Genomic DNA, 57,671 nt, shown 5'->3' on the forward strand with positions numbered 1-57,671 from the left:
AGCCCGGCGAGACCGACCGCGAGCAGCCCGCGCAGTCGTACCGGGTCACGTCGACCGAGCAGGGCGGCGAGCGCGTGCCCGGCGACCAGGCTGACCGCGAACAGGTTGGCCAGGCCCAGCCCGGCAACCGCCGCCGCGTAGCCCGCCCAGCGCGGCCACGTCGAACGCTCCACCGCCCGGCACAGCAGCAGGGTGGCCAGCACCGCGAGCAGGGTCGCCAGGGCGTACGGGCGGGCCTCCTGGCCGTACCGGGAGGTGCTCGGCAGTATCGCGAAGAGCAGCCCGGCGAGCAGCCCGGCCCGGCGGCCGAAGAGCCGGGCGCCGAGCACGGTGGTCAGCGCGGCGGCCCCGGCCATGGCGAGCGCGGACGGCAGCCGCAGGGCGACGACGGAGTCTCCGGCCACCGCCAGCCAGCCGTGCATCAGCAGGTAGTACGGGCCGTTGACCGCGTCGATCGTGCCGATCAGCCGGAGCAGGTCGGGCAGCGGCCGGGAGGCGGCGCTCCAGGTCGCCAGCTCGTCGCGCCAGAGCGGGGCGCGGTCGAGCTGGACGGCGGTGACGAGCAGGGTGGCCAGGCCCGGCCAGAGCCAGATCGCCCGGCGGAACCGACCCGGCAGGACGATCCGGCGAACGGGTCGAGCCGAACCGCGATCTATGGCCGATGAGATGCCATCTGTCGCATTAGTTCCAATATTCGAAATCGTAGCGTGAAGCTGACCACAGCGGGTCCGCCAGGCGGGATCAGTGGTCGCGGCGGTGGTCCGGCCGATACGGATGTGGCAGCATGACGGGTATGACCGCCGCCGTGCGCCGCTTCGCGAGGCCGGGATTCACCTCCCGCCGCCACGTGGACTACGGCCGCGTTCGCAGCGCGATCTGTCCGGCCCACTGACGCCGCCCGGACCTGTTCCGTCCCGGGCGTGCAGTGCGCCGGCTTCCCCGACACCGTCGTTTCCGACACCGTCGTCTCCGGTCCGCCCTGGGCCGAGGCCGTCGCCCTGCGCGTCCACCGAGTCACACCGAACAACGGAGGACGCCGCGATGGCGGTCAGCGACACCCCGTCCCGACCCGGCGCCACCAGCGCACCGGCGGGCAGCAGCGCACGCGCGGCCCGACCGGCCCGTCGTCCGCGAGGCGAGGGGCAGTGGGCGCTCGGGCACCGGGAGCCGCTCAACCCCAACGAGCGGACCAAGAAGGACGACAACCCGCTGAACGTACGGGCCCGGATCGAGAACATCTACGCGCACCGGGGCTTCGCCTCGATCGACCCGCAGGACCTGCGCGGGCGGTTCCGCTGGTGGGGGCTCTACACCCAGCGCAAGGCCGGCATCGACGGCGGCCGGACCGCCGTGCTGGAGCCGCACGAGCTGGAAGACGAGTACTTCATGCTCCGGGTCCGGATCGACGGCGGCCAGCTCAACCTGGAGCAGCTCCGGACGATCGCCGAGGTCTCCCAGACGTACGCCCGGGACAGCGCCGACATCACCGACCGGCAGAACATCCAGCTGCACTGGATCCGGGTCGAGGACATGCCGGAGATCTGGCGCCGGCTGGAGGCGGTCGGCCTACAGACCACCGAGGCGTGCGGCGACTGCCCCCGGGTGGTGCTCGGCAGCCCGGTCGCCGGCATCGCCGAGGCGGAGCTGCTCGACCCGACCCCCGCCATCGACGAGATCGTCCGGCGCTACGTCGGCGACCCGCAATACTCCAACCTGCCGCGCAAGTTCAAGTCCTCGATCTCCTGGCTGGCCGACACGCCGTACGAGGTCAACGACATCTCCTTCCTCGGCGTCGAGCACCCCGAGCACGGCCCCGGCTTCGACCTCTGGGTCGGCGGCGGGCTGAGCACCAACCCGATGCTGGCGCAGCGGCTCGGCGTCTGGGTGCCGCTGGACGAGGTGCCGGACGTCTGGGCCGGGGTGGTCGGGATCTTCCGCGACTACGGCTACCGCCGGCTGCGGCACCGCGCCCGGCTCAAGTTCCTGGTCGCCGACTGGGGCGTGGCCAAGTTCCGCGAGGTGCTGGAGAAGGAATACCTGGGCCGCAGCCTGCTCGACGGGCCGGCGCCGGAACTGCCGGCCAAGCCGATCGACCACATCGGAGTGCACCGGCAGCGGGACGGGCGCCACTACGTCGGCGCCGCCCCGGTGGTGGGGCGGATCTCCGGCACCCAGCTCGCCGAGCTGGCCGACGCCGCCGCCGAGCACGGCAGCGGCCGGGTGAGCCTCACCCCGTACCAGAAACTCCTGGTGCTGGACGTGCCGGCCGAGCGGACCGACTCGCTGGTCGCGGCGCTGCGCCGGATCGGCCTGGAGGCGTTCCCGTCGGTCTGGCGGCGCGACACCATGGCCTGCACCGGCCTCGAATACTGCAAGCTCGCCATCGTCGAGACCAAGGCCCGGGGCCAGGAACTGGTGGCCCGGCTGGAGGAGCGGCTCGCCGGCGCCGACCTCGGCGAGGGACTGAGCATCCACCTCAACGGCTGCCCGAACGCCTGCGCCCGGACCCAGACCGCCGACATCGGCCTCAAGGGCCAGCTCGTGGTCGGGCCGGACGGGCGCCAGGTCGAGGGCTTCCAGGTGCACCTCGGCGGCGGCCTGGGCATGGCCCAGGGCCAGTCCGCCGGCTTCGGCCGCAAGCTGCGCGGCCTGAAGACCACCGCGGCGGAGCTTCCCGAGTACGTCGAGCGGCTCACCCGCCGCTACCTGGACGGTCGCACCGAGGGCGAGAGCTTCGCGAACTGGGTCGTGCGAGTCGACGAGGAGGAACTGCGATGAGTGGGGATACCCGAGCCGCACCCCTCTACTGCCCGTACTGCGGCGAGGAGGACCTGCGACCCAACGAGGCGTCGCACGGTGCCTGGGAGTGCCGGGCCTGCGCCCGGGTCTTCACGGTGAAGTTCACCGGCCTGCTCGCCACCGCGCTTTCGACCGAAGGAGAGCACCGATGAGCCCGGTTGCCGCGGCCAACCTCGGATTGGTCAAGCTCGGTCCCGACGTGCCGGCCTCCCCGTCCCGGCGGGACCCGGCGGAGCTGCGGGCGCTGGCCGAGGAGGCGAATCGCGAACTGGACGGCGCACCGGCCCAGGAGATCGTCCGCTGGGCGGTCGGCGAGTTCGGCGACCGGTTCTGCGTCACCAGCTCGATGGCCGACGCCGTGCTGGCGCACGTGGTCTCCCGGGTGGCGCCCGGGGTGGACGTGGTCTTCCTGGACACCGGCCTGCACTTCCCGGAGACCCTTCGGGTACGCGACGCCGTGGCCCGTACCCTGCCGGTCAACGTACGCTCCGTCCGGCCCCGGCAGACCGTCGGCCAGCAGGACGGCGAGTACGGTCCCCGGCTCTTCTCCCGGGCACCCGACGAGTGCTGCGCGCTGCGCAAGGTGGAGCCGCTGGAGCGGGCTCTGGCCGACTACGACGCCTGGGCGGCCGGGCTGCGCCGGGACGAGTCGCCGACCCGGGCCAACACCCCGGTGGTGGGCTTCGACCCGCGACGCGGCAAGGTCAAGGTGAACCCGATCGCCGCCTGGAGCCAGGCCGACGTCGACGCCTACATCTCCCGGTGGAACGTTCCGGTCAACGAGCTGTTCCGGCAGGGCTACACCTCGATCGGCTGCTGGCCCTGCACCCGGCGGACCAAGGCGGGCGAGGATCCCCGGGCCGGCCGCTGGGCCATGTTCGAGAAGACCGAGTGCGGCCTGCACGTGTGACCGCCGAGGCCGCCGGAGCACCGGTGGCCGGGTCCGCCCCGACCGCCGCCGGAGCACCGGTGGCCGGGTCGGCCCCGGCCCCGGTCGTGCTGGTGGCACATGGCAGTGGCGATCCCCGGGCCGCCCGAGCCACCGAGGCGCTGACCCGGGCGGTGGCGGCGGCCCGGCCCGGTCTGCTGGTCCGGGCCAGCTATCTCGACCACGGCCCACCCCGACCCGGTGCGGTACTGGCCGAGCTGGAGGCGGCCGGGCACCGGCAGGCCGTACTGGTGCCGCTGCTGTTGACGGCCGCGTACCACGGCCGGGTCGACATCCCCGGTGCTGTCGAGGCGGCCCGGGAGGCGGGGCTGCGCATGCCGGTGCGTACCGCCGAGGTGCTCGGCCCGACCGCGCGGGGGGTCGACCCACGGCTGCTCGCCGGGCTGCTGCGCCGGCTCACCGAGGCCGTCGACCCGGGATACCCGGACGGCGTCGTCGACGCGTCCGCGCTCCGCGAGGGCGGGGTCGACGGCGTGGTGCTGGCTGCCGCCGGTACCCGGGACGCCGCCGCCCGGGACACCGTCGGAGAGGTGGCCGAGGCGCTCGGTCGCGTGACGGGGCTACCGACCCGGGTCGGCTACGCCTCCGCGGCCCCACCGACGGCCGGTACGGCGGTCTGCGCACTCCGGGAGGCCGGCGCCCGACGGGTGGCGGTGGCCACGTACTTCCTGGCTCCGGGCCGGCTCTGCGAGGCGGCCCTGGCATCGGCTCGGGAGGCCGGTGCGGTGCTCCTGGCCGCCCCGCTGGGCGACGCACCGGAACTCGTCCAGCTCGTGCTCGGGCGGCTGGACGCGGCGCTGGCCGCTGACCCTCGGTAACCGTCGCCGCTGTTGCGCGGCGACCTCGGGCGAGTGACGCAGAGTAGTTGCCCGCCGCAACGTACCGTAGTCGTCGGCGTCCGGCGCTGCCGTCCGGCGCGGCACGGGGTCCCGGCGGCGTTCCGACCGGCCAGCCCCGGCGCCGGTAATCGTCGTCGGAATCGCGGTCGACGGATGGGAATCGTCTTCGGATTCGGCGTCGGCGAATTGATCAGCGGAATGTCGTCGATCCACTATCCATCGTCACGACAACAGCAGAACGCGTTCCAGGAACAACAGAACGTGTTAACGCCGAACAGCAGAACGCCCCGGGGAACGAGCCCCAGGGCGTCCGATGCGTAGTGCGGTCGGTCAGGCAGAGTGAGCGCGCAGGACCCGAAGGCCGCCACGGCGCTTGACGGCGCGCCGCTCCTCTTCGCTCATTCCGCCCCAGACTCCGGCGTCCTGACCGGATTCGAGCGCCCACTGCAGGCACTCGTCGGTCACGGAGCAACGCCGGCAGACGGCCTTGGCCTGCTCGACCTGCAGGACGGCCGGACCGGACGTTCCGATCGGAAAGAACAGCTCCGGGTCTTCGTCGCGGCAGGCAGCATGGTGGCGCCAGTCCATGGCGGCAACACTCCTCAATCTGGGTGGGCGGCAGTGCTTCGTGGATCTTTCCTATATGCGTCCGCGGTGTCGATCGCGACGGTGTGGAACCCATCGGTTCGGCAGCGCGAGAGCAGGCTTTGTGTTGTGGGACCCGCGGGGCGGCGGTCGTTGGTCGAACGCGCCCACGCAATGTCCCGGTAACTCAAGTTCGCTTGTGAATACTTTCACGAACTCCCGCGATGTCAAGGGTAGCGCCCGGAAAAACTCTGGGCAGGTGAGACAGGTCACGGCCCATATGTCCGGATTTCCGCCCTCGCCGGCACCCGGTGCGCCACAGCCGAGAATCAATATAGTACAGTCCGCCCAACATTGCTGGCATTTCCGGCACCGCCCTCGTTGGAGGCTTCAGAGGTTCGCTACCGGTCGCAGTACCCCAGGCTCAGCAGATTACTCGCAGTGCCGCCGGGACGGACGTGAATCGGACTTTGTTTCGCTCGCCGAGGTAGTCGCCGTCTAGCTGGAACGCCTGGGGCTGCTCCGCGACCAGGGTGAACTCCTCCAGGTCGTGCAGCCGCAGGATCTGCCGGCCACGCGGATCCGGCCGCCGGGACAGGCTCTGGGTCACCATCCGGGTGGTGCTCGGTACCCGCAGCCGACGCAGCGCCAACACGTCCAGGCCCAGGTCGAACGAGGCGTCCGGATTCGGGTTGACCTCGCGGTCCCCGACGTACGTCCAGGGTGCGGTGTTCTGGATGACCACGGTGGCCAGCTCACCCTCGGTGATCTCGCCCGGCTGCTCCAGCCGGATCGCCGGGTGCCGCCGCTCCGCCCCGACGAGGTACTGGCTGACGATCGAGCGCAGGTACAGGCTCGGGGTGGAGACCCGGCCCCGCCGGCGGGCCCGCTCCACCCGGTGGATCACCGCCGCGTCCATGCCCAGCCCCGCGCAGAAGGTGAAGTACCGGTCGTCGGCGAGACCGAGACCGATGGTGCGGACCCGCCCCACCCGCAGCGCCTCCAGGATCACGCTGGTCGCCTCCGGCCACTCCCGGGGCAGCCCCAACGCCCGGGCGAAGACGTTGGTCGAGCCGCCCGGTACGGCCGCGAGCGCGGGGAGTTGCCCGGCCGGTGGCCGGTCGTCGGCGGCGTGCGAGGGGCCGGCGGTCATCAGGCCGTTGACCACCTCGTTGACGGTGCCGTCGCCACCGAGCGTCACGACCAGCTCGACGCCCTGCCGGGCGGCCTCCCGGGCCAGCGCGACCGCGTGCCCGCGCCGCCGGGTGTACTCGACGGTGAGGTCCACCTCGCTGCGGAGCGCGCGGACGAGAACGTCCCGGCCCCGGCCCGTCGTGGTGGTGGCCTTGGGATTGACCACCAGGATGGCCCGCATGGGCGGCACTGTACCGCGAGCCGCCGGGGTATCGTGGCGGCCGTGACGAGGGACCCCGAACCGGCACCCGGCCCGCTGCGCTGGGCCGTGTGGCTGCTGCGCGCCGAGGGGGTCGGGCTGGCCCTGTTGACGCTCTTCCTGATCTACGAGCTGTTCACCGCTACCGCGACCGACCTGCTCTCCGCGCTCCTGGTCACTCTCTTCGCGGCGGGCGGCGCGGTGCTGCTCTGGGTGATCGGCACCGCGCTGGATCGGCGCCGACCGGCCGCCCGGGCACCGGCGATCGTGTTGCAGCTCATGTTGCTGCCGGTCGGCTACTTCATGATCCTGGGCGGGCTGGCCTGGCTGGGCGGGCCGCTGATCGCGCTCGGTCTGCTGGTCGTCGGCCTGCTGATCAGCACCGCCACCAACCGGGCGCTCGGCTTCGACACCGAACGGGCCTGACCGGGAGACCCGAACCGACCGGGTTCAGACCTCGGCGGCGCGTCGGGTCAGCAGCGTGATGGTGGCCCGGTCGCCGGTCGCGACCGCCCTGGCGGAGGTGGTCAGGGCGGTCAGCACCTTCCAGGCGAACGACGACTCCGCCGGCAGCCGTGCTCCCCGGGCGGTGGGCACCGAGACCTCGACGGTGAGCGCGTCGTCGGTGACCGAGAAGCGGCAGTCCAACTCGGCGTCCCGGGTGGTGACGGCCAGCAGCATGGCGCACGCCTCGTCGACGGCGATGCGCAGATCCTCGATCTCGTCGAGGGCGAAGTGCAGGCGGGCGGCGAGGCCGGCGGTCGCGGTCCGCAGTACCCCGAGGAAACCACCGTCGGCGGGCACGGTGAGCAGGACGACGTCGTCGCCGGTCGTCGGCGGTGTGCTCAGCGAAGTCACCAGGCCAGTCCCCCCGTCTCGGACTCTACCGGGCCGTCGCGCCGACGTGCCGGCCGGATCCGTGGATCCAGCCGGCACGTCGCCGGCAACGTCCCGCCGGGCCGGTGGCCGGCGGGGTGGTGGTACTCACGCCTGCTTGGTCTCCCAGAAGATCTTCGCGATCTCGTCGATCTTCTGCAGCAGCTCGTCGGCCTTGGACCCGTCGGTCGTGGCCTTGGTGCCCCCGCCGCCACCGGCGAGCTTGGTGGCCTCGTTGAACAGCTGGTGCAACTGCGGGTACTTCTCGAAGTGCGGGGGCTTGAAGTAGTCGGTCCAGAGCACCCACAGGTGGTGCTTGACCAGCTCGGAGCGCTGCTCCTTGATGATCAGCGCCCGGGTGCGGAACTCGGGGTCGGTGTTCGCCGCGTACTTCTCGTCGATCGCCTTGATCGACTCGGCCTCGATCCGGGCCTGCGCCGGGTCGTAGACGCCGCAGGGCAGGTCGCAGTGGGCGTGCACGACAGTTCGTGGTGTAAGGATGCGTGGAAGTCGCATGGGACCCTCCAAGGCACGTCTGTGATGATCCAGGATGACAGTACTCCTGCGATATGTCCCCGAAGGGGTGGAGGTGAAACTCGGTGTCCACCAGCCCCTCCACCGGCCCTTCCGCGGCCGGTGGCCGCTCCGGCGCACCGGTGTTCGCCGTACTCGTGGTCGGGCCGTCGATGGTGCCGACGCTGCGGCACGGCGACGCGCTGCTGGTCCGGCGCGGCGGTCGCGCCGTCCGCGCCGGTGACATGGTGGTCGGAGTCTTCCGCACCCGACCGGACCTGCTGGTGGTCAAACGCGCGGTACGCCCGCTCGACGGTGGCTGGGAGCTGCACGGCGACAACCCGCTGGTGACCGACGACTCCCGGGCGTACGGCGTGGCCGACGTCCTGGGCCGGGTGGTGGCGCGCTACTGGCCGCGCCCGAAGTGGTTCTATTACCGCTCGGTATGACCCTGCGGGGCAACCGTCGTCCCGAACGCCACTATGCTCTGTAGTCCATACCCGGGTGACCCCCGCACCGCTGCCGGCGATCGCCGATCTCGCGTCCAGCCGGCCGCCTCTCGAATGGAATGCATCGTCGCGATCCTTGGAGTCACCATGTCATCCGCCGCCGCCGTGGACCCGTCCGATCCCGCCTTCCAACTGCACCGGGGCGGCAAGCTGGCGGTCGCCCCGACCGTGCCGCTGGCCACGCGGGAGGACCTCTCCCTCGCGTACACCCCGGGGGTGGCCCGGGTCTGCGAGGCGATCGCCGCCGACCCCGCCCTGGCCGACGACTACACCTGGGTCTCCCGCACCGTCGCGGTGGTCACCGACGGCTCGGCCGTGCTGGGGCTGGGCAACATCGGGCCGCGTGCGGCGATGCCGGTGATGGAGGGCAAGGCGGTGCTCTTCAAGCAGTTCGGCGGGGTGGACGCCGTGCCGATCTGTCTGGACACCCAGGACGTCGACGAGATCGTCGCGGTGGTGACGGCGCTGGCTCCGTCGTTCGGCGGCATCAACCTCGAGGACATCAGCGCGCCCCGGTGCTTCGAGATCGAGCGCCGGCTGGACGAGGCGCTGCCGATCCCCGTCTTCCACGACGACCAGCACGGCACCGCCGTCGTGGTGCTCGCCGCGCTGCGTAACGCCACGACGCTGCTCAACCGCAAGCTCGGCGACCTGCGGGTGGTGGTCAGCGGTGCCGGTGCGGCCGGCGTCGCGGTGACCAAGATGCTGGCGGCCGGCGGGGTGAACCCGGCCGAGGTGGTGGTCTGCGACTCCCGGGGCATCCTGCACGGCGGCCGGCCGGACCTGACCCCGTCAAAGGCCGAGCTGGCCGAGCTGACCAACGCCGCCGGCCGGGTCGGCGGGATCACCGAGGCGTTGCGCGACGCCGACGTGCTGATCGGGGTCTCAGGTGGACAGATCCCCGAGGACGCGGTGGCGGGGATGGCGCCGGGCGGTGCCGTCTTCGCGCTGGCCAACCCGACGCCCGAGGTGCACCCCGAGGTGGCCGCCCGGTACGCGGCCGTGGTGGCGACCGGCCGCAGCGACTATCCGAACCAGATCAACAACGTGCTTGCCTTCCCGGGCATCTTCCAGGGCGCGCTGGCGGCTCGGGCGACCCGGATCACCGAGGGCATGAAGGTGGCGGCGGCGGACGCGATCGCCGCCGTCGCGGTCGAAGCGGCGTGGTCGGACGGGACGCACCAGGCCGGCTCCGAGGCCGGACAGCTCCGGGTCGACGCCATCGTGCCCTCGCCGCTCGACCCCCGGGTCGCGCCGGCGGTGGCCGAAGCGGTGGCGGAGGCGGCCCGTCGCGACGGCGTGGCCCGGGCCTGACGGGTCGACGCCGGGGGTCGGTGTCCTGCGCCGGGCCGGTGGTTCGGCGGAGAGCGGCGGTTATCGACCGGGTGTAACGTGTCGATCATGCGTGCCGCCTACGCCTCGACGTTCGATGCCGACGATCCGCTCGCCGCGTTGGTCGTCGGGGATCGGCCCGAGCCGGCCCATCCGGAGCCGGACTGGGTGACCGTGGAGGTGCGGGCCAGCTCGCTCAACCACCACGACGTCTGGTCGCTGCGCGGGGTCGGGCTGGCGGCCGACCGGCTGCCGATGATCCTCGGCTGCGACGCCGCGGGTGTCGACCCTGGCGGCAACGACGTCGTGATCTACCCGGTGATCCCGGATCCGGCCGACCCCCGTGGACTGTCGCTGCTCTCCGAGCGGCATCCCGGCACGCTCGCCGAGCGGGTCGCGGTGCCCCGCGCCAACCTGGTGCCCAAGCCGTCCGGGCTCTCCTTCGCCGAGGCGGCCTGCCTGCCCACGGCCTGGCTGACCGCGTACCGGATGCTCACCACCCGGGGACGGGTGGACGCCGGGGAGTCGGTGCTGGTGCAGGGGGCCGGCGGCGGCGTGGCGACCGCCGCCGTGATGCTCGCGGTGGCGCTCGGCAAGCGGGTGTACGCGACCAGCCGTCACCCGGGCAAGCGGGAGCGGATCGCTGCGCTGGGCGCGACCGCGCTGGAACCGGGGGCCCGGTTGCCGGAGCGGGTGGACGTGGTGATCGAGACGGTCGGCGCCGCGACCTTCGACCACTCGCTGAAGTCGGCCGCCCCGGGCGCCCGGATCGTCGTCTCCGGCGCGACGGCGGGGTACGAGCCGCCGCTGAACCTCCGCCGGGTCTTCGCGATGCAGTTGGAGATCCTCGGCTCGACCATGGGCACTCCGGCGGAGCTGGCCGAACTGCTCGGGCTGCTGGTGCGGCGGGGGATCCGGCCGGTGATCGACGGGACGTACCCGTTCGCCGAGGCCCGTACGGCCTTCGCCCGGCTGCTCTCCGGGGACGTCTTCGGCAAGGTGGTGCTGGAGCACACCGCGTAGCGGGGCGACCGGTGCCCGCCCTGAGCTGCCGTGATCACGACTCGAACACGCGCGGTGACAGGATTTGAAAATCCGGACGTTTTGCCCGGGTCCAAAGCGGACAGCCGGGCAGGATAAGTCCAACGCAATGCACCGGAAAGTCGGGGTAAAGCCTGACTTTAGGAAAAATAAAGGTTGGGTTTTCGCCCTTTCCTTCGCGTCTCCGTCCGCTTGGGGTCGGCGGGTACAGTCGTCCCGTTCCGCCCCTCTGATCGCGGACGAATCTGTACGGCGAAGGAGTCGGATCTTGATGAGTTTCTCTGTGGCGGGTCAGCACAATCGACAAAGACCGCCATCCCGTCGCGTCCCTGGGCGCGGCTGGCGTACCCCGCGATCTCTGGTGGTGGGTTCGGCCACGTTGGGGATCATCCTCGCCGGGATCGGCGTGGCCGTCGCCAGCAGCGGCGACGGGTCGATGACCATTACCCGGGACGGGACCATGCTGGACGGTCGCAAGATCAATGGGTACGTGCACATCAAGGCGGACAACGTCACGATCAGAAATAGCACGATCAAGTACGGCGGAGCGCACGCCGTACGGATTTTCGACGGCTTCACCGGGGCGCTGGTCGAGAACACCAGAATCCAGTGCACCCGGCCCGAGACGAATGGCCTCGTCTTCGGCAACTACACGGCCCGCAAGGTGCGCGTCTCCGGATGCAAGAACGGTTTCATGCACTCGCCGGAAGCGCCCGCGACGATCATAATGTCGACCTGGAACGGGAAGCCAGTCGCCGCCGGCGACCTGCCGTCGGCCACCCGTCCGGAGCCGACCCCCGACCCCACGACCCCGGCGCCCGGGGACTCACCGGACGAGCCGGATCCGGCCGCCGCGGCGACCATGACCAGGGCGCCGGCCAGCCGGGCACCCTCCTCCTTCCCTGGCCCCGACAACACCGGTGTGCCGGCCGGCACCAAGCTCCGGGCCTCGGGTTCGATCAAGGTCACCCAGGACGGTCAGGTGCTCAGCGGGCTGAACATCACCGGCTGCGTGACCGTCACCGCCAAGAACGTCGTAATCCGGAAATCCCGGATCACCTGTGATGGGATCTATTCGATTCGTACGATCGACGCCGTCAACCTGCTGGTGGAGGACGTCGAGATCAATGGCAAGGGAAAGAACTCGGCAGCGGTCTGTTGTGGCGAATACACGCTGCGCCGGGTCGACATCAGCAACGTCATCGACGGGCCCCGGCTCGGCAGTGACGTGGTTGTCGAGGATTCCTGGATCCACCATCTGACCCGCGGGCCCGGATCGCACAACGACACGCTCCAGACCACCGGTGCCTCGAATATCGTGGTCCGGGGCAATACGCTGGAGGCGTACAACCCGGTGACCAGAGATCCGTTCAACGCCTGCCTCATGATCGGATCGACCACCGGGCCGATCGTCTCGAATCTCGTCTTCGAGGGCAATTACTGTAACGGTGGAAACTATTCCATCGGTGTGCGTACCGATCTCAATGCCGCCAACATCCGATTGAGCGGCAATGTCTTCGGGCGAAACTACCGATATGGCGTGATAGCCCGACCCGACCAGCGCGGCATCAGTTGGGATCGGGCGACCAACCTCTACGCGGACAACCGGAGGCCGGTGGTGGGCTAGCCCCATCCCTCGCGGGCGCGGCCGGTCGGGCCAGGACCGGCCGCGCCCGGCCGGCGGTAGCGGGCACTCGGGACGAGTTCAGAGCCGCTCGTCGAGGGTGGCCAGCCCGCCCTGGGCCGCCTGGGTCGGCAGCCGCCGCAGCGCCCGACCGTCGCCGTAGAGGGTCCAGCGGAGGAACTCGATGGTGGTGCCGGCGACCACGTCGAGGGCCTGCTCGTCGCTGCCGAGCAGCGCGCCGACGTGGTCGCCGTCCGGCAGCGTCAGCATCGCCTTGGGCCAGGGGACCCGGTCGTACGCCGCCTTGCCGGCCCGGTACGACACCACGTCGTCGCGCTGCCCGTGCACGAAGAGCTGGGGCGCGGCCGTCCCAGTGAACGCGGTGCCGACGCCGAGAGCGGTGCCGGCGAGCACGATCCCGGCGTCGAGCCGGACGTCCCGCCCCGCCGTGAAGAGCCCGATGGTGGTGACGCCGCCCGCCGAGTGCCCGGCCGCGGCCACCCGGTCGACGGCGAGATGGCCGCGCAGCGGGTCACCGGCCTTGCCATCCAGCGCGAGCACCCGGGTCAGCACGTACGACGCGTCGGCCGGCTGGTTGACCACGTCGAGCACCTGGAGTTCGGACGCGCCCCGGCTGGTGTGCGGATAGGCCGGCGCCACCACCACGAAGCCCGCCGCCGACCAGCGCACCAGCAGCGTCCGGTAGTCCGACGGCCGGCCGGTCAGGCCGTGGCTGAACAGCACCACCGGAAACCGTCCGTCGGCGACCCTGGCACCCCGGTCCGGGGAGCCGCCCGGCGCGCCGTCGGCCGGATACCAGACGGTGACCGGGAGCCTGCGGTCACCGCCCCGGTTGTAGCTCAGCTCCCGTACGCCGACCGCGAATCGACGGTTCGGTGCGGCGCCGACCAGCGGCGGGCTGGCCGGGGCGGTGACGTCCGGAGTCGGGCTTCCCGGCGGAGCGGGCCGTTCGGCGACCGGGCGGCCGGAGCCGGCGGAGCAGCCGGCCAGGGTCGCGGCCAGAGCCGTGCTGACGGTCGCGGTGGCGAGCGCGGCACGGAGGGGATGTCGGGGCATGGCATCGATTCTGCCTCGCCCGCCGACCGGTCGAGCCGTCCTCGGCCGGCGGCGCCAGGGTCGCCGACCGCCCGGTGTACGCGGTGAGCCGCTGCAACCACCCTGCGGACCGCCGTGGCCGCCGGGGCCGCCGGGGAAGCCGGGGCGGGTGTGCCGGGCTGTTCGGGTAGGGAAGGGTTCGCCTCAGTCGAGACGGTCGGCGAAGACGGTGATGCCGGGTGCTGTGGCGCCGGTCGGGAGGTCACGCCGGGCCCGGGCGTCGCCGTAGAGCGTCCAGCGCAGGAACTCCGTCGTCGCGGTCAGGGTCTGGGTGAAGCCGCGCCGGCCCGGGACGAGGTATTCGCCGTGCCCCTGGCCGCGCACCGTGAGGAACGCCTTGGGCCACGGCACCCGGCGGAAGGCGTCCCGACCCCGGGTCACCGGTACGACGCGGTCGGCGTCGCCGTGCACGAAGAGCAGCGGTGCCGGCGGCCCGCCGAAGGTGGCTCCGGGCATCCCGGCGCCGCCGATCACGATGCCGCCGCGCAGCCACTCCGAGTGCCCCGGCGCGAACAGCCCGGCGGTGGTGTAGCCACCGGCGGAGTGTCCCACCGCGCCGATCCGGGTCACCGCCAGATGACCGGAGAACCGGTCGCCGGAGACCTGATCGAGCCGGCTGACGTACTGGATCACCCGCCAGGCGTCACCCGGCTGCCGGCGGATGTCGTTGCGGTCGAACCGGCGCGCCGCGCGTTTGGTGTGCGGATAGGCGGGGGCGGCGACCACGAAGCCGGCCGAGGCCCACCGGGTGGTCAGCGGGGCGTGCAGCTCGGGCAGGCTGTGCAGGCCGTGGCTGAACAGCACGATCGGAAACCGGCCGGCCGCGACCGGGGCGTCCCGGCGGGGCACCGTCGGCTTGGCGGCGGGACTGGCGGGCCGGTCGTCCCGGGCCGGGTACCAGACGGTGACCGGGAGCGGGCGGGCGGTGCCGCGACCGAGATCGAGCGTACGCACGCCGACCGCGTACGTCCGATTCGGGGCTGAACCGGGCATTGCCGCGGGAGCCGGAGCGGCGACCACCCACCCGCTGGCGGTGAGCGCGATCGGCAGTAACAGGGCGAAGAGCCCCGCGACCTTGGGGTTCACGCGCACAGCATCGACGCTAGACGGCGGAACGCCGTACGAGGCCAGCTTTCCGGTCCTCGTACGGCGGCCACCCGGACGGTTTGTCCCGCCGTCCGCCCCCGATCCGGGTTGCCCGGCAACCCGTCCCCCCGCTTCGACGTCTCAGCGCGTCGGCAACCCGACCCCGGTGGGCCCGCCCGGCGGGGCCTCGTCTGGCGAGAGCCGGGGCAGCCAGCCCAGCCACCGGGGCAGGTACCAGTTCCGCTCCCCGAGCAGCACCATCACCGAGGGCAGCAGTACCGCCCGGACGATGGTCGCGTCGATCAGCACCGCGATCGCCAGGCCGAAACCGAGTTCCTTCATCGACACCACCGTCCCGGTGGTGAAGAGGGCGAAGACCGCGACCATCACCACGGCGGCGCTGGTGATCACCCCGGCGGTACCCCGGATGCCCCGGGAGACCGCCAGCTTGCTCGGCCAGCCCCGGTCGTGCCCCTCCCGGATCCGGCTGAGCACGAAGACGTGGTAGTCCATCGACAACCCGAACAGGATCACGAAGAGGAACAGCGGTACCCAGTTGGTGATCGAGCCCACCGACTCGAAGCCGAGCAGCGCCTCGCCCCAGCCGTGCTGGAAGACCAGCACCAGCAGCCCGTACGCGGCGGCCACCGAGAGCAGGTTGAGCACGATCGCGGTCACCGCCACCACCAGGGACCGGAACGACACCAGCATCAGCAGGAACGCCAGCCCCAGCACGAACCCGAAGACCAGCGGCACGCTGCGGCCCAGCGCCGCGTTGAAGTCGACCGAGTCGGCGGCCAGACCGGTCACCAGTACCTCCGCACCGTCCACGCCCTGCACGGTGCGCGGGATGACCTGTTCGCGCAGGGTGCGTACCGCCCGCTCGGAGACGGCGTCGACGCCGGAGCCGGAGAGTCCCACCTTGACCACCGCGACGGTCCGGTCCGGGTTGACCTCGACGGTGACCGGCTCGTGCAGTTGGCCGGTGGCCAGCGCCCGGGTCTTCAGGTTGTCGATCGCGGCGGTCAGGGCCGGGGTGGTCACGTCGTCCGCCCTGATCGCCACCACCGCCGGTTCGGCGCCGCCGGGGAAGGCGGCCTTGACCCGGAGGAAGGCGCTCAGCGCCGGGGCCGGGTTCTTCAGCGCGGTGATGTCCTCCTCGGCGGTCCGCATCCCGAGCAGCGGCACGGCCAGGGTCAGCAGGGTGGCGGCGGCCAGCACGGCGGAGAACCCGGGCCGGCGCAGCACCACGCCCATGGTCGTGCGCCAGAACCGGCCGCTCGACTGCCGGCGGTAGAGCCCGGGTACCCGGCCCAGGTCGATCCGGTCGCCGAGCTTGCTCAGCACCGCCGGCAGTACGGTGAGCGCCCCGACGGCGGCGGTGGCCACCACCAGGATCGTGCCGGTCGCCAGGCTGATGAAGGTGGTGTCCTGAGTCAGGAACATCCCGGACATCGCGATGATCACGGTCAGCGCCGAGATCAGCACCGACCGGCCAGAGGTGGCGGCGGCGATCGCGAGCGCCTGCTCCGGGTCGGCGCCCCGGGCCCGCTCCTCACGCTCCCGACGCAGGTAGAACAGGCAGTAGTCCACCCCGACCGCGAGCCCCATCAGCAGCATCAGGTGCATCGTGGTGTCGACCGCCGGAGCGAACCGGCTGGCCACGGCGAGCAGCCCGAGCGAGCCCAGGAACGCGGTCAGGGCCAGCCCCATCGGCAGTACGGCGGCGAGCAGCGCCCCGAACGCCACGATCAGGATGCCCAGCGTCACCGGGATGGAGAGCATCGACAGCCGGTGCATGTCGGCGTCCAGGGTCTTGCCGATCGCCTCGCCGATGCTGGCCCCGCCGGTCTGCGCCACGTACAGCTCGGGATGGTCGCGTTGCACGGCGGCGACCGCGTCGCGTACCGGTCCGACCCGGTCGGCGGCGTCGTCGGCCGGTCCGGTCAGCGCGAAGGTGACCAGTACGGCGTGCCGGTCGCCGGAGACCGCGTCCGACCGGACGTCCAGCACCTGGCCGGTGCCCTCGACGGCGGCGACCGTGTCGGTGACCGCGGCCCGGAAGGCGGGATCCTCCGCGACCAGGCGGTCGCTTTCGATGAGTACCATCTCGGCGGCCCGGTCGGGGAAGCCGGCGGCGGCGATGATCTCGTCTGCCCGGCGGGAGTCGCCGTGCCCGGACTCGCTGCTCTTCGCCTCGACGGTGCCGATGACGGCGCTGAGCGCGGTCGCCGCAATCACGAACAGCAGCCACCCGAGGACGGCCATGCCCCGGTGCCGGGCGCTCCAGCCGGCGATTCTCGCGGCCAGGTTGCCCTTGCGAGAGGTCGCCGGGCCGGCGTCGGAGCCGGTGGCCGGCGGCGGCAGAATGGTCGACGTGGTCATGCACCGACGCTATGAGCCGCACCGATCCGGTTCGATCCGGCGAGCACCCTGGTCCTAGGTAGGGGCGGCCACGCCGCGAGGGTAGGGCGAGCCTGACCGTGCGCCGGTTCGCTATCGTGCTCGGCATGGCTGATCAGCACCCTGACCCCAGCGGCAACACCGAGGCGTTCCGGGCCTTCGTCCACTCTCCTGAATCGGCGACCGCCGAACCGCCGTCCAGGCTGCCGCTGATCATCGGGATCGCGGTCGCGGTCGTCGTGGGCGCGCTGGTCGGCTGGCTCGCATTCGGCTGAGCTGCCCCTTGGGGCTCGCGGTCATGCGTCCGTGCCGTCGTCGGTGTTCGGCGCCCGCCGCATCAGGCAGATCCGGCTACCATCCGGCACCGGGATGGCGTGCACGGGCCGATATCCGAGGGTCCGGTAGAACTCCCGGTCGTTGCCGCGTCTGAGTACGTCGTGATCCCGGTCCTGTCGAGCCGGGCCAGGTGATGCCGCACCAGCTACCGGCCACGGTCGGCTCCCCGGCACCCGGCCGCCCGGACCGGTTGCCGCTGCTGTGCCCGTCGTGGCTCAGCGACTCGGGCTCGACGCCGGCCAGGTTTGGCCCGTTGTGGGTGCGTGATGCGGCCACGCTCCTGTTGCGGGCTTCGGCACGAATTGCGTCGCTACGTGATGATGGCCGAGCCATCCGATGGAGCGCAGTGTGAGGCCCGATCTGAGGGCTGAGGCAAGCAGACCCCTACTTATTCCAGGTCCTGGATTTCCTTGGGGATGTCCTTGACGGTCTCGGGTGTGATGGATGTCTTGGTCCAGGTGGAGCCATCACTCTGCACGTAGGACGTGCCAATGTCGCTGGAGAGGATCCATAGCTGGTCCTTGGACGACAGCCAGGTCACGCCAACGCCGTGCCGGAGACTGTAGGGCGTGTCGTCGTGGAACACTTCCTTGCCTACGCTGTCGGTGATGACCACGATCCGGGTCTTCACGCCGTTCTGCTGGGGGCCGGCGATCACCGACGCGATGTACTGGCCGGACGGAGATTTGTGAGGTTTGTTCGGCAGGACGAAGCGTTCGTCGTACTCCGCCCGATCGGGTTCGCTCTGGCTGACACCGAACAGGCCACAGCCGGTCGTGGTGGTAAGTACCGTGAGAGCCACGGTGACGGCAAGGATGATCACTCGTCGGCTCACGATGCGGACTATCCCTTCATGTTCAGAACATTGCCGCTCGCGTCGATGATGACGATGGCCTGGGCATGCCACGTGATGTGCATGTCGTACGGGTCAGCCTGATACACCACGCCAAGCTCTCCACAGTCGCCCGGGTCAAATGAACCTTTTTCAGCCTCCCCCTGCGGTCGGACGAACCGCAAGGTCGGACGCGGTGCGGTAAGCGCCGCGCGGTTCAGGTTGAAAAAGGTTCAATCGAGCGGCCCCTCGCCTTGCCCGCCAGCGCGCCGAAACCCGCCCGACGGGCCCCGGCGGCCACCCGGCTCACGCAAGAGCAGACCGGCACCCAGGTACGACGTCGGAAACCATCGAGCGTGACCTGACGATCACCGCCCGCAAGCAATGCGCAGGTTGAAGAACCAGCTTGGTAAGGATCATGGTCGAGCTGGACCCTCACTCCGGAACCAGATACCCGATGACCACTGTGGCCTCAGCCCTGGCAACGGAAGCGGCCGCTCGACGGCCGTCAGAGGTCGTCCTCGTCGTCGAGCCGGGCCAGCCAGGTGGCGAACCGCTCGACCGGCGTCTCGAAGTCGGGGTTCAGGTCGACGAAGTCGCGCAGCCGCGCGCCCAGCCACTCCAGGGTGACCGTCTCGGTACCCCGGCGCTCGACGAGTTCCTCGATGCCTCGGTCGGTGAAGTACACGACGTCCTCTCTCGGCGGTGCTGAAAGGAGGGGACCCCTTCATATCGCTTTCCGTATATGAAGGGGTCCCTTCCTTACCTACTTCAGGGGCGGGGCAGTGCCGCCTCGATCAGCGCGGACTGCTCGACGTCGTGCATCTTCGCCGAGCCGACCGCCGGGGCGGCCGCCGCTGGCCGGGAGATCCGGCGCAGGCGTACGCCCTCCAGGTGCTCCAGCAGGTTGAGCGCGACGAACGACCAGGCGCCCTGGTTGGCCGGCTCCTCCTGGACCCAGGCGAAGTCCTCGGCGTTCGGGTACTGCGCCAGCGTGGCCCGGACCTCCTCGACCGGCAGCGGATAGAGCTGCTCCATCCGGACGATCGCGGTGTCGGTGATGCCCCGCTCGGTTCGGGCCTGGAGCAGGTCGTAGTAGACCTTGCCGGAGCAGAGCAGCACCCGCTTGACCGCCTCCGGCGCCACGCCCGAGCTGTCGGTCAGCACCGGCTGGAAGGTGCCGGTGGTGAAGTCCTGCACACTGGACACGCAGAGCTTGTGCCGGAGCAGGGACTTCGGGGTGAAGACCACCAGCGGCTTGCGCTTCGGCGAGAGCGCCTGCCGGCGCAGCAGGTGGAAGTAGTTCGCCGGGGTGCTCGGGATGGCGATCCGCATGTTGTCCTCGGCGCAGAGCTGGAGGAACCGCTCCGGCCGGCCGGAGGTGTGGTCCGGACCCTGGCCCTCGTGCCCGTGCGGCAGCAGCAGGGTCACCGCCGACTGCTGGGCCCACTTCACCTCGCCGGACGAGATGAACTCGTCGACCACGGTCTGCGCGCCGTTGGCGAAGTCGCCGAACTGCGCCTCCCAGAGCACCAGCGCCTCGGTGTTCTCCACCGAGTAGCCGTACTCGAAGCCCATCGCGGCGTACTCGCTGAGCAGGGAGTCGTGTACGAAGAACCGGGCCCGGTCCCCGGCCAGGGTGCTCAGCGGGGTGTGCTCGGCACCGGTCCGGGAGTCCACGATGACGGCGTGCCGCTGCACGAAGGTGCCACGCCGGGAGTCCTGGCCGGCGAGCCGGACGGTCACCCCGTCCTGGAGCAGCGTGCCGAACGCGATGATCTCGCCGAGGCCCCAGTCGATGTTGCCGGACTCGGTCATCTTGGCCCGCCGGTCCAGTAGTTGCTGGATCCGCTTGTGCGGGGTGAAGCCGTCGGGCAGCGAGGTGTGCGCCGTACCGACCGCGCGGAGTGCGGGGACGGTGGTGGCGGTCTCCACCTGCGGCTCGGGCTCCGGCTGGCGGCGGGGCCGGGTGGCCGGCCGGGCCGACGAGGCGGCGTCCCGGGTCGCCTTGAAGACCCGCTCCAACTGGGCCTGGAAGTCGCGCAGCAGCTCCTCCGCGTCCTCCACGGTGATGTCACCGCGCCCGATCAGCTCCTCGGTGTAGAGCTTCCGGACCGACCGCTTCGAGTCAATGATCTTGTACATCAACGGGTTGGACATGGCCGGGTCGTCGCCCTCGTTGTGCCCGCGCCGCCGGTAGCAGACCATGTCGATCACGACGTCCTTGTTGAACGCCTGCCGGTATTCGAAGGCCAGCCGGGCCACCCGGACCACGGCCTCCGGGTCGTCGCCGTTGACGTGGAAGATCGGCGCCTGGATCATCCGGGCCACGTCGGTGCTGTAGAGGCTGGACCGCGAGTATTCCGGTGCGGTGGTGAAGCCGACCTGGTTGTTCACCACCACGTGCACGGTGCCGCCGGTGCGGTAGCCGCGTAGCTGAGACAGGTTGAGCGTCTCGGCGACCACGCCCTGGCCGGCGAAGGCGGCATCGCCGTGCACCGCCACCGGCAGCACGGTGTAGCCCTCCAGCTTGAGGTCGATCCGGTCCTGCTTGGCCCGGACGATCCCCTCCAGCACCGGGTCGACCGCCTCCAGGTGGGACGGGTTGGCGGTCACCGACACCTTGATCGAGTGCTCGCCGTCCGGCGTGGTGAACTTGCCGGCCTGGCCCAGGTGGTATTTCACGTCGCCGGAGCCCTGCGTCGAGCGCGGGTCGAGGTGCCCCTCGAACTCCGAGAAGATCTTCTCGTACGGCTTGCCGACGATGTTGGCCAGCACGTTCAGGCGGCCCCGGTGAGCCATCCCGATCACGACCTCGTCGAGGTCGTTCTCGGCGGCCGACTCCAGCACCTCGCCGAGCAGCGGGATCAGCGACTCGCCGCCCTCCAGCGAGAAGCGCTTCTGGCCGACGTACTTGGTCTGGAGGAAGGTCTCGAACGCCTCGGCCGCGTTGAGCCGGTTGAGCACGTGCTTCTGCTCGTCCGGCGCGGGCTTGGTGTATTGCCGCTCGATCCGCTCCTGGATCCAGCGCCGCTCCTCCGGGTCCTGGATGTGCATGTACTCCACGCCGACCCGGCGGCAGTAGGAGTCCCGGAGCACCCCGAGGACCTCGCGCAGCTTCATCTTCTGCTTGCCGGCGAAGCCGCCGACCGGGAAGGTGCGGTCGAGGTCCCACAGCGTCAGGCCGTGCTGGAGTACGTCGAGGTCCGGGTGCTTACGGATCTTGAACTCCAGCGGATCGGTGTCCGCCATCAGGTGTCCACGGACCCGGTACGCGTGGATGATCTCGATCACCCGGGCGGTCTTGTCGATCTGTCCCTCGGAGCTGACCGCCACGTCCCGCATCCAGCGCACCGGCTCGTAAGGAATGCGCAGCGAGGTGAAGATCTCGTCGTAGAAGCCGTGCTCGCCGAGGACCAGCTCGTGGATGGTCTTGAGGAACTCGCCGGACTGCGCGCCCTGGATGATCCGGTGGTCGTACGTGCTGGTCAGCGTGATGATCTTGCTGACCGCCAGCTCGGCCAGGGTCTCCTCGGACATCCCCTGGTACGGCGCCGGGTATTCCATCGCGCCGACCCCGATGATGGTGCCCTGGCCGACCATCAGCCTCGGCTGGGAGTGCACGGTGCCGATCCCGCCCGGGTTGGTCAGCGAGATCGTCGTACCGCCGTAGTCCTCCATGGTCAGCTCGTTGCGCCGGGCCCGCCGGACGATGTCCTCGTACGCCTGCCAGAACTGCCGGAAGTCCATCTGCTCGCCGGCCTTGATCGACGGCACCACCAGGGTGCGCGAGCCGTCCGGCTTGGCCAGGTCGATCGCGATGCCCAGGTTGACGTGCTCCGGCTTGACCAGTGCCGGCTTGCCGTCGACCTCGGCGAAGGAGTTGTTCATCTCCGGGTGCTCGGCGAGCGCCTTGATCAGCGCCCAGCCGATCAGGTGGGTGAAGCTGACCTTGCCGCCCCGGCCCCGGGCGAGGTGGTTGTTGATGACGATCCGGTTGTCCACCAGCAGCTTGGCCGGGACCGCGCGGACGCTGGTCGCGGTCGGCACCGCCAGCGAGGCGTCCATGTTCTGCACGATCCGGGCGGCCACGCCGCGCAGCGGGGTGGTCTGGGCGCCGGCGGGCTGGGCAGCGCCCTTGCCGGCGGGGCTCGGCGCGGCGGCCTTCGGGGCACTCGCGGCCGGCTTCGCCGGGGCAGCGGCCTTGCCGTCCGGCGCCGGGGTGCTGCGCTTGGCCGGCGCCGGGGTGGCCGGCGCGGCCTCGGTCTTCGCGGAGGTGCGTGCGGTCGCGGGGGGCTGCTCGACGGCTGTGCCGGAGCGGCCCTTGGCGCCGGTCACCGTGGCGTCACCGGCGTCGCCACCGTCCGGGCCGGGTTGCCCGGCCGCGGGTCGGTAGTCGGCGAAGAAGTCGTGCCAGGCTGGATCGACGCTGGCGGGGTCGGCGAGGTAACGCTGGTACATTTCCTCGACGATCCACTCATTGGGGCCGAACCCCGCCAGTGGATTTTCCTGCGAAGTCTGCTGGGTCGACACGGCCGGTAATCGCCTCTTTCACGCGGGTTGTGTGTCACGCGGTCTCCTGCCACCCGGTCGGGGGGCTGCGTCGAAAGACGGGTCCAAGGCTACGCCGTGCGGTAACCGACAGCATTGTCGCATCGGGCCCGTGTCGCGTTTCACAGGTTTTGCGAGTTGTCGGTCGTTCGGTAACGGCGGAACCCGGCCGGGGCCACTGACCCCGACCGGGTTCCGACGATCCGACGATCCTGTCCGCAGGGTCAGGAGACGTCCCGCTTGCGCATGATCAACGTGCCGATCGTGCCGGTCACCACGGCGTACGCGATCATGACCAGCGCACCCGCCCACCGGGGCGGGCTGCCCGGCAGGTCGGTGCCGGTCGCCATCAACTGAGAGGCGAGCGACGGGACGATCAACTGAAGGTTGTTGATCCAGTCGCCGAACCGGTCGGCCAGGATCCCCAGCACGATGATCGCCCCGATGTAACCGGCCAGGTAGACCAGCAGCGCCGTGACGGTGGCGCCGATCTGGCTGCGGATCAGCACCCCGAACCCGATCCCGAAAACGGCCCAGAGCAGGTACGCCAGCCCGTTCAGGCCGATCGCCTGCCAGATGGCGCCCTCGCCGAGCTGGCTCGACACGTCCAGGCTGCCCAGGATCAGCGGGGTGAAGATCAGGTTGAGTCCGGTGGTGATCACCCAGAAGATCAGCCCGAGGATGCCGGCGGCGACCAGCTTCGCCACCACCACGGCGGTGCGGTGCGGCGTGGTCAGGAAGGTCGTCGTGGCGGTCTGGTGGAAGAACTCGTTCGTTACCACCAGTACACCCAGCAGCATCACGATCAGTACGCCGAAGAACTGGCCGTTGGTGTAGAGGTTCGCCGCGATGTTGACGTGCTCACCGGCCGCCTGGAACTGCGCGTCCTGCGCGTCGGCCTCCGGTACCCCGACGCTGGCCGGGTCGAGCAGCGCCTGGGACTGGAAGTAGTTGATCAACAGGGTCAGGCCCCAGAGGGGCAGCGTGATGAGCCCGAAGACCCACCAGGTGTTCGTCGTACGGATCTTCAGCAGCTCGGATCGGACCAGGTTCATCGGATCCCCGCCTTTCCGGCCGTCAGCTCCAGGAAGACCCCTTCGAGGTCGGGTCGCTCCGTGGTCAGCTCGTGCAGCTCGACCTTTGCCGCCAGTGCGGCCCGGCCCACCGCCGGGGCGTCCGTCCCCTCGACCAGCAGCACGCCGTCGTCGCCCCGGGTCACCCGGGCACCGTTGTCGGTCAGCGCCGTGGTCAGCTCGTCACTCTGCGGGGTCCGGACCCGGACCCGGCCCGTCTGCGCCATCGAGCCGACCACCTCGTCGACCCGGCCCTGCCGGACCAGCTTGCCGGCGGCGATGATCACCACGTCGTCGGCGAGTAGCTGCATCTCGGAGAGCAGGTGGCTGGAGACCAGCACCGTACGCCCCTCGGCGGCGAGCGCCTTGAGGAAGCCGCGCATCCACCGGATGCCCTCCGGGTCGAGCCCGTTGGCCGGCTCGTCGAGGATCAGCACCCGGGGGTCGCCGAGCATCGCGGCGGCGATGCCGAGCCGCTGCTTCATGCCGAGCGAGTAGCCCTTGAACTTCCGCTTCGCCGCCGGCGTGAGCCCCACCAGTGCCAGCGCCTCGTCGGCCCGCTGCTTCGGCAGCCCGGCCGCGGCGCAGGTCACCCGCAGGTGGTTGATCCCGGTGCGGCCCTTGTGCGCGCTCGACGCCTCCAGCACCGCGCCGACGTGCCGGATCGGCTGCGACAGGTCGGCGTAGCGGGCGCCGCCGATCGTCGCGGTGCCCGCCGTCGGAGTGACAAGGTTGAGCAGCATCCGCAGTGTGGTCGTCTTGCCGGCACCGTTGGGCCCCAGGAAGCCGGTCACCCGGCCCGGCTCGACGGTGAACGACAGATCGTCGACCGCTCGGACATTGCGATAGACCTTCGTGAGACCGGAGACCACTATCTGGCCACTTCCGGCTGTTGGGCTTAACCGCCCGTCAGACATCTCTCTCCCCTCCGTGAGGCGCCGCCGTGCCGGCCACGCCGTCACCCAGCGTCGACATTGTGGGCCGCGCGGTCAATCGGAATGATTGCGGAACCGGTTGTCATACCTGGGCAGGAGCCCGTCCTCCTGCAGCACGAGCCGCGCGGCGTCTGGGGAGGAGGGGCGAATCTACCAGTTCGGACGAGCTGCCGGGGGGCGGCACGCGAAGCCGGCCGTGCCGGGCTGATACCACATCCCGTTCACCGGATCGACACGCCGTCGGCCGTCGGTCGACACGTCCAGGGCAGTCCGGGGGCCTACACAGAGACCATGGCCGTTCTGCTCACCGCCCCGGCACGAACCGGGACCAGCGGATACACCCTGCTGATCGCCGACAGCGCGTCGCAGGTAGCCGCCGCACAGCGCCTCCGGCACACCGTGTTCGTCGAAGAGTTCGGCGCGAACCTCCACTCGCCGGTGACCGGGCTCGACATCGACGAGTTCGACCCGTACTGCGAGCACCTCATCGTCCGGGAGGACGAGTCGGGTGCGGTGGTCGGCACGTACCGGATGCTGACGCCGGACCGGGCCGCCCGGGCCGGTCGCCGGTACGCCGAGGGCGAGTTCGACCTCTCCCCGCTCGCACCGCTGCGCGACGAGCTCGTCGAGATCGGCCGGTCCTGCGTCGACCCGGCGCACCGGACCGGTGCCGTGATCAACCTGATGTGGGCGGGGATCGCCCGCTACCTCCAACTGCGCGGTTTGCGCTGGCTCGCCGGCTGCACCTCGGTGCCGCTGGACGACGCCGGAGCGACGGCGGTCGGGGTCTGGTCGGAGGTCCGGCGCCGGAACCTGTCGCCGCCGCCGATGCGGGTCCGGCCACACCGGCCCTGGCTGGCCGAGCCGGCCGGCGCGGCCGCGCTGGCGGCCGCCGAGGCGGAGGTACCGTCCGGGGCGCCGGCCGCCGCCCGGGGCCGGGTGGCGATGCCGCCGCTGCTCCGCGGCTACCTGCGGCTGGGCGCCTGGGTCTGCGGGGAGCCGGCGTACGACCCGGAGTTCGACGTGGCCGACTTCTACGTCCTGCTCTCGATGGACCGGATGCCCGGCCGGTACCGCCGGCACTTCCTCGGTCCGGACCAGTGAACCTTTTGCCACCTCCCCTTGCGGTCCGTCGGAGGGCGAGGTCCGACGCGGTGTGTGAGCGCCGCGCGGTTCAGGTTGGAAAGGGTTCAGTGAACACCCGCACCCGCACGGTCCCGGGCCGGTCGCTGCACACCGGTGGATCACTCTGGCGGCCGCACTCGATCTGCGGGCCGGACTGCCTGCCCGACCCGGGCCAGCTGCCGAGGGCCTCCGGGCCGCGCCAACTCGGTCGGCTGGTGGCGCTGGTCGGGGCCCTGCTCTTCGGCGTTCTGCTGCTGCCGGTACTGCCGGTGCTTCCCCGGTCCGGCCGGGAGGTCGCCGGGCGGGCCTGGGCCCGTACCGTGTTGCGGGCCGGTGGGATCCGGCTCGACGTGCGGGGCCGGCCGCCGCTGCGGCGGGCGCTGCTGGTGGCCAACCACGTCTCCTGGCTCGACGTGGTCGCGATCCTCGCGGTGACCCCGGCCCGGCTGCTGGCCAAGCACGAGGTGCGGAGCTGGCCGCTGATCGGGCCGCTGGCGGCGCTCGGCGGCACCATCTTCATCGACCGGACCCGGCCGCGCACCCTCCCGCAGACCGTGGCCGAGGTGGCGGAGGTGCTCCGCGCCGAGGGGGTCGTCGCGGTCTTTCCGGAGGGTACGACCTGGTGCGGCGTACCACGGGCGGCCGGAAGCTGTGGCTGGACGATCCGGTTCCGTCCGGCCATGTTCCAGGCCGCCGTCGACGTGGCGGCCCCGGTGGTACCGGTGCATCTCGGCTACCGCATCGAGTTCTCCGCCGGCCGCCGCGCGACCGGTACACCGGTCGGCCCGACCGGTGCCTCGGCGGTCGGTGCGGCGGCGACCGGCCAGGTCCGGGCCGTCGACACCACGGCGGCGGCCTTCCTGGCAGAGGAGAGCCTCTACACCTCGGTACGCCGGGTGCTGGCGCTGCGCGGCCTGGTGGTGACCCTGACCGTGGTCGACGAGCCGTGGTTCGACGGCCCGGCGGACCGTCGCCGGCTCGCCGCGGCGGCCGAGGCGGCGGTGCGGGCGGCCGGTCCAGCCGCCCCGCCAGAGCGTCCGGCCGGCGGGGTACCCCTGGAGCTGGCGGCCTGACAACGCTGCCGGGTCGGCCGGGCGGGCGTTCCGGAAACGCGATGTATCGCGTTATCGTGGCGGTACGCACGTCCGCCGTCCGTGCCCGCGCCTCCCGCCGGCCGGACCGGCCAGCACCAGGGGAGTCGCCATGCCGAGCTGGACCGTGGACGGGCCGCGCCGGCTGACCCTCACCGAATCGGTCGACCAGCTCGTCGTCCGAACCATGGAGACGGTCTCCGGTGAGCTGATCCTGGCCGGCGGGACCGCCGAACGGGTCCGGGCCAGTACGGTCTCCGGGGCGATCACCTGCGACCTGGGCAACCCCGGCCGGAGCGAGATCGAGCTCGGCGCCACCTCGGGCAGCGTGACGGTACGGATACCCGAGGAGAGCGACCTCGACGTGCACCTGCACACCACCTCGGGGCGGATCACCACGGACTTCACCCAGCTTGAGGTGGGCATCGCGCCGCGCTGGTCCAGCGACCGCCAGGGGACCCTCGGCGCCGGGGGCGGTAGTCTCCGCGCCACCACTATGTCCGGGAGCATCGTGTTGCTGGCCCGGCGGTCGGCGGAGTGAGGGCGAGATGACGACGGTGTTCGGCCACGGCCGGCTCCGGCTCTATCTGCTCAAGCTCCTGGACGACGGGCCGAGGCACGGCTACGAGCTGATCCGGCTGCTGGAGGAGCGCTTCCTCGGCCTGTACGCGCCGAGCGCCGGCACCATATATCCCCGCCTCGCCCGGTTGGAGGCGGAGGGATTGGTCACGCACGACGCCGTCGGCGGCCGGAAGGTCTACCAGATCACCGAGGCGGGCCGGGCCGAGCTGCGGCAGCGCGCCGACGAGGTGGCCAGTCTGGAGTCGGAGATCCGCGCCTCGGTCTCCGACCTGGCGAAACTGGCCGGTGAGATCCGTTCCGAGGTACGCGGCTCGGTGCGCGACCTGAAGCAGGAGCTTCGGGCGGCCGCCCGGGAGAGCCGCCGGGGTGACCGGCGGTCCGCCCCGGGTGCGGCGTACCCGGGCGCGGCGTCGGGTGCCGCGGCGGCCGGCGGTGACTGGTCGGCGGGGCAGCATGCCGAGGAGTGGATCCCGGGCGGCTGGTCGGCGGGGGCGCGTACCGGGGAGCAGCCGCCGGGCGGCTGGTCGGCGGCACAGGGGGACGACCCGGGCGCCGAGTTCGACCGGCAGTTGCTGCTCTTCGTCACCGAGGTGCGGGCGCTGGCCCGCAGCGGCAGGTTCACCGAGACCCAGTTGCGTACGGCGGCCCGGGTATTGCACGGCGCGCTGGACGGGCTGCGCCGGCTGCTCCGCTGATCCCGGCAACCGCTCCGCCGGTTGCTCGGCGGGCGCTGCTCCGTGGCGAGCGGAGGCTGCTCGGGCGCTCTCAGAAAGTTTTCAGGGGATGCTCAGCCGAGCCGCAGCGGAGGCGCGGATGATGGCCAGATGGCAGCGACAACGCAGAGCGAGGCACGGCTACTCGTCGTGGAGGACGACCCGAACATTCTCGAGCTGCTCTCCGCCAGTCTGCGATTCGCCGGCTTCGACGTGGCCACCGCCACCAGTGGGAGCGCGGCGGTCAGCGCGGCGAAGGAGCGGCGACCCGACCTGGTCGTGCTCGACGTCATGCTGCCCGACCTCGACGGCTTCGAGGTGATCCGGCTGCTCCGCGAGGGCGGTACCCGTACCCCGGTGGTCTTCCTCACCGCCCGGGACGCGACCGACGACAAGATCCGTGGGCTGACCCTGGGCGGCGACGACTACGTCACCAAGCCGTTCAGCCTGGAGGAGCTGACCGCCCGGATCCGGGCGGTGCTGCGGCGTACCGCCACCGGCGAGCACGCGCCGTCCCGGCTCACCTTCGCCGACCTGGAACTGGACGAGGAGACCCACGAGGTGCACCGGGCCGGCAAGCGGGTGCAGCTCTCGCCGACCGAGTTCAAGCTGCTGCGCTACCTGATGCTCAACGCCAACCGGGTGCTCTCCAAGGCACAGATCCTGGACCACGTCTGGAACTACGACTTCCGGGGCGACGACAACATCGTGGAGTCCTACATCTCCTACCTGCGGCGCAAGATCGACACTACCCAGCCCCGGCTGATCCACACCCTGCGCGGGGTCGGGTACGTGCTCCGCAAGCCGGCGGCGTGAATGTCGCCCTGCCGCTGAAGGGGCGGCTCCGCGCCACGCCGCTACGGGTCAAGCTGGTCGCCGCCGTACTCGTCCTGGTCGCCGCCGCGCTGGTGGTGATCAGCGTGATGACCGCCTTCTTCCTGCGCAGCTACCTGGTCGGCCGGATCGACGACGAACTGGCGAGCTTCGCCCGCGACGCGAACGCGCAGGAGGTCCAGCGGCTCTACGACGACGTGGCGGCCGGCCGCGGCGCGCTGCCGACCGACTACCTGATCGTGCGGGCCGACCGGGAGGTCGGCATCTTCAATCCGCTCTACGACCGGACCCTGAACGAGAACAACCTGCCCGCCCTCAACGACGCCACCTGGTACGAGCGGCACGCCGGGGGCGACTTCTTCACCGTCTCGTCGATCGACCACAGGTTCCGCTGGCGGATGATGGTGGTGCAGTGGCCGAGCGGCACCTACCTGGCGGTCGGGCAGCACCTCACCGACGTCGACCTGGCGGTCAAGGAACTGATCTGGATCGACGTACTGGTCGGCGGCTCGGTGTTGATCACGCTCGCCGCGGCGGGGGCGGCGATCGTGCGTACCAGCCTGAAACCACTCGTGGAGATCGAGCGGACCACGGCGGCCATCGCCGGCGGAGACCTGTCCAGACGGGTACCCGATCCGGAACCGGGTGAGATCGAGGCGAAAACCGAACTCGGCCGGCTGTCCCGGGCGCTGAACACGATGCTCAGCCAGATCGAGGTGGCCTTCACCGCGCGGGCGGCCTCGGAGTCGGCCGCCCGGGCGGCCGAGGCGAACGCCCGCAGCGCGGCGACCGCGGCCCGCAACGCCGCGATCGCCGCCCAGGCGTCGGAGTCCCGGGCACTGCGCTCCGAGGAGCGGATGCGGCAGTTCATCGCGGACGCCTCGCACGAACTGCGTACCCCGCTGACCACCATCCGGGGCTTCGCCGAGCTGTACCGGCAGGGCGCCGCCGGCTCGCCCGAGGACACCGCCCGGCTGATCCGCCGGATCGAGGACGAGGCGGCCCGGATGGGCCTGCTCGTCGAGGACCTGCTGCTGCTGGCCCGGCTCGACCGGGAACGGCCGCTCACCCTGGCGCCGGTGGAGCTTCCGGTGCTGGCCAGCGACGCGGTGCAGGCGGCCAAGGTGGTCGCGCCGGACCGCTCCATCACCCTGGAGATCGAGCCGGGGGCCGGCTCGCTGGTGGTGCTCGGCGACGATGCCCGGCTGCGGCAGGTGCTCGGCAACCTGATGACCAACGCGCTCACCCACACCCCGCCGGAGGCGGCGGTGACGCTGCGGTTACGAGCCGAGCGGGAGGATGCGGTGATCGAGGTCGCCGACACCGGCCCGGGGCTCTCGGCGGAGCAGGCCGAGCGGGTCTTCGAGCGGTTCTACCGGGCGGACGCCGCGCGGACCCGCCAGGCGGGCGGTGGGGTCAGCACGGGGCTCGGCCTGGCCATCGTGGCGGCCCTGGTGGCGGGGCATAACGGCAGCGTCGAGGTGGTTGACACCCCGGGCGGCGGCGCGACCTTCCGGGTCCGGCTGCCGCGCGCACCGGAGGTCACCGAGGAACCGGAGGCCGCCGAGGAACCGGAAATCGCCGAATCAATCGACGTAGAGTAATTCTCAGCCAATATCCAGGCGGGCTCCAGGTACGTCGCAGAGCGAGGGGGCAAGGTAAGGACATGAGCGACTTCGAGACCGACCCGCAGCGGCGGCCGGTGACCGCCGACCGCGAGCACTCGCACCCCACCGCCGAGCTGCCGCGCGACGACCGCGGGCAGTCCGACTCCGGCGCCTCCACCGCCGACCCGGCCACCCCGGCCGCCGCCAGCCCCGCCAGCTCGACCGACTCGACCGCCAGCTTCGCCGCGACCGGTGCCTCGGACGGCACCCCGTCCGGCGACCGGTCCGAGCCGGCGACCGCCGTACAGCCCGCCGCCGACCCCTACGGCGTCGGGGCGTACGGAGCGACGAGGCCGACCGCCGAGCAGCCCCACAGCGGGGTGCCGGCCTCCGGCCAGCCGTACGCGGGCGCGCCGGCCGCGGGCCAGCCCTACGGTGGCGCCCCAGCCTCCGGACAGCCCTACGGCGGCAACCCCTACGCCGCCGCGCCCGCCTCCGGCCAGCCCTACGGCACCGGCCCGTACGGCACGGCGCCCGCCTCTGGCCAGCCGTACAGCTTCCCCCCGACCGGTCGGACCGGTGGCGTTCCGGCGCAGGCCGGCGGCAGCCCGTGGCAGGCGCCGACCACCGGCCAGCCCCACTCGGCATGGTCGCCGGGTCACCCCGGAGCCGGGGCGCCGCCCCAGCCGCCGCACCTCGGCGGCCCGGTGCCGCCGCCCTGGGCCACCCCGGGCAGTCCCGCACCGGCCTCCTCCGGTGGCCGGGTCGGTAAGGCGGTGGCGGTCGGAGTTGCCGCGCTGGCCCTGATGGTCGGCTCCGGGCTCGCCGGTGGGGCCATCGCGACGGCGCTGGACGACTCGCCGTCGGTGACCAACCGGACCTACACGGCGGCCCCGGTGATCAACGCGGCCGATCTGCCGAAGATCGCCGCGCAGGTGCAGGACAGCGTGGTGTCGATCAGCACCAAGAACACCGAGGGCTCGGGCGTGGTGATGAGCGCCGACGGCTTCGTGCTGACCAACAACCACGTGGTGGCCAGCGCCAACGGCGGCACCGTCAAGGTGTTCTTCGCCGACGGCAAGACCGCCGACGCCAAGGTGATGGGCACCGACCCGAAGACCGACCTGGCCGTGGTGAAGGCCGAGGGTGTCTCGGGGCTGTCCCCCGCGAAGTTCGGCGACAGCGACGCGATGCAGATCGGCGACCAGGTGCTGGCGCTGGGCAGCCCGCTCGGCCTGCAGGGGTCGGTGACCGCCGGCATCATCAGCGCCCGGGACCGGACCATCCGGTCCGGTGGCGAGGGCGAGCAGCCGCAGAACCCGTTCGAGCAGCCGCAGCAGCAGGGCGCCGCCAGCTCGATCTCCGGCCTGTTGCAGACCGACGCCCCGATCAACCCGGGCAACTCCGGCGGCGCGCTGGTCAACACCAGGGCGGAGGTGATCGGCATCAACACCGCGATCCTCACCGCCGGCCAGGGCAGCGGCAACATCGGCGTCGGTTTCGCCATCCCGAGCAACAAGGCCACGGCGGTCGCAGGCGCGCTCCAGCGCGGCGAGAAGGTCAGCCACCCGTCGCTCGGGGTCCAGGTCACCCCGGCGGAGAACGGCGGGGCACTGATCAGCGGTGTCGTGCCGGACAGCCCGGCCGCCAAGGCCGGCCTCCAGCAGGGCGACGTGGTCACCCAGTTCGGCGACACGAAGATCGGCGACGCCGACGATCTGGTCGGTGCCGTACAGGCCGGCAAGGTGGGTGACCAGGTGCAGGTGACGTACACCCGAAACGGAGTCGAAAAGACGGCAACCGTGACGCTCGCCGAAACGTCGTAAGGAAAGAGCGACCGTACGCTTTCGGGGCAGACCCTTCCGCAGGACGGAAGTCAAGCCTCCTCCCCAGAGCGGCGGGCGACGTGACCAAGGGGGTTGGTCAGGTCGCCCGCCGCTCCTCCTTGTCCCCGGCACCCGCCGCTCCGCCGCTCCCGCCCCGGCCCCGGCCCCCGGCTCGGATCCTCGCCCCGCTTCACCTGCTCCAGGTGAGCCCGGCTCACCCGGAGCGGGGCGAATATCGGGGTTGGTCTGGCAGGCACGGACTCGGGTCTCGACCGTGGGTCGGTGACCGCGAGGACCCGGGGAGGAGCGGCGATGAGTACCGCGACCATGGCGCGCAGCGACACTGACATCCAGCGTGACGTGCTGGCCGAGCTCGCCTGGGACGCCCGGGTACGGGCCAGCGAGGTGGGTGTGTCGGTCTCCAGCGGCATCGTGACCCTGACCGGCTGGGTGGACAGCTACGCCAAGAAGTGGGCCGCGGAGCGGATCGCGCACCGGATCCGGGGCAACCGGGCGGTCGCCAACGACATCGAGGTACGCCTGCCGGGCACGGCCGAGCGCACCGACACCGACATCGCGACCGCGGCGAGCCGGGCCCTGGAGTGGGACGCCTTCGTGCCGGTCGACCGGATCCAGGTGACCGCCGCCAACGGTTGGCTGACGCTGCGCGGCGAGGTCGAGCGGGGCTACCAGAAGCGGGCCGCCGAGCGGGCGGTACGCCGGCTGACCGGGGTACGCGGGGTGACGAACCTGATCGCCGTGGCGCCGGCCGGCGACCTGAACGAGGAGGACCTCAAACGGGACATCCGCAGCGCTCTCGCCCGGCGGATCGACATCGACGCCGACCTGATCGAGATCGATGTCGACGAGGGGACCGTGGTGCTCACCGGCGAGGTGCGGTCGTGGTTGGAGCGGGAGGAGGCGGAGCGGGTGGCCTGGGCCGCGCCCGGGGTGGGCGAGGTCGAGATGCGGCTCCGCCTCGCGACCTGACCCGTGTCGGCCTCCTCGCGACCTGATCCGGGTCGGCCCGGGCCGACCGCGGGCAGAAGAAGCTTCCACGTCGATCCGCGGCGCCGGACGGCGGAGTCGGTGGCGACCATCCGACCGGCCGGCCCCGAGGGGAGGACGCCTCCGTGAGCACGAACCCGTCCGAGCGGGCACAGCCGGAGCGCCGGCTGCGTATCGCGATGGTCGTCCCGCCCTGGTACGAGCTGCCGCCGCCCGGCTACGGCGGCCTGGAGCAGGTCTGCTCGGCCCTGGTCGACGGGCTGGCGGCAAAGGGGCACGAGGTGACCCTCTTCGGCGCGGGGACCGGGACGGGTACCGCGGCGCACTTCGTCGGGACCGTCCCGGAGTTGCAGCATCACCGGCTGGGCCAGACCCTGCCGGAGCTGGCCCACCTGACCCGGGTCAACCGGATGATTTCGCCGGAGTCGTTCGACATCGTGCACGACCACACCACCGTCGGCCCGTACGCCGCCGACCGGTCGGTGCCGACGATCGCCACCGTGCACGGCAAGCCGACCGGCGAGTTGCGGGAGGTGCTCGCCGACGTCGACCCGAAGGTCGGGCTGGTGGCGATCTCGCACACCCAGCGCCGGCTGGCTCCGGAACTGCCCTGGGTCGCCACCGTGCACAACGGAATCTCGACCGGCAACCTGGTGACCAAGTCGGCGCCGGGGATGGGCCCGGTGCTCTGGCTCGCCCGGTTCAGCGCCGACAAGGGCCCGGACCTGGCCATCGAGGCGTGCCGGGCCGCCGGCCTGCCGCTGGTGCTGGCCGGCAAGTGCGACGAGCGGTCCGAGCGCCGCTATCTCGAACAGGTCGTCGAGCCGATGCTCGGCCCGGACGTGACGGTGCTGCGCAACCCTGACCGGGACGCCACGGTGCGGCTGCTGCTCGCCGCCCGCTGCCTGATCATGCCGATCCGCTGGGAGGAGCCGTTCGGCATGGTGATGGTGGAGGCGATGGCCACCGGTACCCCGGTGGTCGCGCTCGACCGCGGAGCCGTGCCGGAGCTGATCCGGCACGGTGAGACCGGGCTGATCTGCGAAGACCCGTCCGAGCTGGGGCCGGCGCTGCGGGAGGTGTCCCGGCTGGACCCGGGGGCCTGCGTGGCGCACGTCCGCCGGGAGTTCTCCGCCGAGCGGATGGCCGGGGACTACGAGCGGGTCTACCGGGCCGTCGTCGAACCGGGCCTCGAACCGCCGGTCCGGCCGGCGTCGGCACCGACCGTCGCCTGGTGACACCGCCGGTCCGGCCGCCGTCGGCCGCGGCCACCGCTTGATTTCGGGTACGACGTGAGCCACGCTCTGCGTCGGGTAGTGGACGCAGGCGCGTCAGGGTGGCATCGACGCCTTACTCTGCATGCCGCAGCGGGACGCGGAGGGCAGGGGTCGGTGGCTGTCGTCGAGAGCCGGGTGAGTGTCTGGGAGGCCCTGGCCGGCCGTGCCCCGGGCAGACCGCTGGGACCGGCCGACTCGGGACTGTGGACCGCCGTCGTCGAGCGGCTGAACCCGGCCCGGGCGCGTCCGGTACTGCGCCCCGGCATCGAGCGCGCCGAGCTGGTCTCGGTACGCGGGGTCGCGTACGTGATGCTCCGCTCGCCGGATTCCCGGGGCGACGCCTGCTATCTGCGACTCTCCCCGGAGGAGTGGCGGCTGGCCGAGCTGATGGACGGGTCCCGTACGGTCGCCCGGCTGGTCGCCGAGTTCGCCCGGATCGCCGGCCGGCTCGCCCCGGACCAGGTCACCCGGGTCGTCGCCGACCTGGCCGGCAACCGGATGCTGGCCGAGCTGCCGGTGGACGCGTTCCGGCCGCTGGATCGGGTGCACCGTCGGCCCTGGCCGCTGCGGCTGGGCCGGGGGCTGGTCGCCGCCGCCAAGGGACAGCGCACGGTGGTGGCCGACATCGACTGGCTGGTCGATCTCGCCTACCGGGCCGGTGGGCGGCTGCTCTTCACCCGGGTCGCCGCCGGGCTGCTCGGCGCGGTGGCGGTGACCGGGCTGCTGCTGTTCGGCTGGACGTGGTGGGCCGGCGACCAGTCGCTGTTCCTCACCGACGGCTCGTACGCGGCCGGCGCGGCGGTGCTGGTCGGGTTGAACGTACTCGCGCTGGCCTGCCACGAGCTGGGTCACGCGCTCGCCACCAAGCACGCCGGACGCCGGGTACCGGCCGCCGGCTTCCTGGTCTACTTCGGCATCCCGTCGGTCTTCGTCGACACCACCGATGTCTGGATGGCCGGTCGTCGGGCCCGGATGCTCACCACGGCGGCGGGCCCGGCGGCCGGGCTGATCCTGGCCGGTCTCGCCCAGCTCGCCGGCCTGCTGGTGCCGGAGTGGGCGCCGTGGACGTTCAAGCTCGCCTTCGCCTGGTATCTGAACGCGCTGTTCAACCTCAACCCGTTCCTCGCGCTGGACGGCTACTACCTGCTGATGGACTGGTTGGAGATTCCCAACCTGCGCGCCCGTGGCCTGTCCCATGTGCTGGCCCGGCTGCGCCGCCGGCCGCCGAGCTGGGCGCAACTGGACCGGGAGGGCCGGATCGTCGCCCTGTACGGCACCCTGGCCGTGCTCTGGGTGGTCATCGCGGTCAACCTCGGCTGGCGGATCTGGACCGACCGGGTCGCCGGGTTGGTGCTCGGGCTGTGGCGGTCCGGCTGGCCAGCCCGGCTGCTGCTGGCCGCCGTGATCGCCGGCCTGGCCGCCCCGCTGGTCTACCTGGCCGCCGGCTGGCTCGCCCGGCGGGTCCGGCGGGTACGCGCCGGTCTGGCGGAGCGGCGGCAGCGGCTGGACCTGCCCCGGCGACTGGACGCGCTGCGGAACTCGCCGCTGGGCCGGCTGCCCGAGGCGACCCTGACCGAGCTGGCCCAGCGGTCCCGTTGGGTACGGCCGCGGAGCGGGTCGCAGCTCGTCTTCGCCGGTGCCGCGCAGTCGACGGTCTTCCTGGTGGTCGACGGCGCGATGGAGGGCCGGCGGCCCGGCGACCCGGGTGGCCTGGTCCGGCAGCGGCTCGGCCCGGGTGGGGTGATCGGGCTGGCCAGCGCGCTCACCGGGGCGCCGGCGGCCCTCGACTGGCACACCGCCGGGACCGTGCTGCTGGGCCTGCCGACCTCGGCGGTGGTCGCCGGGGTCGGGCCGCTGCCCGGCCCGCCACCCGCCGATCGGGCCGAGGCCGAGGCGCTGTTCGCCGAGGCGCCGGCGCTGCGCGGGCTGAGCCACGAGGACCGGCTGGGCCTGGTCGCCGGAGCCCGGGTGTCGGCGGTCGCCGCCGGTGACCCGATCGTGCTCGCCGGGCCGAACGACGCGGTGGTGGTCGAGTCCGGGGTGATCGAGCTGCCGGACGGGACGCAGCTCCGCCGGGGGACCCTGATCGGCCCCGCCGGGGAGGGCGAGCCGGGCACGGTGGCCACCGCCCGTACGCCGGTCCGGGTCTGGGCCCTGCCGGCCGTCACCGGCCTGCCGCTGCTCTTCGGCACCCCGGGCGCGACGCCTCCGCCGGCCGAGCCCGGTACGCCGGGCAGCGCGCCCCGGGCCGGCGTACATCCCGACGGGGGCTATCCGCCGCTGGCCGCGCCACCCGGACCGCCGCCGCCCGACGCGGACCCCGACGTGGACCGCCGGTTCGAGCGGAAACTCTGGTGGCTGGTCCTGCTCCTCCTGCTGCTGGCCCTGCTCAGCGCGGCGAGCAACCTGATCCCCGGCCCGGCCTGGGCGGAGATGCCCAGCGACCGGGCGCTGCTGCACGCCGACCAGGGTCGGGTCGACGCGACCGTGGACGGCCGGACCGTGCGGCTGGCCGAGGGGGACCGGCGCTACGTCTCCGAGGGCGACCAGATCCGGGTACCGGCCCGGTCCCGCGCCGTACTCACCTTCCGGGGCGGCGCCACGACGGTGTTCTGCGCCGGCTCCCGGGCGGTACTCGGTCCACTCTGGAGCGACGGGGTGCGTACCGTCACCCCGCACGGCCGGCTGACCCTGGACACCGGCCGGATGCTCGCCGACACCGAGAGCCCGAGCAGCGCCTTCGCCCCGCTGTCGCTGCTGGTGGACCGGACCGGCGGTGGGATCGGCAACCGCGGAGCGGCCCGGTACGCGGCCTGGACCCGGGGCATCGAGGTCTCCACCGGCGAGGTACGGGTCACCGGGGTACGCCAGCCGGCGAACCGACGCCCGCTGACCTGCGGTGCCGGTACGACACCGGACGGCACCGGGTCCTCCCCGACCGGTACTCCGGGCGACCCCGGGTCGACGACGCCCGGTACGCCGGTCCCGACCCCCTCGCCGACGCCGTCTCCGTCCGCGTCGCCGGGCACTCCCGGGCCGACCCCGACCACTCGGGGCAGCACCCCGACCGAGACCGCCAGCACCCCGGGCAGCACCCCGACCACCACCGGCCCGCCGCGGACCCCACCCCGCACCACGCCACCACCCACCACGGCCGCACCGACCACGCCACCGGCCAACCGGCCACCGGTGATCAGTTGGCAGCGCGACCCGGGCGGGACGCTGAGCCAGCAGACCGCGACGGGCGGCTGCACCGAGCACCCGACCACCACCACGGCCGTGGTGAACGTCTCGGACGACCAGGACTCGGGCCGGTCCCTGGTGGTCACCGTGCACTGGAGCGGCTTCGCCAGCGGCTCGGCCCGGATGTCCCCGGACGGCGCCTACTACGGCACCATCGGTCCGGTGCCGTTCTCCGGGCAGGACAATCGGGGCGGCACGCTCGACGTGTGGGTCACGGCGTCGGACAGTCAAAAGGCGGAGTCCACTGTGCAGGGCAGCCCGATCACCGTGGCCGGCTGCACCCAGGTGACCATCAGGTGAGGAGTCGCAGTGCTCTGTTGGTTCTGTCCGAAGGCGGCGCGGGGTGGGTGTCGGTTCTGCGGGCGCGGCGTCTGCGAGGACCATGCCCGGTTCGGCCCGTACCTGTTGCAGGTGCACCGTTCGGAGGCGCGTGGCCGGGCCGAGGGGCTGGTGGTGGAGGACGCCCTCCAGTGCGGCACCTGCCGACCCCGTCCGCAACCGGTGCCCATGCCCGAGTTGGACTGACCGTCCTGACCCGCCCACCTGGGCGATGTCCGCCGGTGGCGGAGTACGGCTAGCCTGAGGAACCCGGCGTGCTGAGGAGGCGACCGTGAGTGACTTCGACGAGGTGCTGGAACGGCTGGTCACCGATCCGGCGTTCGCCGCCGCGCTCGGTGCGGATCCGGTCAACGCCCTGGCCGGTTACCGGCTCGACGCCGACGAGCTGGCGCTGCTCCAGCTCCAGCTCGGCGGCGGCGCGGGCGGTCGGCACGGCGTCGAGACCCGGGCCAACCAGTCGAGCCTGTTCGGCATGTTCACCCCGCTCGCCGGGCTGGCCGGCGCGCTGCCCGGAGTCGGGGAAATCGGCACTGCCGGCCCCGGGCCGGCCGGGAGTTCCGGTGCCGCCGGATCGGGCCTGACCCAGGGTTTCGGAGCGGCGGCCAACGCCGGCCCCGGAGTATCCCCGTTCGCCGAGGCGCCGGGCTGTGCCGCGCCGGTCGGGCAGCGCGGTGCCGGCGTACCGGTGGGTGGGCTGACCGGCCTCGGCGACGAGATCGGCCGGGAGATCGGGTCGGCCACCGACGGGGCGCTGGCGCAGCCGGCGGGCGGGCTGGCCGGCGCGCTCGCCGACCCGGACGACGGGCTGGCCGCCGCGCTGGCCGGTGCCGAGGTCGGGTTCGGGCCGGCGGCCGAGGTCGGGTTCGGGGCCGCCCCCGAGGCGGGACCGCCGGCCGAGGTGGGGTTCGGACCGGCCGGACCACTACCCGGTACGGACGCCGAGCCGGCCGTACCGGAGGGCTACCGGACCCGGGTCGACGTCGACGGTGACGGGGACTGGGACCGGCACACGTTGCAGGGCCGGGCCGACGGCGGGGTGGACATCCTGGTCGACCTCGACCGGGACGGCCGTACCGACTTCGTCGGGCACGACCTGGACGCCGACGGGCTGGTCGAGATCAGCGAGTACGACAAGAACCGCGACGGCTTCTTCGAGAAGCGGATGTACGACGACGACGGCGACGGCTGGATGGACCGGACGGTACGGGCCGACCCGCCGCCCACCGACAGCACCTACTGACCCGCCACCACAGCGCCCCGGTCCGGAAGCCGGTCCCCGACCCACGTCGGGAACCGACTCCGGTCCGGTCCCGGGAGCCGGTCCCCGATTACCTCGGGAGCCGGGACAGCACGCCGTGCGGTGCCGTGGCATTATGCCGTCCGGCGCATCGGGTCCGGCCGTCCGGCGCACCGCGCGTGGCCGTCCGGCGCACCGGGACTGGCGCGTACCCCGCCGGCCCCGGACGATGGCGACAGGAGGTGGTCGCCGTGGTCAGCATCGCCACCGACCGGCTGACGAAGGTGTTCCCCGACGGCACGGTCGCGGTGGACGACGTGAGCATCGAGGTCGGGTCCGGGGAGTTCGTCACCCTGCTCGGTCCGACCGGCTGCGGCAAGTCGACGATCCTGCGGCTGGTGGCCGGGCTGGAGGAGCCGACCAGCGGCCGGGTGCTGATCGACGGGGAGCCGGTGACCGCCGGGCCCGGTCCCAACCGGCAACTGTCGATGGTCTTCCAGGACTACGCGCTCTATCCGCATCTGACGGTCGCCGAGAACATCCGCTTCCCGTTGAGCCTCGGCCCGGACTCCCCGGCCGGCGTGTCAGCCCGGGTAGCCGAGATCGCCGACCAGCTCGGCATAACCGGTCTGCTCGACAAGAGGCCGGGGCAGCTCTCCGGCGGGCAGCGGCAACGGGTGGCGATGGCGCGGGCGATGGCGGGGGAGTCCCGGGCCTTCCTGCTCGACGAGCCGCTCTCCAATGTGGACGCCGGACTCCGCGCCGAGCTGCGTACCGAGGTGGCCGCCCTCGCCCGGCGACTGGAGATGACCACCCTCTACGTGACACACGACCAGGTCGAGGCGATGACCATGGCCGACCGGGTCGCGGTGCTGCGTCGGGGCAGACTCCAGCAGATCGGGCCGCCGGGCGAGGTCTACCGGGATCCGCACACCCTCTTCGTCGCGGCCTTCCTCGGTACGCCCCGGGCGAACCTGTTGCAGGCCGCCGTCTATGCGCCCGACGGCGGCGTGCTGCTCGACCTCGGATCGCAACTGATCGAGCTGCCGCCCGAGGATCCCCGGGTACGCCCGTTGCGCGAACGGCATACCGAGCGGGTCACCCTGGCACTGCGGGCCGACGCGCTCAGCCCGGTGCCGGACCCGTCCAGCCCGGCGCCGGTACTGCGGGGCGTGGTCCGGGCGGTCGAGAACCTCGGTCACGAGGCGCTGGTGCACGTGACGACCGACACGGTGTCGACCCCGTCGGCACAGGCCAGCCTGGACCATCCGACCAGCGGCCAGCACCTGTCCGAGCTGCTCGCGGACGAGCTGCCGACCGGGCACCCGGTGCGGGAGCGGCTGGCCCGGATGATCCCGCACCCCCGACCCGAGCAGCCGCCCGCCACCGCCCGCACCGAGTACGGCTTCTATCCCGTGTACGACCCGGAGCTTCGGGGCGAACCGGTTGACGCCGGCGAGGTGGTGGTCCGGGTACCCATGCCGGTGCTGCCCCGGGTCGGAGAGTCGATCACGCTCGCGGTCGACCTGGACCAACTGTTGCTCTTCGACAGCTCCGGCGACCGGATCCGGCTGGGTTGACCGTGAGCATGGCGGTGTCGGTGCGGCCGGTCCGGGCGGTGCCGTTCAGTCCGGCGGTGCCGTTCAGCCCGGCGGTGCCGGCGCGGTCGCGGCCGCGAGCTGGTGCCGGGCCCACATCAGCGCGAATCCGAGCAGGTTGAGCCCGCGCCACCGGTCCGGGTCACCGGCCCGGGGATCGTCGGCGGTGAGCCCGATCCCCCAGATCCGGTCGATCGGGCTGGCCTCGACGAGGATCCGGTCGCCGCTGCCGAGCAGATAGTCGCGAAGGTCGGAGTGCTGGCCGAACTTCGCCACGTTGCCCGCCACGACCAGGTCGAACCGGCACTCGTCCCACCGCGCCTGGTCGAAGCCGCGCACCCGCTGGCCGAGCGCCTTGGCCGCGCCCGGGGTCGGTGCCCGGAGGATCTGGTCGGCCATCGCGGTGTCGCCGAACAGCCGGGCCTTGCCGGCCATCATGAAGTGCTCGGCGGTGGCGTACCGGACGCCGTCGACCAGGAACGGTGAGGGCCACCACTGGCTCAGACAGCCGGATCCGGTCGCGCCGACGCGCCCCGGCTGGTGCCCCCAGAAGAAGTGGTACTTCGGCCGCGCGCCGCCGGAGAGCAGCGCACGGAGTTCGTCGACGGTGCGGGGCGGTGTCGTAGGGGCGACCATGGTTGGCAGCGTGCCAGACCGTCGGGTCGGCGTACCACAGGTTTCGGTGGCGCGACCGCCGGCTGCCGGGGCCCGCCCGGCTCACACCGCCCTGGCCAGCCGGAGCAGGGCGGCGTCGAGCAGTTCGGCGTACTCGGGTGAGATCGAGCCCTCGTCACGGCGGACCGTGACCTTGTCGCGCAGCACCGACACCTGACCGGCCAGATCCGCCGTCGCGCCGCCGGAGTCGGCCCGGAGGTTGCGGAGCTGGTTGCGCAGGTCCACTCCCGCGTGGTCCCGGATCTCGTTCGTCGCCACCCCGTCGTCGACGATCCGGTAGAGCTGGGCCATGACCTCGCTGATCGGCGGCGGCGGGATGTTGGGATTGTCCCCCGCATCCGGTTGCCCGCCCGTGGCCACCGTGGACGCTGGCCCGGCCGTCGACACCCCGGGCGCCGGAGTGCCGGCCGGGGTCGGCGACGGCGTCCCGTCCGGTCCGGGGGTCGTCGCCCCGGTCGTCGGCCGCGGCTCCGGCTCGTCCCCGAGTACGGAGACGAGCACGACGGTTGCGGTGAGCGCGACCAGTACGGCGGCGGCGACCAGCAGGACCCGGCCGGGCCGGGGTGGTTCGGTTGCCGGACCCGCCCTGCCGGGCGGTGACGTCGGCGGCTGCGGATCCGTCGCGGGTCGATCCTCCGGCGCCGCGTGCGGTCCGGCCGGGTGGACCGGCGAACGCGAGTCCGGCGGAGCCGCCGCAGTGTCCTGCCGGGTCCCCGGACCGGCCTGCTGCGCCGCCGCATCGTCCTGCCGCGCCGCCGCCCCGTCTCGTTGGGCAGCCGCAGCCGCAGCCGCAGCCGCAGCCGCAGCGGTCGGCGGGCCCGCCGACCGCGTCACCACCGGAGCCGGATGCGCCGTCCCATCCACCGGCGTCGGGTGCACCGCCGCGTCCGCAGGTGTCCCGGCCGCCGTCACCTGCGCAGGCGCGCCGGGCGCTGTCTCATCCACGGGCGTGCCGAGTGTTGTCGCGTCCACCGGTGGCGTCGCGTCCGCAGCCACCCGTGTCGCCTCCGCCGCCATCGGCGTCGCGTGCGCCACCGTCGCGTCGACCGCCGTCGCGTGCGCTGCCGCATCCGGCGGCGTCGCTCGCACCGGCCTGGGTGGCGCCGTCGGTGCGGGGATCGGCACCGCCCGCACACCGGCGGCCGGCGACGGCACGGGCATCGCCGCCGGCACCGTGCCGGGCCGGGTGTGGCTCAGCACCGCACGTCGCGGATCGGCGGCCAGCAGTTGCTGGCGCAGCAACTCGCCGACCTGTGCGGCCGTCGGCCGCTCGACCGGATCGCGAGCCAGGCAGCGCAGGCAGACGTCCGCCACCGCCGGCGGCAGATCGGGTACGCCGGCCAGCGTCGGCTCCGTCCCCGCCTCCAGTACCCGGGTCAGTTCCTCCCAGGTGTCGGCCGGGAAAGGCACCCGGCCGGTCAGGGTCTCGTGGAGCAGCACGCCCAGCGAGTACGTGTCGGTCGCCGGCTGGGCCGGAAGCCCGTCCAGCCGCTCCGGCGCGACGTACGCCGGGGTGCCGAACGTCTCGCCGTCCTCGTCCTCGTCCGGGGCGCCGACCTGGGTGGCGATGCCGAAGTCGAGCACCTTGGCGCCGGTGGCGGTCATCATGATGTTGGCCGGGGTGATGTCCCGGTGCACGATGCCCAGCCGGTGGGCGGCGGCCAGCGCCTCGGCCACCTGGGCGCAGATCTCCACCGCCGTCTGCCAGGGCAACGGGCCGGCGGTGAGTTCGGCCTTCAACTCCTCGCCGGTCAGCAGTTCCATCACCACGAAGGCGGTGATCCCGCCGTCCGGTCCCAGGGTCTCGCCGTAGTCGTGCACGGCCGTGACGTGCGGATGCACGAGCTGCGCGGCGGCCCGGGCCTCCTCGCGGACCATCTCCCGGAACTTCGCGTCGGCGGCGAGTGACGCGGCGAGCACCTTCACCGCCACCACCCGGTCGAGTACCTCGTCCCGGGCGCGCCAGATCACCGACATACCGCCGGCGCCGATTCGGTCGATGAGTCGATACCTGCGGGCGAGCAGGCCGCCCGCCTGCAACGCTGCCATTGTTGGTCGCACCTGCCTGCAAGAGTCGGGGGTCGCATCAGGCTGTGTGTGGGTGGGGTCGTATCAGGCTGTGTGGGGGGTCGTATCAGGCTCCGTGACTGGCTACCTCCTGTCAACGACGGACCAACAGTGCGGTCCGAGTCAGAAATCCCCCGGCTTCCAGCCCAGGGGGAGCGTTAAGACATGCCAACCGCGAAACGCCACGGGTGACCGCTACCACCGACGGCCGGCCGCACGCATCGACGGACGGTACCCCCGGTGCGCCGAACGGTCGTCGATGCAGGTGGGGTCCGGACCGGCCCGGCGCGTCCGGGTGGGCGGCCCGTGCCAGGATGAACGGCATGGTCGGCGGTCCGGTGGCTTTCGTGCTCGGCGGGGGTGGGGTGCTCGGCGCAGTCGAGGTCGGCATGTTGCGGGCGCTGTTCCGGGCCGGCATCCACCCCGATCTGGTGCTCGGCACCTCGATCGGGGCGGTGAACGGCGCACTGGTCGCGGCCGACCCGTCCGAGGCGGTCACCGACCGGCTGGTCCGGCTCTGGGCCTCGCCCGAGGCGAGCGAGGTGTACGGCGACTCGATCGCCCGGCAACTGCGCCGCTTCGCCGCCCGGACCCACCTGCACTCGCCGCGCCCGCTGCGCCGGCTGCTGGAGGCCGAACTCGGCGAGCACACCACCTTCGCGGACCTCAAGGTGCCGTTCCGGTGCTGCGCGGCGAGCATCGAGCGGGCCGCCGAGCACTGGTTCGGCACCGGCCCACTGGTGCCAGCCGTGCTCGCCTCGGCTTCCGTACCCGGGCTGCTGCCGCCGGCCCGGATCGACGGTGAGCACTTCGTCGACGGTGGCATCGTCAACTCGATCCCGATCGGCGAGGCCGTGCAGTCGGGTGCCAAGCAGATCTTCGTGCTCCAGGTCGGCCGGATCGAGCGGCCGTTGAGCCCGCCCCGCCGGCCGTGGGAGATCGCCCAGGTGGCCTTCGAAATAGCCCGGCGGCACCGGTTCGCCCGGGAGATGGCGGCGCTGCCGGACGACGTGGACGTACACGTGCTGCCGACCGGGGGGCTGGGGCCCCGGGACGACACCCCGTGGGCGTACCGGGACATGGCGGCGGTGGGCCGGCGGATCAGCCGGGCGTACACGGCGTCCCGGCGCTATCTCACCGAACACCTGGACCCCGGCTGATGCCGCTGCCGCCGAGGTGGGTCCGGCGAGTCGTGCTCGCTCCCGGTACGGTGCTGCTCGCCGTACTGGTGGTGACGACGCTGCCGGTGTGGCTGATCATCGCCGCGGCGGCCTCGCCGCTGGTCCCCGGCTACCTGCGCCCGCTTCGGGTGCTCTGGGTCGGGATCGTCTACCTGGTCTGGGACGCCACCGCGCTGGTCGCGATGTTCGGGCTCTGGGTCGGCTCGGGCTTCGGCTGGTACAAGCGGTCTCCGGGCTTCCAGCGGGCGCACTACGTACTCGCCGGGTGGTTCCTCACCGTGCTGTTCTGGCAGGCCCGGTGGACCCTGCGGCTGCGCATCGACGTCGTCGGCACCGATCCGGACACGGCGTTGCCCGGCCGCCCCGAGCTGGTGCTCTGCCGGCACGCCGGGCCGGGCGACTCGTTCATCCTGATCCACGCGCTGGTCAACTGGTTCAAGCGGGAACCGAGGATCGTGCTGAAGGACACCCTCCAGTGGGATCCGGCGGTCGACGTACTGCTCAACCGGCTGCCCAACCGGTTCATCGCGCCCCGGCACCGCCGGCAGACTCGGGTCGGCCCGACCGAGCAGGTCGGCCCACCGAGGGAGAGCCTGGTCGAGCAGATCGGCCACCTCGCCCGGAACCTCGACGAGAACGACGCCTTCGTGATCTTTCCCGAGGGCGGCAACTTCACGCCCCGGCGGCGGCTCCGCGCCATCGACCTGCTCCGGGCCCGCGGCCTGGACGAGATGGCGGACCGGGCCGAGGCGATGCGGCACGTCCTCGCGCCGCAGCCCGGCGGGGTGCTGGCCGCGCTGGACGCCGCACCCGACGCCGGAGTCATCTTCGTCGCGCACACCGGGCTGGACCGGATGCTCACGGTGGCCGACGTGTGGCGGGAACTGCCGATGGACAAGCGGATCGTGATGCGGTTCTGGTCCGTACCGCCGGACGAGGTGCCGAAGGAGCGCCAGGAGCGGATCGACTGGCTCTTCGACTGGTGGGCCCGGATCGACGAATGGGTCGATGCGCATCGGGGCGACACCGATCCGGCGTAGGGTGCCCGGCGTGGACCAGATCTGCATCGTGACGACGGTGGTGGACGCGCGGGCCGTCGCGGATGTGCTCGCCGCCGCTGCGGTCGCCGGCCGGCTGGCGGCGTGCGCGCAGGTGACCGGGCCGGTGGACAGCACCTACTGGTGGGAGTCGCGGATGGAGACCACCCGGGAGTGGACGGTGGTCTTCAAGACCGCCCCGGACCGGGTGGCGGCCCTCATCGACCAGGTACGGGCCGCGCACCCGTACGAGGTGCCGGAGGTGCTGGTGACCTGGGTGGAGGGCGGCAACCCGGACTACTCGACCTGGCTGCACGAGCAGACCCGCCCCTGACCGGGGACGGACCGACCGGCCGACCGGTCGGGATACCCGGGCCGGGATAGGTACGCGCACTCTGTGAACCGGCTCGGCGGGGGCCGATCATGGCAGGCGTGACCGCTTCCGCGAACGCGTACCCGTGCCCGGTCTGCGGGGCCGGTGCCGACCTGGCGACCGGATGTCCGGGCTGCGGCCGGGCACCGGATCCGACCGCCGCCGAGGTGGTCCGGCTCGGCGCCGAGATCGCCGCGCTCGGCGGCCGGGTGGAGCGGGCGCGGCAGGCGTACCTCGGTCTCGACGCCGCGCTGTGGCAGCTCCGGCGGCGCCGCGACGCGCTGGCCGAGCAGGTCCGGGCGGCGGCGGCCGCGTCCGCCCGGGTCCCGGCGGCCGGCGGTCCCGGCGCACCGGCCGCCGTCGCCGCCTCCCGGCCGGCGGCACCGCCGGCTCCCGCACCGGTACGCCCGGAAGCCTCCACCCGGACCGTGCAGAACGTGCTCTTCATCCTCGGCGGGCTGCTGGTCGGCACGGCGGCGATCGTCTTCACGGTGGTGGCCTGGGCCACGGTCGGGGTCGGCGGCCGGGCGCTGATCCTCGGCACGCTGACCGGGCTGGCCCTGGCCGCGCCGCTGCTCGCCCAGCGGCGCGGGCTGACCGCCACCGCCGAGACCTTCGCGGCGATCGGCCTGCTCCTGGTGGTGCTCGACGGGTACGCCGGATGGACCGTGGACCTGTTCGGCGTGGCCGGCTGGCCGGCGGTCCGGTACGCGGCACTGGTGCTCGCGGTCGGCGTGGTGGTGGCGGGGGGTTACCACCGACTGACCCGGCTCGCCGCGCCCGCGTTTGCCGGCCTGCTGCTGGCCCAGCCGGTGATCCCGCTGCTCGCCTACGACGCCGGATTCGGCGCCGCCGGCTGGACGCTGGCGTTCGCCGGGCTGGCGGCGGTCAACCTCAGCTTGACCCGGGGATGGGGTGGCAACGGACCGGCGGACCCGAGCAGCGGTCTCCGCCGGTCCGTCGCCTGGGTCGGGTACGGGGTGGCGGGGCTCGCCTCGGTGCTCTGCGGGACGCTGGCGGTGGTCACCACGGACGGCCCGCTGGCGGTACTCGCCGGTGGCCCGTTGCTGGTGGCCGCCCTGCTGCCGATCGCCGGAGCCGTCCGGTTGCGCAGCACCGCCGCCGGAGCCGGTGCGGCGGTCGTCCTCGTGGTGGTGCTCGCGGTGGCGCTGGTCCGGGCCGCCGCCGAGACGTCGTGGCCGTTGCTCGGCGCGGCCGCCGGGATCGTCGTGCTGCTCGCCGCCGCGATCGCGGCCACCGCCCGGTGGCTGCCGGCCGGAATCCGGGTCGGCCCGCGGGCCGGCGGGCTGGTGGTGGCCGGCGCCCTGGCGGTGCTGACCGGCTCGATGGCGCTGGTGGTCGCGGCGGCCGTGGCCCTGCGCTCGCAGCCGGCGTGGCGGGCGGAGCTGGCCGCGCGGTCGGGGCCGTTCGACTGGCAGCTTCCGGTGGCGCTGGTGCTGGTCGTGGTGGCGCTCGTCCTGCTCGGCCGGCGGCGGGACCGGTCGCTGATCCTGCTGGCCGGTGCGGTGTGCACGCTGCTGGCGGCGCCGGCCGCGCTGGCCCTGCCCTGGTGGCTGGTCTCCGCCCTGGACCTGGTGCTGGCGGGCGCCCTCGCGCTGGCCGCCGCAGGGCCGGGCCGGCCGTTGCGCTCGGCGCTGCCGATGCCGGTCGCCGCCGTGCCGCTGGCTGGGCACGCGGTACTGGTCGGCCTGGCCCGACCGGCCGGTGCCGCCGCGGTCTTCGGCGGCCTCGTCCTGTGCGGCGGGGCGGTCGCGCTGACCGCACTGGGTCGGGCCACCGGCCCCGCTCCGGGACCGGAGGGTGCTGCCACGCCGCCCGTCCCGGCGTTCCGGCGGGTGGTGGGCGGCACCGGGCTCGCAGTGGGGGTACTCGCCACTCCGGCGACCGTCCTACTCGGACTCTTCGCCGCCGGCGTGCCGCCGTGGTGGCAGGCGCGGGCGGTACTGGCCAGCGCCGTACTGCTCGCCGCCGGGCTGGTGCCGGTGCGCCGGGCGGTCCCGCACTACCAGCCGTACGCCAACGCGGCGCTGGCGACCGTCGCGCTGGCGGTCGGCCTGGCACCTGGCCTGCCCGGCGTCGGCGAGCCAGCCGGCCCGTACGCCGCCGGGGCGCTGCTGCTCAGCCTCGGGGTGTGGCTGTCGGGCCGGGGCCGGCCGGCGGACTCGACCAGCGGGGCCGGACGGCCGATCGGGGGCGTACCGGCACTGGTCTCCGGGACGGTCCTGCTCGTCCGGGCCGCGGTGGTGGCGGTGCCGGCGGTGCTGACCGTGCTCATCGCCCCGTACGACTGGCTGGGCCAGATCTGGTCGGGCCCGCCGGCCGGGGTGGGGCTTCATCCGGCCGGGATCGGCATCGAGCCGGCCGACTGGCGGCTGGACGCCGCCGCCACGCTGACCCTGCTGCTGCTCACCGTGGCGGCGGCGGTCGCCGGCTGGGCCCGGCGGCGGACGGTCCGCGCCGCCGCGCTGGTCGCGGCGCCGCTCGCGGTCAGCACGGCGCTGGTCGGGCTGGTGGCCGCCGGGGCACCCTGGCCGGCCGTGCCCGTGGCGAGCCTGGTCGCCGGAGTTGCCGGCCCGCTCGCCGTGGCGCTCCGGCGCGGCGCCGGCCGCCGGCAACCTGGTCCGGGCGGCCCGGGCCGGTCGGGGGTCTGGCTGGTGCCGGTGGGGGTGGCGTTCGGGGCGGCGGGCCTGGCCGGGCTGTTGCCGAGCAGGCCCAGCACGCTCGCCGGGCTGGCCCTGGTCGGTGCGGCGGGGCTGACCGCCGGGGCGCTCGGTCGCACTCCGGCGGCCCGGGTGGCGGGCTGGCTGACCGGTGTCGCCGGCGCGGCGGCGCTGGCCGGCACCGCCACGGTCGCCGCCGACCTGCCGTTGCGGGTCACTGCCCTGGTGGTGCTCGGCGTCGCCGCGCTGGCCCTGGCCGGCAGCGCAGTCCTGGCCGGCAGCGCAGTCCTGGCCGGCTGGCGACCACTCCGGGCCGGGACGGTCCCAGGGGGGCCGCTCGCGGCCGGTTCGGTGCGCGAGGGGGCGCCCGCGGCCGGGCCGCCCGGGGCCGGTTCGGTGGGCGAGGGAGTGCCCGGGGCCGGGGCGCCCGGGGCCGGGTGGGTCGGCGAGGAGTCGTCGGGGGCCGGGTCGGTCGGGGTGGGGGCGCCCGGGGCCGGGGCGCGTGCGGCGGGGCCGGGCCGGCGGGCCGAGGCGGTCGCCGTCGAGGCGGCCAGCCACACGACCGCCGGAATCGCCCTGCTGCTGGCGGCCGTCGAGATCCGGTACGCGGCGGCGGTCTGCACGCTCTGGGGCGTGGCGCTGGGGCTGCGTGCCCTGCGTCCGGCCGAGCCGGTGGCGCGCCGTTGGGCCCGGGCCGCGGCGGCGGGTGGTGCCGAACTGGTCGCCACCTGGCTGCTGCTCGTCTCGGCCCGGGTGGCGCTGGTCGAGGCGTACACCCTGCCGGCGGCGGTGCTCGGGTTGCTGGCCGGCTGGCTGGCGCTGCGGGCCCGGCCGGCGCTGAACAGTTGGCTGGCGTACGGGCCGGGGCTGGGTGCCGCGCTGCTGCCGAGCCTGGTCTCGGTCCTCGTCGCCGCCGACCAGCCGTGGCGGCGGCTGCTGCTCGGTGCCGGTGCGCTGCTGGCGGTGCTGGCCGGTGCCCGCTGGCGGCGCCAGGCGCCGGTGCTGCTCGGCGGTGCCGTCCTCGCCGTACTGGCCCTGCGGGAGATGGTCGACGTGTGGGACCGGCTGCCCCGGTGGATCTTCCTAGCCGTGGGCGGTTTCGCCCTGATCGGACTGGCTATGACGTACGAGCGGAGGCGCCGAGATCTCCGTAGGCTACGCTCTGCCGTCAACCGGATGAGCTGACCATCCCAGAGGGGCCGGCCGGCCTTCCGTGGTGGTGCTACCACTACCCCGGATACGGGGGTTTTCGGGGTTACTCAGCGCAAGCATCACCCGGAGACTGGAGATCAGCGCTCCGCCGACCGGCGTGGCGAGAAGCGACGTTGGGAGCTTGCAAATGGCGGTCCTCGCTGCCGCGCCCGAACCGGAGACGCGTCGAGGAAGTGATTACTCACGGTTATCTCGGCGGATCAGTGCGGCCGGCCTGATGGAACGCCGCACCGGCTGGTACGTAGCCCGGATCGCGCTCACCGTCGGGCTCTTCGTCGCCGGCTGGGTCGCCTTCGCCGTCGTCGGCGACTCGTGGTGGCAGGTCCTGGTGGCCGTGTTCCTGGCCGGCGCCACCACCCAGGTCGCCTTCCTCGGGCACGACGCCGGGCACCGGCAGATGTTCCGGCACCGGCGGGCCAGCGAGGTGGCTGGGCTGCTGGCCGGCAACCTGGCGGTCGGGCTCAGCTACGGCTGGTGGATCGACAAGCACAACCGGCACCACGCCAACCCGAACCACGAGGACGACGATCCGGACGTCGGGGCGGGCGCCCTGGTCTGGACCGACGAGCAGGCCCAGGCCACCCGGGGCTTCGGCCGGTGGCTGGCGCAGCGGCAGGCGTACCTCTTCTTCCCGATGCTGTTGCTGGAGGGATTGGCCCTGCACGTCTCCAGCGTCCGGGCGCTGACCGACGGTACGCCGATCCGGCACCGCCGGGCCGAGGCGCTGCTGCTGGCCCTGCACGCGGTCGGCTACCTGGGTGCGCTCTTCACCGTGCTCTCGCCGGGGAAGGCGCTGGTCTTCCTCGCCGTCCACCAGGGGCTGTGGGGCCTTTACATGGGCTGCTCGTTCGCGCCGAACCACAAGGGCATGCCGGTGGTGACCGCCGAAGACGACCTCGACTTCCTGCGCAAGCAGGTGCTCACCTCGCGCAACGTCCGGGGCGGGGTACTGGTCGACTTCGCGCTGGGCGGCCTCAACTACCAGATCGAGCACCACCTGTTTCCGAGCATGCCCCGGGTGAACCTGCGCCGGGCCCAGCCGATCGTCGCGCAGTACTGCGCCGAGCAGGGCATCCCGTACGAGGAGACCGGGCTCTTCGACTCGTACCGGCAGGCGTTGCGGCACCTGCACTCGGTCGGTGCCCCGCTGCGGGCCGAGGTGGCGGCGGCGCGGAGCAGCGCCGGATAGACGACGGTGACCGGGGGATCGTGGGGCGGCCCTGGGCGGGGCTGCCCCACGCCGCCGCCGTACCCCCGCCTCAGCCGTTCAGCACCGCGAGCCGGTCGTCCGGCATCTCGACGACCTCCGCCGGCTCCGGCGCGGTGACCTCGATTGGCTTGCCGAACGCGGTCCCTTGACCGTGGCCGGACGCCGGACAGCATAGCGACCGTCCACGATTCCGACTGACCGGAGATCGGGCACACCCACCGTCAGCTCGCATCCGTTCAGCGGGTCGGTGACGGGGTCGGGCGAGCGGTTGTATCCCACGGCCACCGGCCTCGGCGGTAAGGTCTGGCCATGGCAGAGGTGCTGGACGCGGAGGCGGTGCGGACCGAGCTGGCCGGGCTGGAGGGCTGGGCCGGCGATCCGGCCGGCATCGCCCGTACCGTCGAACTGCCCGCGTTCCGTGACGCGATCGGTGTGGTGGACCGGGTGGCGGTGGTCGCCGAGGAAATCGACCACCATCCCGACATCGACATCCGGTGGCGCACGGTGACCTTCCGCTGCGCGACCCATTCGGTGGGTGGGGTGACCCGACGTGACGTCGAACTGGCGCGGCGTATCGACGAGATAGTCCGGGGAGCGGCGTGAGATTCGAGATAAGTAAGGTCCTCGACGCGATCGAGGACCGGGTCAGCACCGACCCGTCCCTGGTGCGGGCGGTGCTGGACCTGGCCGAGGTGGTCCGCTACCAGGACCTCGACGGCGGCCGGCCGGCCAGCACCATGCGACTGGGCATGGTCATCGACGCACTCGGGCGGCATCTGGAGGAGGACAACGTCCCGGTGTACGCGGTGGTGCACCGCGCGCTGCTCAGCGACGCCGACCTCACCTCCAACGAGCGGATGGTGCTCCGGCGCTGGGCCGACAACGGCCTGGTCGAGGTGCTCGTCAACCCCGGCGACCGGGTGCTGGAGGTGGCCGATCTGCTCGGCCTGCCGGTGCTGAGCCGGGGCCGCTTCGACGGCATGTCGGGGCGCTTCCCGTGGGTGACCAGCGCGCCGGGCCGACTGCTCGCCCCGCTGCCCGGGGCTGGTGGCCCGGTACTGGCGCAGCGGGTGAAGGGCAACGTGGCGGCCACCGGGCCGTCGCCGACCGGCCGGAAACTGCTCGCCCGCACCTGGCGGTGCAAGGAGCCCGGCTGCGTACTGTTCGGCGGTGGCGGCGGGGGTGGCGCCTTCGCCGACCTCGCCGAGATCGACCGCAAGCCGAGCGGCCAGCCGCCGCCGACGCTGCGTACCGGGATGCCGACCTGTCCCCGGCACGACCAGCGGCTCAGCGACGCCGGGCCGAGGCCGAACGAGGAGGTGCTGTCGATCCGGATCGGCGGCATGGTCCGGCGCCGGTTCGTGGTGACCGCCGAGCGGCCGGTGGTGGTCGGCCGGGCGCCGGACGACTCCGGCGGGATCCGGCTCGGCCAGTGGCTCAACGACGAGGCGCGGCGCTGGATCAGCCGCAGCCACGTCCGGTTCGAGCTGCGCGGCGGGGACCTGGTCGCGCAGGACGTCAGCACCAACGGCTCCGGGGTACGGCCGGGTGGGTCGATGGACGAGGCCGAGCGGGTCGCGCTGGCTCGCCAGCAGTCCCGGGTGATGCGCAGCGGCGACATCGTGGAGCTCTATCCCGGGGTGCAGGTGGGACGGGCGAGCACCTGGAACTCCGGCGGCATGACGAACCCGACCTCGGTGATGGCCGAGGCGCCGACCATGGCGATCCGGCTCCCCGACCGGGGCTGACGACCGACCGGGCCGGCCCGTCCGGATGCGGGACGGGCCAGCCCGGGGCGGCCGGTTCAGCGCAGTACGGCGGCGAGTTGCTCCAGCACATGGTCCAGCTCGTGCGCCTCGACGACGAGCGGCGGCGCGAGCCGGATCGTCGAGCCGTGGGTGTCCTTGGCCAGTACGCCGCGTTCGGCCAGCCGCTCGCACGCCTGCCGCCCGGTCATCAGCGCCGGGTCGATGTCGATGCCGGCCCAGAGCCCTCGGCCGCGTACCGCGACCAGGCCCTCGCCGATCAGCCCGCGCAACCCGGCGTGCAGCCGCGCGCCCAGCTCCGCCGAGCGGCGCTGGAACTCGCCGGTGGCGAGCAGCCGGACCACCTCGGTGGCGACCGCGCAGGCCAGCGGGTTGCCGCCGAACGTCGAGCCGTGCTCGCCCGGCCGCAGTACGCCGAGGACGTCCGCGTCGGCGGCGACCGCCGAGACCGGCACGATGCCGCCGCCCAGCGCCTTGCCGAGGACGTACATGTCCGGCTTGACGCCCTCGTGGTCGCAGGCGAAGGTCTCGCCGGTGCGGCCCAGCCCGGACTGGATCTCGTCGGCCACGAAGAGCACGTTCCGTTCGGTGCAGAGCCGGCGTACCCCGGGCAGGTAGCCGGGTGGCGGCACCACGACACCCTGCTCGCCCTGGATCGGCTCCAGCAGTACGGCCACGGTGGTGTCGTCGACCGCCTCGGCCAGCGCGGCCAGGTCGCCGTACGGGACGATCCGGAACCCCGGGGTGTACGGCCCGAAGTCGTCCCGGGCCTCCCGGTCGGTGGAGAAGCTGACGATCGTGGTGGTACGCCCGTGGAAGTTGCCGTCCGCGACCACGATGGTGGCCTGCCCGCCCGGTACGCCCTTGACCCGGTAGCCCCACTTCCGGGACACCTTGATCGCGGTCTCCACCGCCTCGGCCCCGGTGTTCATCGGCAGCACCAGGTCCTTGCCGCAGAGCTGGGCCAGTTCCCGGCAGAAGTCGGCGAACTGGTCGTGGATGAACGCCCGGCTGGTCAGGGTGAGCCGGTCGAGCTGGGCGTGCGCGGCGGCGACCAGCGTCGGGTGCCGGTGCCCGAAGTTCAGCGCCGAGTAGCCGGCCAGGCAGTCGAGGTAGCGCCGGCCGTCGACGTCGGTGACCCAGGCGCCCTCGGCCGAGGAGATCACCACCGGCAGCGGGTGGTAGTTGTGCGCGGTCCAGCGCTCCGCCTCGCGTACCGCCTCCGGCGTCCGCGGCGCGCCGCCCGCGTCCTGGGTCTGCGGCGCGCCGTCCGCCCCCGGTGTCTGCGGCACGCCGATCGCCGCCGGGGTGCGGGGCATGTCGTCCGCCTCCTGCGGGCGCAGCACGTCGTCCACGATCACTTGGTCGCCTCTCGTTCCCGCAGCACCAGGGTGCAGCACTTCGGTCCGCCGCCGGCCTTGCGCAGCTCGGACAAATCAACACCAATTGTGTCGTACCCGCGTTCGCGCAGCGCCGCCGACAGTCCGGTGGCCTGGGCCGGAAGTACGACGTGCCGGCCGTCGCTGACCGCGTTCAGGCCGAGCACCTCGGCGTCGGCCATGCGCGCCAGCACCGCGTCGGGGAAGAGCCGGCGCAGCACCGCCCGGCTGCCGGGCGAGAACGCCTCCGGCAGGTACGCCACGGTCTCGTCGTCGAGCACGCAGAGCGCGGTGTCCAGGTGGTAGAAGCGCGGGTCGATCAGTTGCAGAGTGATCACCGGGCGCCCGAAGACCTCTTGGAGGTGGGCGTGCGCGGCGTGCGAGGTCCGGAACCCGGTCCCGGCGAGCAGCAGCCCGCCGACCGGCAGGATGTCCCCCTCGCCCTCGTTGACGTGCTTCGCCTCGTGCACCTCGAAGCCGGCCCGGTCCAGCCAGCCGGCGTACGCCGGGGCCTCGTCGGCGCGCTGCGGGTCGCGGAACTGCACCGCCAGCGCCCGGCCGTCGAGCACGGTCGCGCCGTTCGCCGCGAAGACCATGTCGGGCAGCCCGGGCAGCGGCGCGATCTCGTCGACCGTGTGCCCGAGATCCAGGTACGTCTGCCGCAGCGTCTCCCACTGTCGCAGCGCGAGTGTGGTGTCGATCGGCGCGGCCGGGTCCATCCAGGGGTTGATCGCGTACTCGACGGTGAAGTACGTCGGCCGGCACATCAGGTAGTGCCGGGTCTGCGCCGGGCCGGCCGGGGTACGCCCGCTGGTGGCGATGGCGTCCAACGTCATGGTCCTGCTCCTGGGGTCGGGCGCGCCCGGCCTCCGTACGGCTCACAGGCTGGCGCCTCACCCAACGCTATGCGGGCCCGACCGACGGGAACCACCGCCGAGGATTGCTTGTCGCGGCTGATCGTTGCGTGTCGGAGGGGAGGCAACGGCGAACCGTTGCGTGCCACCCCGTACCCGGCTCCGGACGCACTTCGGGGGCGGCGTCGTCGCCGCCCCCGAACATGTGCGCTCAGGTGGTGAACCACCACCGGCTGGCGGGGCCAGAGCGGTGCACCACCGCTCCGCGCAGGTCCTTACCCGATCAGAACCGGTCGACAAACTGTGAATCAAGCCACTCGCGGAACCGGACGACGGTGTCGCCGTCGGTGTTGGGCCAGTCGAACTGGCCGGTCATCGCCAGCACGGCGACGACGACGGCGCCGACCCCGAGGACGATCCCGATCAGCGCGTCGGTCCGGCCGGCGACGTGCCGGCGGGCGGTCGCGGAGACGCCGCCGACGCCGAGCAGCAGGGCGAGGGTGCCGAGCACGATGCCGTACCCGGCGAGGGCGCCGGCCAGCACGAACGCGGCGGCGGCCACCCCGAGGACCAGGCTCAGCGTGGCGAGCATGCTGGCCCGGGGACGCGGACCCCGGTCGACCACGACCGGCTCGGTCTCCGGCGTACGCTCGCCGAGCCCGCGCTCCGGTTCGGTCGTGCGGTCGGTCTCGCGCCGGGTCTCGGTCTTCGTCGCGACCGGGGGAGTCGGGGCGACCGGCGGAGCCTTCTGGGGTGCCGTGTCGGGCTCGGTGACCGTGGCCCCGGCCCGGTGCCTCGCCGTGTCGCCGGTCCGGGCGGGGTCACTGCGCTCCTCGGCCCGGCTGGCCGATCCGGTACGCGTTCGCGCGGAGTCGGCCACCGTGGCGGTGCCGGTCGGCCGCTCGTCACGGCCGTCGGGGCGCTCGTCGCGGCCGTCGACACGACCGTCGCGGTTCTCGTCCCGCGCCGGCGCCGGCTCCGATTGGCGCATCAGTGATGGAATCCTGACCACAACACACCTCCTGATCCATGCGTGGAGCCTCGTCGATGGCGTCTACGCAGCATTGGGATCGGTGTACCCCGATGGCCGATCCACCACACCTGGCGGCGACGGGGCCGGGCGGTGACGCGGGGGCGGGATGCGGCCGCACCAGCACCGCGCACCCGGTCCTCAGTCGTCGTCGAGCTGGCTGAGGGTGACTTTGTCGGAGAGGTAACCGGGCACGGCGAGGGTGATGACGGCGACGTCGTCGACCGCGTCGGCGTCCTGAGTGCTGTAGACGGAGTACGACTTCGGCGTACTCCAGTCGGTCGGGGTGAACGTGATCAGCATCGGTGGGAAGGCCCAGACCCCGGTACCGTCGATCGTCATCTGGACGTAGACCGACTCGGTGGGCGGGTGGCTCAGTCGTACTGTGAACGAGGCGCTGCCGCCCTCGGCCACCGTCCGCTCGGCCGGGTCGGCGAGCACGGCCGGCGGCTGGCCCGGCACCGAACAGGTCGCCCCGTTGACCCGCCAGTTGCTCGGCGGCTGGTAGGTCCCGGTGTAGCGGGCGACGAAGCCGAACGCCGTCGTCCCGCCGGGCGGCACCGGGGCGACTCCGGACATGCTCTGCGCCCGCACGTTCTGCCCGAGTACCTGCACGGTGTAGTTCCAGCTCGACATGAGCTGGTGGTTGTCCGGGAGGGTGAACTCCACCAGGACGCTGTTCCAGGGGAGGTCACCGAGGTTGCGGATCCGCGCGTTGCCGAGGTAACCGCCGGTCCAGGTCGTCGCGGTGAAGTCGACCTCGCAGGCGACCGCGGCCCGGGCCGGGGTGGCCGGGGCGACCAGCCCGGCGGTGACGGCCAGCGCCAGGGCGGCGACGGCGGTGGAGCAGCGGCGTACGGAGCTGGGAATCATCGAATTCCTAATGAGTTCTGGGAGTAAGCCATCCGGCAAACTCCTGGTGGGTGGGTAGCCG

General features: G+C 72.7%; 48 protein-coding genes (1 of these 48 only partly in view). 29 read left to right on the forward strand and 19 right to left on the reverse strand.

Annotated elements, in window-relative coordinates; translation table 11 throughout:
• A protein-coding gene (locus tag ACSMXO_RS05690) for a glycosyltransferase family 39 protein (RefSeq protein WP_455416934.1) crosses the window boundary here: on the reverse strand, window positions 1-422 show its beginning. Its footprint begins 802 nt before the window's first position; only the first 422 of its 1,224 coding nucleotides appear in the window; it begins with the start codon at window positions 420-422; the stop codon falls past the left edge of the window.
• Between the two features lie 619 nt (window positions 423-1,041).
• On the opposite strand from ACSMXO_RS05690, the gene ACSMXO_RS05695 reads away from it, so the two are divergent.
• The 4 genes from ACSMXO_RS05695 to ACSMXO_RS05710 are packed head-to-tail and all read left to right on the forward strand — an operon-like array spanning window position 1,042 to window position 4,566.
• Window positions 1,042-2,778 carry a nitrite/sulfite reductase gene (locus ACSMXO_RS05695; protein WP_455416935.1) on the forward strand — a complete coding sequence of 579 codons (1,737 nt, stop codon included), beginning with the start codon at window positions 1,042-1,044 and terminating at the stop codon, window positions 2,776-2,778.
• Complete coding sequence (locus tag ACSMXO_RS05700) at window positions 2,775-2,951, forward strand: hypothetical protein (protein ID WP_346261675.1); 177 nt, start codon at window positions 2,775-2,777, stop codon at window positions 2,949-2,951. The genes ACSMXO_RS05695 and ACSMXO_RS05700 overlap by 4 nt, the downstream gene beginning before the upstream one ends.
• Window positions 2,948-3,709, forward strand: coding sequence for a phosphoadenylyl-sulfate reductase (locus ACSMXO_RS05705; RefSeq protein WP_346261674.1), 762 nt, complete (start codon window positions 2,948-2,950; stop codon window positions 3,707-3,709). The genes ACSMXO_RS05700 and ACSMXO_RS05705 overlap by 4 nt, the downstream gene beginning before the upstream one ends.
• Window positions 3,710-3,768: 59 nt before the next feature.
• Window positions 3,769-4,566 (forward strand): sirohydrochlorin chelatase, encoded by a 798-nt coding sequence (locus ACSMXO_RS05710; protein ID WP_455419180.1) that lies wholly within the window; start codon window positions 3,769-3,771, stop codon window positions 4,564-4,566.
• Window positions 4,567-4,917: 351 nt separating this feature from the next.
• Here ACSMXO_RS05710 and ACSMXO_RS05715 read toward each other — a convergent pair whose 3' ends face one another.
• Together ACSMXO_RS05715 and ACSMXO_RS05720 are read right to left on the reverse strand one after the other, a co-directional pair.
• On the reverse strand, window positions 4,918-5,175 hold the full coding sequence (locus ACSMXO_RS05715) for a WhiB family transcriptional regulator (RefSeq protein ID WP_130464821.1): 258 nt from the start codon (window positions 5,173-5,175) through the stop codon (window positions 4,918-4,920).
• Window positions 5,176-5,596: 421 nt separating this feature from the next.
• Window positions 5,597-6,547 (reverse strand): diacylglycerol/lipid kinase family protein, encoded by a 951-nt coding sequence (locus ACSMXO_RS05720; protein ID WP_455416936.1) that lies wholly within the window; start codon window positions 6,545-6,547, stop codon window positions 5,597-5,599.
• A gap of 42 nt (window positions 6,548-6,589) precedes the next feature.
• On the opposite strand from ACSMXO_RS05720, the gene ACSMXO_RS05725 reads away from it, so the two are divergent.
• Window positions 6,590-6,991, forward strand: coding sequence for a hypothetical protein (locus ACSMXO_RS05725; RefSeq protein ID WP_346261672.1), 402 nt, complete (start codon window positions 6,590-6,592; stop codon window positions 6,989-6,991).
• Between the two features lie 24 nt (window positions 6,992-7,015).
• Here ACSMXO_RS05725 and ACSMXO_RS05730 read toward each other — a convergent pair whose 3' ends face one another.
• Window positions 7,016-7,423, reverse strand: coding sequence for an ATP-binding protein (locus ACSMXO_RS05730; RefSeq protein ID WP_346261671.1), 408 nt, complete (start codon window positions 7,421-7,423; stop codon window positions 7,016-7,018).
• 126 nt (window positions 7,424-7,549) lie between these two features.
• Window positions 7,550-7,957, reverse strand: coding sequence for a superoxide dismutase, Ni (gene sodN / locus ACSMXO_RS05735; RefSeq protein WP_455416937.1), 408 nt, complete (start codon window positions 7,955-7,957; stop codon window positions 7,550-7,552).
• 140 nt (window positions 7,958-8,097) lie between these two features.
• Here sodN and ACSMXO_RS05740 point away from each other — a divergent pair, with 140 nt between their 5' ends.
• From ACSMXO_RS05740 to ACSMXO_RS05755, 4 genes are all read left to right on the forward strand, one after another.
• Entirely contained in the window at window positions 8,098-8,403 is a 306-nt protein-coding gene (locus tag ACSMXO_RS05740) for a S24/S26 family peptidase (RefSeq protein WP_455419181.1), read from the forward strand.
• Between the two features lie 147 nt (window positions 8,404-8,550).
• A complete protein-coding gene (locus ACSMXO_RS05745) occupies window positions 8,551-9,777 on the forward strand; it encodes an NAD(P)-dependent malic enzyme (RefSeq protein ID WP_455416938.1) in 1,227 nt (408 codons plus the stop codon).
• Between the two features lie 78 nt (window positions 9,778-9,855).
• Window positions 9,856-10,818 carry a zinc-binding dehydrogenase gene (locus tag ACSMXO_RS05750; RefSeq protein WP_455416939.1) on the forward strand — a complete coding sequence of 321 codons (963 nt, stop codon included), beginning with the start codon at window positions 9,856-9,858 and terminating at the stop codon, window positions 10,816-10,818.
• Window positions 10,819-11,215: 397 nt separating this feature from the next.
• Window positions 11,216-12,463 carry a hypothetical protein gene (locus tag ACSMXO_RS05755; protein ID WP_455416940.1) on the forward strand — a complete coding sequence of 416 codons (1,248 nt, stop codon included), beginning with the start codon at window positions 11,216-11,218 and terminating at the stop codon, window positions 12,461-12,463.
• A 78-nt stretch (window positions 12,464-12,541) separates the two neighbouring features.
• On the opposite strand, the gene ACSMXO_RS05760 is transcribed toward ACSMXO_RS05755, so the two are convergent.
• From ACSMXO_RS05760 to ACSMXO_RS05770, 3 genes are all read right to left on the reverse strand, one after another.
• On the reverse strand, window positions 12,542-13,537 hold the full coding sequence (locus ACSMXO_RS05760; RefSeq protein WP_455416941.1) for an alpha/beta hydrolase family protein: 996 nt from the start codon (window positions 13,535-13,537) through the stop codon (window positions 12,542-12,544).
• A gap of 183 nt (window positions 13,538-13,720) precedes the next feature.
• A complete protein-coding gene (locus ACSMXO_RS05765) occupies window positions 13,721-14,668 on the reverse strand; it encodes an alpha/beta hydrolase family protein (RefSeq protein ID WP_455416942.1) in 948 nt (315 codons plus the stop codon).
• Between the two features lie 135 nt (window positions 14,669-14,803).
• The gene (locus tag ACSMXO_RS05770) at window positions 14,804-17,047 is read right to left on the reverse strand and encodes an MMPL family transporter (RefSeq protein WP_455416943.1); all 2,244 of its coding nucleotides are present in this window, start codon (window positions 17,045-17,047) and stop codon (window positions 14,804-14,806) included.
• Between the two features lie 125 nt (window positions 17,048-17,172).
• Here ACSMXO_RS05770 and ACSMXO_RS05775 point away from each other — a divergent pair, with 125 nt between their 5' ends.
• Window positions 17,173-17,340, forward strand: coding sequence for a hypothetical protein (locus tag ACSMXO_RS05775; RefSeq protein WP_346261664.1), 168 nt, complete (start codon window positions 17,173-17,175; stop codon window positions 17,338-17,340).
• A gap of 449 nt (window positions 17,341-17,789) precedes the next feature.
• Here ACSMXO_RS05775 and ACSMXO_RS05780 read toward each other — a convergent pair whose 3' ends face one another.
• The 5 genes from ACSMXO_RS05780 to ACSMXO_RS05800 all read right to left on the reverse strand — a co-directional run bounded on the left by ACSMXO_RS05780 (window position 17,790) and on the right by ACSMXO_RS05800 (window position 24,774).
• On the reverse strand, window positions 17,790-18,236 hold the full coding sequence (locus tag ACSMXO_RS05780) for a hypothetical protein (RefSeq protein ID WP_455416944.1): 447 nt from the start codon (window positions 18,234-18,236) through the stop codon (window positions 17,790-17,792).
• A 505-nt stretch (window positions 18,237-18,741) separates the two neighbouring features.
• Window positions 18,742-18,921 carry a DUF6104 family protein gene (locus tag ACSMXO_RS05785; protein WP_203859024.1) on the reverse strand — a complete coding sequence of 60 codons (180 nt, stop codon included), beginning with the start codon at window positions 18,919-18,921 and terminating at the stop codon, window positions 18,742-18,744.
• Window positions 18,922-19,004: 83 nt separating this feature from the next.
• On the reverse strand, window positions 19,005-22,766 hold the full coding sequence (locus ACSMXO_RS05790; protein WP_455416945.1) for a multifunctional oxoglutarate decarboxylase/oxoglutarate dehydrogenase thiamine pyrophosphate-binding subunit/dihydrolipoyllysine-residue succinyltransferase subunit: 3,762 nt from the start codon (window positions 22,764-22,766) through the stop codon (window positions 19,005-19,007).
• Window positions 22,767-23,008: 242 nt separating this feature from the next.
• Window positions 23,009-23,839, reverse strand: a complete 831-nt coding sequence (locus tag ACSMXO_RS05795) for an ABC transporter permease subunit (protein ID WP_346261661.1) — start codon at window positions 23,837-23,839, stop codon at window positions 23,009-23,011.
• Window positions 23,836-24,774: an ABC transporter ATP-binding protein gene (locus ACSMXO_RS05800; RefSeq protein ID WP_346261660.1), complete on the reverse strand. Its 939-nt coding sequence runs from the start codon at window positions 24,772-24,774 to the stop codon at window positions 23,836-23,838. Before ACSMXO_RS05800 ends, ACSMXO_RS05795 begins: the two co-directional genes overlap by 4 nt.
• Window positions 24,775-25,083: 309 nt before the next feature.
• Between ACSMXO_RS05800 and ACSMXO_RS05805 the strand changes: the two genes are divergently transcribed.
• From ACSMXO_RS05805 to ACSMXO_RS05860, 12 genes are all read left to right on the forward strand, one after another.
• Window positions 25,084-25,896: a GNAT family N-acetyltransferase gene (locus ACSMXO_RS05805; protein WP_455416946.1), complete on the forward strand. Its 813-nt coding sequence runs from the start codon at window positions 25,084-25,086 to the stop codon at window positions 25,894-25,896.
• 89 nt (window positions 25,897-25,985) lie between these two features.
• Window positions 25,986-26,990 (forward strand): lysophospholipid acyltransferase family protein, encoded by a 1,005-nt coding sequence (locus ACSMXO_RS05810; protein ID WP_455416947.1) that lies wholly within the window; start codon window positions 25,986-25,988, stop codon window positions 26,988-26,990.
• Window positions 26,991-27,120: 130 nt separating this feature from the next.
• Complete coding sequence (locus tag ACSMXO_RS05815; protein WP_455416948.1) at window positions 27,121-27,549, forward strand: DUF4097 family beta strand repeat-containing protein; 429 nt, start codon at window positions 27,121-27,123, stop codon at window positions 27,547-27,549.
• Window positions 27,550-27,556: 7 nt separating this feature from the next.
• Window positions 27,557-28,285 carry a PadR family transcriptional regulator gene (locus tag ACSMXO_RS05820; protein ID WP_455416949.1) on the forward strand — a complete coding sequence of 243 codons (729 nt, stop codon included), beginning with the start codon at window positions 27,557-27,559 and terminating at the stop codon, window positions 28,283-28,285.
• A 129-nt stretch (window positions 28,286-28,414) separates the two neighbouring features.
• Complete coding sequence (locus ACSMXO_RS05825; protein ID WP_101369786.1) at window positions 28,415-29,119, forward strand: response regulator transcription factor; 705 nt, start codon at window positions 28,415-28,417, stop codon at window positions 29,117-29,119.
• Entirely contained in the window at window positions 29,116-30,741 is a 1,626-nt protein-coding gene (locus ACSMXO_RS05830) for an ATP-binding protein (protein WP_455416950.1), read from the forward strand. Before ACSMXO_RS05825 ends, ACSMXO_RS05830 begins: the two co-directional genes overlap by 4 nt.
• A 62-nt stretch (window positions 30,742-30,803) precedes the next feature.
• The gene (locus tag ACSMXO_RS05835; RefSeq protein WP_455416951.1) at window positions 30,804-32,570 is read left to right on the forward strand and encodes a trypsin-like peptidase domain-containing protein; all 1,767 of its coding nucleotides are present in this window, start codon (window positions 30,804-30,806) and stop codon (window positions 32,568-32,570) included.
• A gap of 312 nt (window positions 32,571-32,882) precedes the next feature.
• Window positions 32,883-33,560 carry a BON domain-containing protein gene (locus ACSMXO_RS05840; RefSeq protein WP_455416952.1) on the forward strand — a complete coding sequence of 226 codons (678 nt, stop codon included), beginning with the start codon at window positions 32,883-32,885 and terminating at the stop codon, window positions 33,558-33,560.
• A gap of 143 nt (window positions 33,561-33,703) precedes the next feature.
• Complete coding sequence (locus ACSMXO_RS05845; protein ID WP_455416953.1) at window positions 33,704-34,816, forward strand: glycosyltransferase family 4 protein; 1,113 nt, start codon at window positions 33,704-33,706, stop codon at window positions 34,814-34,816.
• Window positions 34,817-34,969: 153 nt separating this feature from the next.
• Window positions 34,970-38,398, forward strand: a complete 3,429-nt coding sequence (locus ACSMXO_RS05850) for a cyclic nucleotide-binding protein (protein ID WP_455416954.1) — start codon at window positions 34,970-34,972, stop codon at window positions 38,396-38,398.
• Between the two features lie 310 nt (window positions 38,399-38,708).
• On the forward strand, window positions 38,709-39,677 hold the full coding sequence (locus ACSMXO_RS05855) for a hypothetical protein (protein ID WP_455416955.1): 969 nt from the start codon (window positions 38,709-38,711) through the stop codon (window positions 39,675-39,677).
• Window positions 39,678-39,925: 248 nt separating this feature from the next.
• Entirely contained in the window at window positions 39,926-41,254 is a 1,329-nt protein-coding gene (locus tag ACSMXO_RS05860; RefSeq protein WP_346261649.1) for an ABC transporter ATP-binding protein, read from the forward strand.
• Between the two features lie 63 nt (window positions 41,255-41,317).
• Here ACSMXO_RS05860 and ACSMXO_RS05865 read toward each other — a convergent pair whose 3' ends face one another.
• Both ACSMXO_RS05865 and ACSMXO_RS05870 read right to left on the reverse strand, forming a co-directional pair.
• Window positions 41,318-41,908 (reverse strand): NADAR family protein, encoded by a 591-nt coding sequence (locus ACSMXO_RS05865; protein ID WP_346261648.1) that lies wholly within the window; start codon window positions 41,906-41,908, stop codon window positions 41,318-41,320.
• 81 nt (window positions 41,909-41,989) lie between these two features.
• Window positions 41,990-43,996 (reverse strand): protein kinase domain-containing protein, encoded by a 2,007-nt coding sequence (locus tag ACSMXO_RS05870; RefSeq protein ID WP_455416956.1) that lies wholly within the window; start codon window positions 43,994-43,996, stop codon window positions 41,990-41,992.
• 341 nt (window positions 43,997-44,337) lie between these two features.
• Here ACSMXO_RS05870 and ACSMXO_RS05875 point away from each other — a divergent pair, with 341 nt between their 5' ends.
• From ACSMXO_RS05875 to ACSMXO_RS05905, 7 genes are all read left to right on the forward strand, one after another.
• Window positions 44,338-45,174: a patatin-like phospholipase family protein gene (locus tag ACSMXO_RS05875; protein ID WP_346261646.1), complete on the forward strand. Its 837-nt coding sequence runs from the start codon at window positions 44,338-44,340 to the stop codon at window positions 45,172-45,174.
• Window positions 45,174-46,235 carry a 1-acyl-sn-glycerol-3-phosphate acyltransferase gene (locus tag ACSMXO_RS05880; RefSeq protein WP_346261645.1) on the forward strand — a complete coding sequence of 354 codons (1,062 nt, stop codon included), beginning with the start codon at window positions 45,174-45,176 and terminating at the stop codon, window positions 46,233-46,235. Before ACSMXO_RS05875 ends, ACSMXO_RS05880 begins: the two co-directional genes overlap by 1 nt.
• A gap of 10 nt (window positions 46,236-46,245) precedes the next feature.
• On the forward strand, window positions 46,246-46,566 hold the full coding sequence (cutA, locus tag ACSMXO_RS05885) for a divalent-cation tolerance protein CutA (RefSeq protein ID WP_346261644.1): 321 nt from the start codon (window positions 46,246-46,248) through the stop codon (window positions 46,564-46,566).
• Window positions 46,567-46,664: 98 nt separating this feature from the next.
• Window positions 46,665-50,471, forward strand: a complete 3,807-nt coding sequence (locus ACSMXO_RS05890) for an SCO7613 C-terminal domain-containing membrane protein (protein ID WP_455416957.1) — start codon at window positions 46,665-46,667, stop codon at window positions 50,469-50,471.
• Window positions 50,472-50,625: 154 nt separating this feature from the next.
• Window positions 50,626-51,687, forward strand: coding sequence for a fatty acid desaturase family protein (locus ACSMXO_RS05895; protein ID WP_346261642.1), 1,062 nt, complete (start codon window positions 50,626-50,628; stop codon window positions 51,685-51,687).
• A gap of 330 nt (window positions 51,688-52,017) precedes the next feature.
• The gene (locus ACSMXO_RS05900; protein ID WP_346261641.1) at window positions 52,018-52,311 is read left to right on the forward strand and encodes a 4a-hydroxytetrahydrobiopterin dehydratase; all 294 of its coding nucleotides are present in this window, start codon (window positions 52,018-52,020) and stop codon (window positions 52,309-52,311) included.
• The gene (locus tag ACSMXO_RS05905; RefSeq protein ID WP_455416958.1) at window positions 52,308-53,456 is read left to right on the forward strand and encodes an FHA domain-containing protein; all 1,149 of its coding nucleotides are present in this window, start codon (window positions 52,308-52,310) and stop codon (window positions 53,454-53,456) included. Before ACSMXO_RS05900 ends, ACSMXO_RS05905 begins: the two co-directional genes overlap by 4 nt.
• A 56-nt stretch (window positions 53,457-53,512) precedes the next feature.
• On the opposite strand, the gene rocD is transcribed toward ACSMXO_RS05905, so the two are convergent.
• The 4 genes from rocD to ACSMXO_RS05925 all read right to left on the reverse strand — a co-directional run bounded on the left by rocD (window position 53,513) and on the right by ACSMXO_RS05925 (window position 57,610).
• Window positions 53,513-54,835, reverse strand: coding sequence for an ornithine--oxo-acid transaminase (gene rocD, locus ACSMXO_RS05910; RefSeq protein WP_455416959.1), 1,323 nt, complete (start codon window positions 54,833-54,835; stop codon window positions 53,513-53,515).
• Window positions 54,832-55,689, reverse strand: a complete 858-nt coding sequence (gene ddaH / locus ACSMXO_RS05915; RefSeq protein WP_455416960.1) for a dimethylargininase — start codon at window positions 55,687-55,689, stop codon at window positions 54,832-54,834. Before ddaH ends, rocD begins: the two co-directional genes overlap by 4 nt.
• A 301-nt stretch (window positions 55,690-55,990) precedes the next feature.
• Window positions 55,991-56,698, reverse strand: a complete 708-nt coding sequence (locus ACSMXO_RS05920; protein WP_455416961.1) for a hypothetical protein — start codon at window positions 56,696-56,698, stop codon at window positions 55,991-55,993.
• Between the two features lie 180 nt (window positions 56,699-56,878).
• The gene (locus ACSMXO_RS05925) at window positions 56,879-57,610 is read right to left on the reverse strand and encodes a cellulose binding domain-containing protein (RefSeq protein WP_455416962.1); all 732 of its coding nucleotides are present in this window, start codon (window positions 57,608-57,610) and stop codon (window positions 56,879-56,881) included.
• Between the last annotated feature and the right edge of the window lie 61 nt (window positions 57,611-57,671).

The organism is Plantactinospora sp. DSM 117369, from assembly GCF_053764795.1.

What these genes read in the sequence shown, in the direction of transcription:
- ACSMXO_RS05695 (WP_455416935.1), top strand. Translation starts at nt 1,042, where the DNA reads ATGGCGGTCAGCGACACCCCGTCCCGACCCGGCGCCACCAGCGCACCG.
- ACSMXO_RS05700 (WP_346261675.1), top strand. Translation starts at nt 2,775, where the DNA reads ATGAGTGGGGATACCCGAGCCGCACCCCTCTACTGCCCGTACTGCGGC.
- ACSMXO_RS05705 (WP_346261674.1), top strand. Translation starts at nt 2,948, where the DNA reads ATGAGCCCGGTTGCCGCGGCCAACCTCGGATTGGTCAAGCTCGGTCCC.
- ACSMXO_RS05715 (WP_130464821.1), bottom strand. Translation starts at nt 5,175, where the DNA reads ATGGACTGGCGCCACCATGCTGCCTGCCGCGACGAAGACCCGGAGCTG.
- ACSMXO_RS05720 (WP_455416936.1), bottom strand. Translation starts at nt 6,547, where the DNA reads ATGCGGGCCATCCTGGTGGTCAATCCCAAGGCCACCACCACGACGGGC.
- sodN (WP_455416937.1), bottom strand. Translation starts at nt 7,957, where the DNA reads ATGCGACTTCCACGCATCCTTACACCACGAACTGTCGTGCACGCCCAC.
- ACSMXO_RS05745 (WP_455416938.1), top strand. Translation starts at nt 8,551, where the DNA reads ATGTCATCCGCCGCCGCCGTGGACCCGTCCGATCCCGCCTTCCAACTG.
- ACSMXO_RS05760 (WP_455416941.1), bottom strand. Translation starts at nt 13,537, where the DNA reads ATGCCCCGACATCCCCTCCGTGCCGCGCTCGCCACCGCGACCGTCAGC.
- ACSMXO_RS05770 (WP_455416943.1), bottom strand. Translation starts at nt 17,047, where the DNA reads ATGACCACGTCGACCATTCTGCCGCCGCCGGCCACCGGCTCCGACGCC.
- ACSMXO_RS05775 (WP_346261664.1), top strand. Translation starts at nt 17,173, where the DNA reads ATGGCTGATCAGCACCCTGACCCCAGCGGCAACACCGAGGCGTTCCGG.
- ACSMXO_RS05795 (WP_346261661.1), bottom strand. Translation starts at nt 23,839, where the DNA reads ATGAACCTGGTCCGATCCGAGCTGCTGAAGATCCGTACGACGAACACC.
- ACSMXO_RS05800 (WP_346261660.1), bottom strand. Translation starts at nt 24,774, where the DNA reads ATGTCTGACGGGCGGTTAAGCCCAACAGCCGGAAGTGGCCAGATAGTG.
- ACSMXO_RS05805 (WP_455416946.1), top strand. Translation starts at nt 25,084, where the DNA reads ATGGCCGTTCTGCTCACCGCCCCGGCACGAACCGGGACCAGCGGATAC.
- ACSMXO_RS05815 (WP_455416948.1), top strand. Translation starts at nt 27,121, where the DNA reads ATGCCGAGCTGGACCGTGGACGGGCCGCGCCGGCTGACCCTCACCGAA.
- ACSMXO_RS05820 (WP_455416949.1), top strand. Translation starts at nt 27,557, where the DNA reads ATGACGACGGTGTTCGGCCACGGCCGGCTCCGGCTCTATCTGCTCAAG.
- ACSMXO_RS05825 (WP_101369786.1), top strand. Translation starts at nt 28,415, where the DNA reads ATGGCAGCGACAACGCAGAGCGAGGCACGGCTACTCGTCGTGGAGGAC.
- ACSMXO_RS05835 (WP_455416951.1), top strand. Translation starts at nt 30,804, where the DNA reads ATGAGCGACTTCGAGACCGACCCGCAGCGGCGGCCGGTGACCGCCGAC.
- ACSMXO_RS05840 (WP_455416952.1), top strand. Translation starts at nt 32,883, where the DNA reads ATGAGTACCGCGACCATGGCGCGCAGCGACACTGACATCCAGCGTGAC.
- ACSMXO_RS05865 (WP_346261648.1), bottom strand. Translation starts at nt 41,908, where the DNA reads ATGGTCGCCCCTACGACACCGCCCCGCACCGTCGACGAACTCCGTGCG.
- ACSMXO_RS05870 (WP_455416956.1), bottom strand. Translation starts at nt 43,996, where the DNA reads ATGGCAGCGTTGCAGGCGGGCGGCCTGCTCGCCCGCAGGTATCGACTC.
- ACSMXO_RS05875 (WP_346261646.1), top strand. Translation starts at nt 44,338, where the DNA reads ATGGTCGGCGGTCCGGTGGCTTTCGTGCTCGGCGGGGGTGGGGTGCTC.
- ACSMXO_RS05880 (WP_346261645.1), top strand. Translation starts at nt 45,174, where the DNA reads ATGCCGCTGCCGCCGAGGTGGGTCCGGCGAGTCGTGCTCGCTCCCGGT.
- ACSMXO_RS05895 (WP_346261642.1), top strand. Translation starts at nt 50,626, where the DNA reads ATGGCGGTCCTCGCTGCCGCGCCCGAACCGGAGACGCGTCGAGGAAGT.
- ACSMXO_RS05900 (WP_346261641.1), top strand. Translation starts at nt 52,018, where the DNA reads ATGGCAGAGGTGCTGGACGCGGAGGCGGTGCGGACCGAGCTGGCCGGG.
- ddaH (WP_455416960.1), bottom strand. Translation starts at nt 55,689, where the DNA reads ATGACGTTGGACGCCATCGCCACCAGCGGGCGTACCCCGGCCGGCCCG.
- ACSMXO_RS05920 (WP_455416961.1), bottom strand. Translation starts at nt 56,698, where the DNA reads ATGCGCCAATCGGAGCCGGCGCCGGCGCGGGACGAGAACCGCGACGGT.
- ACSMXO_RS05925 (WP_455416962.1), bottom strand. Translation starts at nt 57,610, where the DNA reads ATGATTCCCAGCTCCGTACGCCGCTGCTCCACCGCCGTCGCCGCCCTG.